This window comes from Xanthobacter sp. DMC12 (assembly GCF_056314105.1).
Map to the genome: position 1 here is coordinate 1 of NZ_JBQUYZ010000002.1, position 55,616 is coordinate 55,616.

Annotated in this window: 54 protein-coding genes (1 of these 54 running past the window's edge); 28 read left to right on the plus strand and 26 right to left on the minus strand. The window is 69.2% G+C overall.

The window, feature by feature from the left end; genetic code table 11:
* Positions 1-940 precede the first annotated feature (940 nt).
* The 3 genes from ACT535_RS08210 to ACT535_RS08220 all read left to right on the plus strand — a co-directional run bounded on the left by ACT535_RS08210 (position 941) and on the right by ACT535_RS08220 (position 5,133).
* Positions 941-3,007: a peptidoglycan DD-metalloendopeptidase family protein gene (locus tag ACT535_RS08210; protein ID WP_476364013.1), complete on the plus strand. Its 2,067-nt coding sequence runs from the start codon at positions 941-943 to the stop codon at positions 3,005-3,007.
* Between the two features lie 184 nt (positions 3,008-3,191).
* Positions 3,192-4,118 carry a hypothetical protein gene (locus ACT535_RS08215; protein ID WP_476364014.1) on the plus strand — a complete coding sequence of 309 codons (927 nt, stop codon included), beginning with the start codon at positions 3,192-3,194 and terminating at the stop codon, positions 4,116-4,118.
* Between the two features lie 85 nt (positions 4,119-4,203).
* Positions 4,204-5,133: a hypothetical protein gene (locus tag ACT535_RS08220; RefSeq protein WP_476364015.1), complete on the plus strand. Its 930-nt coding sequence runs from the start codon at positions 4,204-4,206 to the stop codon at positions 5,131-5,133.
* 3 nt (positions 5,134-5,136) lie between these two features.
* On the opposite strand, the gene ACT535_RS08225 is transcribed toward ACT535_RS08220, so the two are convergent.
* The 3 genes from ACT535_RS08225 to clpB all read right to left on the minus strand — a co-directional run bounded on the left by ACT535_RS08225 (position 5,137) and on the right by clpB (position 9,199).
* On the minus strand, positions 5,137-5,556 hold the full coding sequence (locus ACT535_RS08225; protein WP_476364016.1) for a DUF2267 domain-containing protein: 420 nt from the start codon (positions 5,554-5,556) through the stop codon (positions 5,137-5,139).
* A 37-nt stretch (positions 5,557-5,593) separates the two neighbouring features.
* Positions 5,594-6,232, minus strand: a complete 639-nt coding sequence (locus ACT535_RS08230; protein WP_476364017.1) for a hypothetical protein — start codon at positions 6,230-6,232, stop codon at positions 5,594-5,596.
* Between the two features lie 327 nt (positions 6,233-6,559).
* On the minus strand, positions 6,560-9,199 hold the full coding sequence (gene clpB / locus ACT535_RS08235) for an ATP-dependent chaperone ClpB (RefSeq protein WP_476364018.1): 2,640 nt from the start codon (positions 9,197-9,199) through the stop codon (positions 6,560-6,562).
* Positions 9,200-9,526: 327 nt separating this feature from the next.
* Here clpB and ACT535_RS08240 point away from each other — a divergent pair, with 327 nt between their 5' ends.
* Genes ACT535_RS08240 through ACT535_RS08255 form a run of 4 tightly spaced genes read left to right on the plus strand, consistent with a single transcriptional unit; the run spans position 9,527 to position 12,325 of the window.
* Positions 9,527-10,348: an MOSC domain-containing protein gene (locus ACT535_RS08240; protein WP_476364019.1), complete on the plus strand. Its 822-nt coding sequence runs from the start codon at positions 9,527-9,529 to the stop codon at positions 10,346-10,348.
* A 19-nt stretch (positions 10,349-10,367) separates the two neighbouring features.
* The gene (locus tag ACT535_RS08245) at positions 10,368-10,715 is read left to right on the plus strand and encodes a lysozyme inhibitor LprI family protein (RefSeq protein WP_476364020.1); all 348 of its coding nucleotides are present in this window, start codon (positions 10,368-10,370) and stop codon (positions 10,713-10,715) included.
* A gap of 14 nt (positions 10,716-10,729) precedes the next feature.
* Positions 10,730-11,473, plus strand: coding sequence for a pyrimidine 5'-nucleotidase (locus ACT535_RS08250; protein WP_476364021.1), 744 nt, complete (start codon positions 10,730-10,732; stop codon positions 11,471-11,473).
* A gap of 9 nt (positions 11,474-11,482) precedes the next feature.
* The gene (locus ACT535_RS08255) at positions 11,483-12,325 is read left to right on the plus strand and encodes a GNAT family N-acetyltransferase (protein WP_476364022.1); all 843 of its coding nucleotides are present in this window, start codon (positions 11,483-11,485) and stop codon (positions 12,323-12,325) included.
* 15 nt (positions 12,326-12,340) lie between these two features.
* Here the strand turns inward: ACT535_RS08255 and ACT535_RS08260 are convergent, their stop codons facing one another.
* A complete protein-coding gene (locus ACT535_RS08260) occupies positions 12,341-13,693 on the minus strand; it encodes a sigma-54-dependent transcriptional regulator (RefSeq protein WP_476364023.1) in 1,353 nt (450 codons plus the stop codon).
* Complete coding sequence (locus ACT535_RS08265) at positions 13,690-15,546, minus strand: sensor histidine kinase (protein WP_476364024.1); 1,857 nt, start codon at positions 15,544-15,546, stop codon at positions 13,690-13,692. The genes ACT535_RS08260 and ACT535_RS08265 overlap by 4 nt, the downstream gene beginning before the upstream one ends.
* Positions 15,547-15,826: 280 nt before the next feature.
* Here ACT535_RS08265 and ACT535_RS08270 point away from each other — a divergent pair, with 280 nt between their 5' ends.
* From ACT535_RS08270 to ACT535_RS08280, 3 genes are all read left to right on the plus strand, one after another.
* A complete protein-coding gene (locus ACT535_RS08270) occupies positions 15,827-17,188 on the plus strand; it encodes a dicarboxylate/amino acid:cation symporter (protein WP_476326290.1) in 1,362 nt (453 codons plus the stop codon).
* A gap of 139 nt (positions 17,189-17,327) precedes the next feature.
* The gene (gene chrA, locus ACT535_RS08275; protein WP_476364025.1) at positions 17,328-18,572 is read left to right on the plus strand and encodes a chromate efflux transporter; all 1,245 of its coding nucleotides are present in this window, start codon (positions 17,328-17,330) and stop codon (positions 18,570-18,572) included.
* 130 nt (positions 18,573-18,702) lie between these two features.
* On the plus strand, positions 18,703-19,947 hold the full coding sequence (locus tag ACT535_RS08280) for a methyl-accepting chemotaxis protein (protein WP_476364026.1): 1,245 nt from the start codon (positions 18,703-18,705) through the stop codon (positions 19,945-19,947).
* A gap of 14 nt (positions 19,948-19,961) precedes the next feature.
* On the opposite strand, the gene ACT535_RS08285 is transcribed toward ACT535_RS08280, so the two are convergent.
* Together ACT535_RS08285 and ACT535_RS08290 are read right to left on the minus strand one after the other, a co-directional pair.
* A complete protein-coding gene (locus ACT535_RS08285) occupies positions 19,962-20,438 on the minus strand; it encodes a cyclic nucleotide-binding domain-containing protein (RefSeq protein ID WP_168458726.1) in 477 nt (158 codons plus the stop codon).
* Positions 20,439-20,485: 47 nt separating this feature from the next.
* Positions 20,486-21,172: a response regulator transcription factor gene (locus ACT535_RS08290; protein ID WP_024281375.1), complete on the minus strand. Its 687-nt coding sequence runs from the start codon at positions 21,170-21,172 to the stop codon at positions 20,486-20,488.
* A gap of 110 nt (positions 21,173-21,282) precedes the next feature.
* Here ACT535_RS08290 and ACT535_RS08295 point away from each other — a divergent pair, with 110 nt between their 5' ends.
* From ACT535_RS08295 to ACT535_RS08315, 5 genes are all read left to right on the plus strand, one after another.
* Positions 21,283-21,834, plus strand: a complete 552-nt coding sequence (locus ACT535_RS08295; RefSeq protein WP_476364027.1) for a L,D-transpeptidase family protein — start codon at positions 21,283-21,285, stop codon at positions 21,832-21,834.
* Positions 21,835-21,949: 115 nt separating this feature from the next.
* Positions 21,950-22,750, plus strand: coding sequence for a (Fe-S)-binding protein (locus tag ACT535_RS08300; RefSeq protein ID WP_476364028.1), 801 nt, complete (start codon positions 21,950-21,952; stop codon positions 22,748-22,750).
* Positions 22,747-24,204, plus strand: coding sequence for a LutB/LldF family L-lactate oxidation iron-sulfur protein (locus tag ACT535_RS08305; RefSeq protein ID WP_476364029.1), 1,458 nt, complete (start codon positions 22,747-22,749; stop codon positions 24,202-24,204). The genes ACT535_RS08300 and ACT535_RS08305 overlap by 4 nt, the downstream gene beginning before the upstream one ends.
* Positions 24,201-24,899, plus strand: coding sequence for a LutC/YkgG family protein (locus ACT535_RS08310; protein ID WP_476364030.1), 699 nt, complete (start codon positions 24,201-24,203; stop codon positions 24,897-24,899). Before ACT535_RS08305 ends, ACT535_RS08310 begins: the two co-directional genes overlap by 4 nt.
* Before the next feature lie 146 nt (positions 24,900-25,045).
* Positions 25,046-25,744 carry an alpha/beta hydrolase family protein gene (locus ACT535_RS08315; RefSeq protein WP_168463771.1) on the plus strand — a complete coding sequence of 233 codons (699 nt, stop codon included), beginning with the start codon at positions 25,046-25,048 and terminating at the stop codon, positions 25,742-25,744.
* 208 nt (positions 25,745-25,952) lie between these two features.
* Here ACT535_RS08315 and ACT535_RS08320 read toward each other — a convergent pair whose 3' ends face one another.
* From ACT535_RS08320 to ACT535_RS08330, 3 genes are all read right to left on the minus strand, one after another.
* A complete protein-coding gene (locus ACT535_RS08320; protein ID WP_029556370.1) occupies positions 25,953-26,270 on the minus strand; it encodes an AzlD family protein in 318 nt (105 codons plus the stop codon).
* Positions 26,260-26,970, minus strand: coding sequence for an AzlC family ABC transporter permease (locus ACT535_RS08325; protein ID WP_476364031.1), 711 nt, complete (start codon positions 26,968-26,970; stop codon positions 26,260-26,262). The genes ACT535_RS08320 and ACT535_RS08325 overlap by 11 nt, the downstream gene beginning before the upstream one ends.
* Positions 26,971-27,072: 102 nt before the next feature.
* Entirely contained in the window at positions 27,073-28,020 is a 948-nt protein-coding gene (locus ACT535_RS08330; RefSeq protein WP_476364032.1) for a LysR family transcriptional regulator, read from the minus strand.
* A 153-nt stretch (positions 28,021-28,173) separates the two neighbouring features.
* Here ACT535_RS08330 and ACT535_RS08335 point away from each other — a divergent pair, with 153 nt between their 5' ends.
* The 10 genes from ACT535_RS08335 to ACT535_RS08380 all read left to right on the plus strand — a co-directional run bounded on the left by ACT535_RS08335 (position 28,174) and on the right by ACT535_RS08380 (position 40,257).
* A complete protein-coding gene (locus ACT535_RS08335; protein ID WP_476326269.1) occupies positions 28,174-29,682 on the plus strand; it encodes an FAD-linked oxidase C-terminal domain-containing protein in 1,509 nt (502 codons plus the stop codon).
* 32 nt (positions 29,683-29,714) lie between these two features.
* Complete coding sequence (gene glcE, locus ACT535_RS08340) at positions 29,715-30,926, plus strand: glycolate oxidase subunit GlcE (RefSeq protein ID WP_476364033.1); 1,212 nt, start codon at positions 29,715-29,717, stop codon at positions 30,924-30,926.
* 49 nt (positions 30,927-30,975) lie between these two features.
* Positions 30,976-32,295: a glycolate oxidase subunit GlcF gene (gene glcF, locus ACT535_RS08345; protein WP_476364034.1), complete on the plus strand. Its 1,320-nt coding sequence runs from the start codon at positions 30,976-30,978 to the stop codon at positions 32,293-32,295.
* Positions 32,296-32,441: 146 nt separating this feature from the next.
* Positions 32,442-33,077, plus strand: coding sequence for a thiamine phosphate synthase (thiE, locus tag ACT535_RS08350; protein WP_476364035.1), 636 nt, complete (start codon positions 32,442-32,444; stop codon positions 33,075-33,077).
* 98 nt (positions 33,078-33,175) lie between these two features.
* Positions 33,176-34,786: a malate synthase A gene (gene aceB / locus ACT535_RS08355; protein ID WP_476364036.1), complete on the plus strand. Its 1,611-nt coding sequence runs from the start codon at positions 33,176-33,178 to the stop codon at positions 34,784-34,786.
* A 585-nt stretch (positions 34,787-35,371) separates the two neighbouring features.
* On the plus strand, positions 35,372-36,274 hold the full coding sequence (locus ACT535_RS08360) for an NAD(P)-dependent methylenetetrahydromethanopterin dehydrogenase (protein WP_476364037.1): 903 nt from the start codon (positions 35,372-35,374) through the stop codon (positions 36,272-36,274).
* An 89-nt stretch (positions 36,275-36,363) separates the two neighbouring features.
* On the plus strand, positions 36,364-37,374 hold the full coding sequence (gene mch / locus ACT535_RS08365) for a methenyltetrahydromethanopterin cyclohydrolase (RefSeq protein ID WP_476364038.1): 1,011 nt from the start codon (positions 36,364-36,366) through the stop codon (positions 37,372-37,374).
* Position 37,375: 1 nt separating this feature from the next.
* Positions 37,376-38,272, plus strand: coding sequence for a RimK family alpha-L-glutamate ligase (locus ACT535_RS08370; RefSeq protein WP_476364039.1), 897 nt, complete (start codon positions 37,376-37,378; stop codon positions 38,270-38,272).
* An 18-nt stretch (positions 38,273-38,290) separates the two neighbouring features.
* Entirely contained in the window at positions 38,291-39,241 is a 951-nt protein-coding gene (locus ACT535_RS08375; RefSeq protein WP_476364040.1) for an ATP-grasp domain-containing protein, read from the plus strand.
* Positions 39,238-40,257, plus strand: coding sequence for a hydantoinase/oxoprolinase family protein (locus tag ACT535_RS08380; protein WP_476364041.1), 1,020 nt, complete (start codon positions 39,238-39,240; stop codon positions 40,255-40,257). Before ACT535_RS08375 ends, ACT535_RS08380 begins: the two co-directional genes overlap by 4 nt.
* A gap of 12 nt (positions 40,258-40,269) precedes the next feature.
* Here the strand turns inward: ACT535_RS08380 and ACT535_RS08385 are convergent, their stop codons facing one another.
* From ACT535_RS08385 to secB, 15 genes are all read right to left on the minus strand, one after another.
* The gene (locus ACT535_RS08385; protein ID WP_476364042.1) at positions 40,270-40,662 is read right to left on the minus strand and encodes a c-type cytochrome; all 393 of its coding nucleotides are present in this window, start codon (positions 40,660-40,662) and stop codon (positions 40,270-40,272) included.
* A gap of 41 nt (positions 40,663-40,703) precedes the next feature.
* A complete protein-coding gene (locus tag ACT535_RS08390) occupies positions 40,704-41,510 on the minus strand; it encodes a formylmethanofuran dehydrogenase subunit C (RefSeq protein WP_476364043.1) in 807 nt (268 codons plus the stop codon).
* Positions 41,507-42,457, minus strand: coding sequence for a formylmethanofuran--tetrahydromethanopterin N-formyltransferase (fhcD, locus tag ACT535_RS08395; RefSeq protein ID WP_476364044.1), 951 nt, complete (start codon positions 42,455-42,457; stop codon positions 41,507-41,509). The genes ACT535_RS08390 and fhcD overlap by 4 nt, the downstream gene beginning before the upstream one ends.
* Positions 42,454-44,103: a formylmethanofuran dehydrogenase subunit A gene (locus ACT535_RS08400; protein WP_476364045.1), complete on the minus strand. Its 1,650-nt coding sequence runs from the start codon at positions 44,101-44,103 to the stop codon at positions 42,454-42,456. The genes fhcD and ACT535_RS08400 overlap by 4 nt, the downstream gene beginning before the upstream one ends.
* Positions 44,100-45,413 carry a molybdopterin-binding domain-containing protein gene (locus ACT535_RS08405; protein ID WP_476364046.1) on the minus strand — a complete coding sequence of 438 codons (1,314 nt, stop codon included), beginning with the start codon at positions 45,411-45,413 and terminating at the stop codon, positions 44,100-44,102. Before ACT535_RS08405 ends, ACT535_RS08400 begins: the two co-directional genes overlap by 4 nt.
* A 321-nt stretch (positions 45,414-45,734) precedes the next feature.
* The gene (locus tag ACT535_RS08410; RefSeq protein ID WP_168458703.1) at positions 45,735-46,088 is read right to left on the minus strand and encodes a hypothetical protein; all 354 of its coding nucleotides are present in this window, start codon (positions 46,086-46,088) and stop codon (positions 45,735-45,737) included.
* On the minus strand, positions 46,069-46,788 hold the full coding sequence (locus tag ACT535_RS08415; RefSeq protein WP_476364047.1) for a hypothetical protein: 720 nt from the start codon (positions 46,786-46,788) through the stop codon (positions 46,069-46,071). The genes ACT535_RS08410 and ACT535_RS08415 overlap by 20 nt, the downstream gene beginning before the upstream one ends.
* A complete protein-coding gene (gene pqqE / locus ACT535_RS08420; protein ID WP_476364048.1) occupies positions 46,785-47,966 on the minus strand; it encodes a pyrroloquinoline quinone biosynthesis protein PqqE in 1,182 nt (393 codons plus the stop codon). The genes ACT535_RS08415 and pqqE overlap by 4 nt, the downstream gene beginning before the upstream one ends.
* On the minus strand, positions 47,963-48,238 hold the full coding sequence (gene pqqD, locus ACT535_RS08425) for a pyrroloquinoline quinone biosynthesis peptide chaperone PqqD (RefSeq protein ID WP_168458700.1): 276 nt from the start codon (positions 48,236-48,238) through the stop codon (positions 47,963-47,965). The genes pqqE and pqqD overlap by 4 nt, the downstream gene beginning before the upstream one ends.
* Position 48,239: 1 nt before the next feature.
* Positions 48,240-49,061, minus strand: a complete 822-nt coding sequence (gene pqqC / locus ACT535_RS08430) for a pyrroloquinoline-quinone synthase PqqC (protein ID WP_476364049.1) — start codon at positions 49,059-49,061, stop codon at positions 48,240-48,242.
* Positions 49,058-49,957 (minus strand): pyrroloquinoline quinone biosynthesis protein PqqB, encoded by a 900-nt coding sequence (pqqB, locus tag ACT535_RS08435; protein ID WP_476364050.1) that lies wholly within the window; start codon positions 49,955-49,957, stop codon positions 49,058-49,060. Before pqqB ends, pqqC begins: the two co-directional genes overlap by 4 nt.
* A 51-nt stretch (positions 49,958-50,008) precedes the next feature.
* Positions 50,009-50,086 carry a pyrroloquinoline quinone precursor peptide PqqA gene (pqqA, locus tag ACT535_RS08440; RefSeq protein WP_081437156.1) on the minus strand — a complete coding sequence of 26 codons (78 nt, stop codon included), beginning with the start codon at positions 50,084-50,086 and terminating at the stop codon, positions 50,009-50,011.
* A 155-nt stretch (positions 50,087-50,241) separates the two neighbouring features.
* Entirely contained in the window at positions 50,242-50,937 is a 696-nt protein-coding gene (locus ACT535_RS08445; protein ID WP_168458698.1) for a response regulator transcription factor, read from the minus strand.
* 90 nt (positions 50,938-51,027) lie between these two features.
* Positions 51,028-52,626, minus strand: a complete 1,599-nt coding sequence (locus ACT535_RS08450; RefSeq protein ID WP_476364051.1) for a sensor histidine kinase — start codon at positions 52,624-52,626, stop codon at positions 51,028-51,030.
* Positions 52,627-52,806: 180 nt separating this feature from the next.
* Positions 52,807-53,286 (minus strand): protein-export chaperone SecB, encoded by a 480-nt coding sequence (gene secB, locus ACT535_RS08455; RefSeq protein ID WP_168458696.1) that lies wholly within the window; start codon positions 53,284-53,286, stop codon positions 52,807-52,809.
* A gap of 163 nt (positions 53,287-53,449) precedes the next feature.
* Here secB and ACT535_RS08460 point away from each other — a divergent pair, with 163 nt between their 5' ends.
* A complete protein-coding gene (locus ACT535_RS08460; RefSeq protein WP_168458695.1) occupies positions 53,450-53,644 on the plus strand; it encodes a DUF1674 domain-containing protein in 195 nt (64 codons plus the stop codon).
* A 7-nt stretch (positions 53,645-53,651) separates the two neighbouring features.
* Here ACT535_RS08460 and ACT535_RS08465 read toward each other — a convergent pair whose 3' ends face one another.
* Positions 53,652-54,458, minus strand: a complete 807-nt coding sequence (locus ACT535_RS08465) for an undecaprenyl-diphosphate phosphatase (protein WP_476364052.1) — start codon at positions 54,456-54,458, stop codon at positions 53,652-53,654.
* Between the two features lie 352 nt (positions 54,459-54,810).
* Here ACT535_RS08465 and ACT535_RS08470 point away from each other — a divergent pair, with 352 nt between their 5' ends.
* Entirely contained in the window at positions 54,811-55,500 is a 690-nt protein-coding gene (locus tag ACT535_RS08470; RefSeq protein ID WP_168458693.1) for a glutathione S-transferase family protein, read from the plus strand.
* A protein-coding gene (gene queG, locus ACT535_RS08475) for a tRNA epoxyqueuosine(34) reductase QueG (protein ID WP_476364698.1) crosses the window boundary here: on the plus strand, positions 55,497-55,616 show its beginning. Its footprint extends 1,029 nt past the window's final position; 120 of the gene's 1,149 nt are visible here — the first part of the coding sequence; the start codon lies at positions 55,497-55,499; its stop codon lies off the right edge, out of view. Before ACT535_RS08470 ends, queG begins: the two co-directional genes overlap by 4 nt.

The following is a 55,616-nucleotide window of genomic DNA, read 5'->3' on the forward strand; positions in this document are numbered from 1 at the left end:
AAGTTGTATGAGATTGATCCGGCGTCGCTACGAAACTTACACTCATCTAGACGAGGTCGAACACTCCAATATCACTCACGTGATAACCAAAGCGTCCGGAGTTCCGTAGACCGCCAAAGTCTCACAGGTCTTTCCCAGCATCGCTGCCAGAAGAGACCCCGCAAGGACTCCGCCGTCCACGTTTCTCTTTCTTCTGTCATACATGTCAAACAGCGGTGGAAGCAGAAGCCTCCCTGCCCTAGAAGGGCCGACAGACGCGCCATCGTCCGGCTCTTTAACCGGCGGCTTCACATCAGTGAAGTCGTGAGGAGCGTCGGAGACGCGCTGTCGATCCGTCCAGTTGGCGGCGGCAGCGCGTCGTCGATGGGCGGTTTATAGGGGCAACCCCCTTCCGGTGTCAACACCCCCGTTTTCAGCCATCGTGAAGCGCGTATGACGCTGTGGGCAAATCCCCGCCTACCGGGCCACCGCCCGTTGCAATGCAACGATCTTCGGCCTGTGGACATATTGCGCTGCAAGAGCGGCTCGAATCGCAGTCGGCGAAGCTTCAGCCGAAAAATTCCGGATCTTTTTCCCCAGTGCCCCGCCGAAAAGCCCCGGCCCTCGCTCGGCGCCCCCCTCCGGGGCGTACGGATCGCGCTCGCGCGCGTGCGCGCGCATATGGATGTGTCGATTTGAATGCGCGGCCCCCTGCCGGGACCCCAGCGCGGCGCGACGGCAACGCCGACGCCATGCTTTTGCCGCCTCCGGACCCTCACATGCGCCGCCACGGACGGGGCCGACGGGGCGTGATTTGCGCCGCGTCATTGACGGGTGGTGAGGCGGGAGGCATGTTCGCCAAACGTCTTGTTCGCCGAACGTGTTGGCAACCGTTTTTGCAGAAACCCTGGCGGGTAACGGCCTGTGCGCCGCACACGCGCACGCAGCTGAGGGACGCAGATTGTATCATCGACGATCAGCCGGGGACTGGCGCGACGCCACGAGCGCTGCCGGTCTCGGCGACGACCCCCCGCTCGGGGTGGACGGAGATGAAGAGGATATCGACCGGCGCCGCGTCTCCGCGCGCTGGTTCGCCGCCACGCTGCTCACGGCCTTGTGTGGTTCTTTCCTGATGGGCGGCGCCGTTTATGCGGCGCTGGACGGCGAGCACCGCTTCGCGCTCATGCCGGAAAAGGTGCGCAACGCCATCCGCGGCGCGCTGGCCGTGGGTGAGCGCCCGGTCAACTCGGCCCGCAAGGGCGATCGCATGTCGCTCCTCGGCGACGTCGCCACCGCCCGCCAGACCTTCCGCGTCTCCACCGCCACCAAGATGGGTGACCGCGAGATCATCAAGGTGCGTCCCTTCACCCGGGTGGCGGCGAACCTCGCCATGTCCACCACCTCGGTGTCCTCCAACATCCCGCGCTTCAATCCGGCCCAGCTCGTGGCCGATTCCAGCAAGGACGAGGTCGCGCCCCAGGCCGAGCCCACCGGCGAGGTGACGCTGGTGATGCGCGATATCTCCAGCCTGCCGCCGAGCACCCGCCTTGGCGCCGCGACCTCCATGGAAAACGTGCTGGTGAAGGTGCGCGAGGTGGCCGAGCTGACCCGCGTGCAGCCCGGCCAGGGCGGATTGCCCGCCGCCATCGTCGCCGGCCAGCCGGGCTTCCCGCCCCAGATGGCGGCCCAGGCCGCGACGTCGCCCTACCTCTCCTATGCCAGCGTCGGCAACGCGCTCGGCTCGCCGGGCCTGCCGGCCTCCGCCGTTCCCGCCGCCCACGCGCCGCCCGGCGCCGCCAATGCGCCGGTGCCGGTGGCACCGAACAACATCAGCTTCGTGCCCAAGACCTCCGACGAGACCTCCGGCGGCAACGACTGGTCGGACGCCACCGTGGTGGTGAAGAAGGGCGACACCATCGTCTCCATCCTCATGGACAACGGCGTCTCCAAGGAAGACGCCCGCGCCGCCGCCGCCGCCTTCCAGCGCGGACGGGACGGCACGGTGAAGGATGGCCTGCGCATGCACCTGCTGCTGCAGGAAGAGAACAAGCGGGTGCGCCCGCTGCGCATCTCCATCTTCAGCGACCTCGGCCACGAGGGCACCGTCGCGCTCTCCGACAAGGACGAGTTCGTCAACGTTCCCGAGCCGTCCGAGACCGAGATGGCCGGCGTCTCCGAGGATACGGACGAGGATGACGGCGGCCCCGGCATCCGGCTCTACGAGAGCATCTACGAGACCGCGCTGCGCAACGACGTGCCGCGCAGCGTCATCGCCGACCTCATCCGCGTCTATTCCTTCGACGTGGACTTCCAGCGCCGGGTGAAGCCGGGCGACAGCTTCGAGGTGCTGTTCTCGGACGACCCGGGCGCCTCCAACGACGTGCTCTACGCCGCCCTCACCGTGAACAAGGAAACGCGACGCTACTTCCGCTTCCAGACCACGGACGACGGCCTCGTCGATTATTATGACGAGGACGGCAAGAGCGCGAAGAAGTTCCTGGTCAGAAAGCCCATGGCGGGCGGCATCATGCGCTCGCCCTTCGGTTATCGCCGCCACCCCATCCTCGGCTATTCCAAGCTGCATACGGGCGTGGACTGGGCCGACGCCATCGGTTCGCCCATCTATGCCGCGGGCAATGGCACCATCATCTACGCCAACTGGAAATCCGGCTACGGTAAGCACACGGAAATCCAGCACGCCAACGGCTACGTCACCACCTATTCGCACCAGTCCGGCTTCGCCCGCGGCATCCGCGAGGGCGTGACGGTGCGCCAGGGCCAGCTCATCGGCTATCTCGGCAACACCGGCCTCTCCACCGGCCCGCATCTGCACTACGAAGTGAAGATCAACGGCAACTTCGTCGATCCCATGCGCATCCGACTGCCCCGCGGCCGGGCGCTGGACGGCAAGTTCCTCGCCGAGTTCAAGAAGGAGCGGGAGCGCATCGAGGCCCTGCTCAGCCACGCCCCGGTGCCGCCCAAGGTGGCGAACGCCTCCGGCTCCAAGACCCGCGCCGCCAGCAACTGACGGCCCGCCCTTCCCCTGTCGTGCGCGGGGGGAGGCGCTCGTCTTCAAAAGACCGCTGGACACGCGGGATGGCGCCGCAGGCGCGGCTGCACTTCGCCACAAACAAAGCTTGACCTTGGGGACGGTTCAGCTACCGCTGCGACCGGTTGAAAGCCAAACCTTTCTCTCCCAGAGGACTGCCCCCATGAGCGGCCCCTTCCGTGGTTCGGTTCGTTCCCTCGCCTGCGCCCTCCTTCTCGCCACCGCGCTTCCCGCCCTCGCCGCCGCCGATCCGTTGGGTGACTATGTGACCGCCCGCGACAAGGCCATCGCGGCATCCCTCGCCGCCGGCAAGGCCGGCAAGAGCGGCGACGAGGCCGTGATCAAGCGCGAGGAAGCCGCGCTCAAGGACCTCGGCAAGCGCATGACCGTCGTCATCGGCCCGGTGAAGTTCAAGGGCCTCGGCGACCCGCAATATACCCTGCGGGTGCTGACCTACGACGAGAACACCCCCGCCAAGGATCTCGACGGCATCTCTTTCGCCGCCAAGGATTTCAACACCCGCCTCGTGGTGGCGCCCGACAGCCTCTTCACCGCCTGGCTCGCCGCCCGCGCCAAGGATCCGGACGCCCCGAAAGCCTTCGCCTCCGGCCTGAAGGAGGCGGCGGGCACGTCCGAGTTCTACACCAACGCCATCGCCTTCGACGGCGGCTACTACCAGCCCTATGTGGAGCTGCCCGTGGCCGCCGCGCCGGGCGAGACCGCCATCGCCTGGCTGGGCCTCCAGACCGAGGAACCCGCCGGCAATACCGCGCCCAACGAGATCGCCATCGTGCGCGTGGGCGGCGGCAAGGCCATGGTGGGCGTGACCATGACGAAGCTGGACGTGAAGCCCATCGCCGCCTGCGACGCCATCTGGCAGCCCTTCAAGACCAAGGCCGACGCGCTGCAGAAGCAGGTGGAGAAGGACAACAAGGACCAGGACCCGCGCTGGGAGCAGATCACCAAGATCCAGGACGAAGGCTCGATCGCCTATCGCGCCTGCTTCTTGAAGGAAGCCCCCGGCCAGCCCTTCTTCGCCGCCGCCGTGAAGAAGGCGGAAGCCTTCCTTGCCACGTCCCGGGGACAGTGAGCGGGCTACCTTCATCACGCATTGATTTTTACCATTGGCGGCGCAGATTGCGCCGCCAATGTCGTTTCAAGCCATGAGAGTCCCCATGATGCGCCCCCGCCCCGCCGGATGCTCCTCTCTCCGCCTGGCCGCGGTGCTGCTCGCGGGACTTCTCGCCGCGCCGGCGGCGGCCCGTGCGGATGCGGCGGACGACTACATCGCCGCCCACACCAGGGCCGAGGCGGAGGTGGCCGCCGCCGTGAAGACGGGCAAGAGCGATGGCGACATCGACAAGCTCAGCGCGCCGCTGCTGAAGGATCTGGAAAAGCGGATGGTCGCCCTCCTCGGGCCGCTCAGCTTCAAGGGCACGCAGAAGAAGCCCATCTTCATGCCCTCCTCGCTCAACCCGGAATTTCTGGAATCCAAGGAGCCGGACGGCCTTCTCTTCTCCGGCGCCAACCTCACCACCCGCTATTTCGTCTCCCCCGAGCCCGTCTTCACCCAGTGGCTTGCCGCCCGCGCCAAGGAGGAGGACGCCGCCCCCGAGCTGCGCCTCGGCCTCAAGGGGGCCATGGGCACGGAGCCCTTCTATTTCGCCGTGCTGGGCACGGATGCCGCCTTCATCAAATACATGGACCTGCCGGTGACGGCCGGCGAGGGCGAGAGCGTCACCGCCGCGCTCGGCCTCTTCACCCAGTCGGGCCAGCAGAACGATCCGCCCAGCAGCATCGTCTTCACCCGCATCGGCGACGGCCGCGTGGTGGTGGGCACGGCGGACCTCAAGGCCAGCATCAAGCCCCTGCCCGCCTGCGAAGCCATCTGGAAGGAAGCCAACGCCAAGGCCACCAAGCTCGAAGACGCCGCCGGCAAGACCCGCAACGACGAGGACCCGCGCTGGAAGCAGGCCGAACAGGTCCGCGAAGCCGGCGGCGACGCCTTCCGCGCCTGCTTCGTCAAGGCCGCGCCGGGACTGCCGTTTTTCCCGGGCGCGGTGAAGCGCGCGGAGGAGCTGGTCCAGGCGGCGCGGGGGAAGTAGGCGTCAGGCTTTCCAGAAGTCGGCGGCGCCTTCGGGCAGGGTGGCGAGGACGCGGTCGAGCTTGTCCGCATCCATGTTCCGCCGCAGCGCCGCCGCTACGTCGGCGATGGCCGAGGCCGGCGCGAAATTGTGGTGACGGCGCAGGTCCTGCACCTCCGCCGTCATCGTCTCCCGATCCGCGAACGGCCGCCGCGGCTCGGCCGTGTCCCAGTCCGCCACGAAGATGGCCCGCAACACGGGCGGCAGCGCCCCCGCAAAGCGGATCGCCTCCTCCACCGACAGCCGCCGCCGGAACACCACCAGCACCCCCTCGACCATGGTGTAGGTCTGATTGCGCGTGGTGAGCCCAGCCGTGTCCCGCGCGTCGGCGAGGAAGCGGTCGAACTGCTCGGTGGCGTGCTGGAGGTCGAGGGGTATGGTCATGGGCTAATGCGGGGGAGCTGAAGCGCTGCTCATGCATTCAAACCCTTTGCGAAGCGGCAGCTGCCTCGATCCATTTCAGGATGTCGGGAAAATCTCGTGCACAATGAAGGGCGATATCATCGAATATCAGCTGGTCCCTCATCGAATGCGGCTTGCAGGCTAAATAGAATTTTCGTCCTTCGTACTCGACGTATATGACCCACTCGCCCGTTAACTTCCCCTCAGCGGCGCGTTTCTCGAATGGCTCTCGTGTCACGCGACGAGCGAGCTCGGCGACAACGTCCTCAGTAATTACATCACCCGCGCGGGAGCCAAGCACCTCGTGAACGAGGTTTTTAAGTCCGTGCTTGCCGAGGCCGAGACTTATGTTGTGCGCGATAAACCGCGCTGCGAAAAAATGTTTGTGCCAAAGGCCCTTTAGTGGGGGAAATTTGAACTGCGCAGGAGGTTTGACCCTCGATCCGGAAACAAGCCCCTCCAGTTCGTCAATAGATTGAATAATTTCAAAGGGATTGATGCCGTAAGTCGCTTCCAAAGCAAACATGTCGATCCATATTAGCGTCGACATACGATTCCGGTAAGGTCTTGTTCCGCCGTAAACAACACGGAACCGCTCAAGCTCTTTCATTGGGATGCTGAGAGCAGGCGGCACCATGGATTCGAAGCCGTCCGACATGTCACATTCCGCTGAACCAAGTTCCTGACTGCAATGTACGGCGTAACGACAGCGCGAACCTTCATGTCGCTGGGCTAACCACCGCTCCCCAAAAGCTACGGCGCGCATCAACCACGTCGACTTTACCGTAGGTTCATTTCAGATCAAACGACTGTCGGCGCGCACCGTCACGCTTGACGTCTTCTACGCGCCCTTCCTCGCAAGTAAATCGACAGCAGAGGCGCCGTCGGCTCTGCACTTCAGGCTACCCCCTCGCCGCGCACCCCCGCAAAAAACCCCCGGCGCTCGTACGCCGGGGGTCCGTTCTCACACCCTAAACCCTAACCCTCAGGCCGCCTGATCCACCTTCGGCGCCTCGCTGGCGAAGGTCAGGTGGCCGTCGGCCAGCCCCACGGTCACCTTGGCGCCGTCGAGGATCTCGCCGCCGAGGATCTTCTCGGCCAGGGGGTCCTGCACCAGCTTCTGGATGGTGCGCTTCAGGGGGCGCGCGCCATAGGCCGGGTCGTAGCCCTTTTCGGCGAGGAAGCTGCGCGCCTCGGGGGAGAGCTCGATGGTGATCTTGCGATCCTCCAGGAGCTTGCGCAGCCGGCCCAGCTGGATGTCCACGATGTGGTCCATCTGGTCCCGCTTCAGGCGGTGGAACATGACGATCTCGTCGATCCGGTTGATGAATTCCGGGCGGAAGTGACGCCGCACGGCCCCCATCACCATGTCGTAGGCCTCCTCGTCGGACACCACCTCGTCGCCCGCATGGCCCGGCACCTTGAAGCCCATGGGCTGGCGCGGATCGGCGAGGAATTCGGCGCCGAGGTTCGAGGTCATGACGATCAGCACGTTGCGGAAGTCCACCGTGCGGCCCTGTCCGTCCGTCAGGCGCCCGTCGTCGAGCACCTGCAGGAGGACGTTGAACACGTCCGGATGCGCCTTCTCCACCTCGTCGAACAGCACCACCTGATATGGCCGGCGCCGCACGGCTTCGGTGAGGGCACCGCCCTCGTCATAGCCCACATAGCCGGGAGGGGCGCCGATCAGCCGGCTCACGGAGTGCTTCTCCATGTATTCCGACATGTCGATGCGCACCATCGCCGTCTCGTCGTCGAACAGGAACTCGGCCAGCGCCTTGGTCAGCTCCGTCTTGCCGACGCCCGTTGGGCCGAGGAAGAGGAACGAGCCGATGGGCCGGTTCGGGTCCTGCAGGCCGGCGCGGGCGCGGCGCACGGCGGTGGAGACGGCGGCCACGGCCTCCGACTGGCCCACCACGCGCTTCGCCAGCTCCAGCTCCATGCGCAGCAGCTTCTCGCGCTCGCCTTCGAGCATCTTGTCCACCGGCACGCCGGTCCAGCGGGAGACGACGCCGGCGATGTGGCTGGGCGTCACCGCCTCTTCCACCATGCCGCCGGCCGCGCCCGCCTTCTCGATGTCGGCGAGCTTCTTCTCCAGCTCCGGGATCACCGAATAGGTCAGCTCGCCGGCCTTCTGGTATTCGCCCTGCCGCTGCGCGGAGGCGAGGTCGGCGCGCGCCTGGTCGAGCTTGGCCTTGACGGTGGTCGCCTCGCCCAGCTTCTCCTTCTCGGACTTCCACTTGGAGGTGAGGACCGAGGCCTTCTCCTCCAGGTCCGCCAGCTCCTTCTCGGACCGCTTCAGACGGTCGCGGGAGGCGCTGTCGGTCTCCTTCTTCAGGGCCTCCTGCTCGATCTTGCGGCGCATGATCTCGCGGTCGAGGCTGTCCAGCTCCTCCGGCTTGGAATCCACCTGCATGCGCAGGCGCGAGGCCGCCTCGTCCACAAGGTCGATGGCCTTGTCGGGCAGGAAGCGGTCGGTGATGTAGCGGTTGGAGAGAACCGCCGCAGACACCAGCGCGGAGTCGGTGATGCGCACGCCGTGGTGCAGCTCGTACTTCTCCTTCAGGCCGCGCAGGATGGAGACGGTATCCTCCACCGTGGGCTCGGAAACGAAGACGGGCTGGAAACGACGGGCCAGCGCCGCGTCCTTCTCCACGTGCTTGCGGTATTCATCGAGCGTGGTCGCGCCGACGCAGTGCAGCTCGCCGCGGGCAAGGGCGGGCTTCAGCAGGTTGGACGCATCCATGGCGCCGTCGGTCTTGCCGGCGCCGACGAGGGTGTGCATCTCGTCGATGAACAGGATGATGCCGCCCTCGGCAGCCTCGACCTCGGAGAGCACGCTCTTCAGGCGCTCCTCGAACTCGCCGCGATACTTCGCGCCGGCGATGAGCGAGCCCATGTCGAGGGAGAGAAGGCTCTTGTCCTTCAGGCTCTCGGGCACGTCGCCGTCCACGATGCGGCGGGCCAGGCCTTCCACGATGGCGGTCTTGCCGACGCCGGGCTCGCCGATGAGCACGGGGTTGTTCTTGGTGCGGCGCGCCAGCACCTGAATGGTGCGGCGGATCTCCTCGTCGCGGCCGATCACCGGGTCGAGCTTGCCGTCCCGCACGGCCTGGGTGAGGTCGCGGGCGTATTTCTTCAACGCGTCATAGGCGTTCTCGGCGGTGGCGGTGTCCGCGGTGCGGCCCTTGCGCAGGGCCTCGATGGCCGCGTTCAGGGTCTGCGGGGTCACGCCCGCCTTCGCCAGCATCTTGCCGGCGTCGGTGTCCTTCTCGATGGCGAGGGCAAGCAGCATCCGCTCGACGGTGACATAGCCGTCACCCGCCTTCTTGGCCGCCTGCTCGGCGGTCTCGAACACCTTGGCGAGCTGCTGGGACACGTAGACCTGTCCCGAGCCGCCCGACACCTTCGGCAGCTTCTTCAGCGCCGCTTCCACCTCGGCACGCACCAGCACGGGATTGCCGCCCGCGCGCTGGATGAGGCCCGAGCACAGGCCTTCGGGATCGTCCATCAGCACCTTCAGGAGGTGCTCCGGCGTGAACTGCTGGTTGCCCTCCCGCACCGCCAGCGACTGGGCGGACTGGACGAAGCCCCGCGCGCGCTCGGTATAGATCTCAAAATTCATCTGTCTCTCCTCCTTCCCGCGCCCGATACCTTCTCAAGAAGCATAGCGGGCGCGGCGGGACACGGTCCCGGCATCCCCGGCTACCGTCGCGCAGGCGGAACAAACCTGCGCCGTGCCTCATGTGGGTGTGGCCCCGCAGCAACGGAAGGGGGTGACGGAACGATTTCGAGCCGGCCGGGCCAGACCGCGCCGCCACCCCCTTCCGAGACCCCGACGTTAGGTCAGGCGGGCGGCCATCGCCTTGATCCAGGCGAAATTTTCACCGGCCTTGACCGAGCCGGCGGGGCATGGGACGCGAGGGCCTCCGGACCCGAAGGAGCGCCCCGCATGCCTGTGTCGTCCGCCGCCTCGACCTCCACCATTCCGGCGGCCGCGCTGCCCCCCGCCACCGTCACCGCCCTCTACCGCCATCCGGTGAAGGGCCTCTCGCCCGAGGCGCTGGACGCCGTGGAGCTGACGGCCGGCGCCTTCTTTCCCAACGATCGCCTCTATGCGGTGGAGAACGGCCCCAGCGGCTTCGATCCCGCCGAACCCTCCTACCGGCAGAAGACCGCCTTCCTGATGCTGATGCGGGACGCCCGCCTCGCCGCCCTCGCCTCCCGCTATGACGCGGCGACGGGCACGCTCACGCTCTCCCTCGACGGCCATGAGGTGGTGGCGGCCAACCTTGCGACACCCGAGGGCCGGGCGGAGGTGGAGGCCTTCCTCACCTTCTATATGGGCGAGGAGGCGCGCGGCCCGCTGAAGCTGCTCACCGCGCCGGAGGGCTTCCGCTTCACCGATTCGCTGCGCTCCGGCTTCCTCTCCTTGCTCAATCTCGAAAGCGTGCGCGATCTCGGCGCGCGCATGGAGGCGGAGCTGGACCCCCGCCGCTTCCGCATGAACCTCCATCTGGAAGGCTGGCCGGCGGGCGCGGAGCTGGAGCTGTCCGGCGCGCGGCTCGATGTGGGAACGGCGCGCATCGCCATCCTCAAGCGCACCGAGCGCTGCGCCGCGGTGAACGTGAACCCTTCGACCGCCGCCCGCGACCTCAATGTGGTGAAGGGCCTCGTTTCCGCCTACGGCCACGCTGACTGCGGTATCTATGCCAAGGTGGTGCGGTCCGGCCGGGTCGCGGTCGGCGACACCATCCGCCCCGCCGCCGACTGATGCCTCCCGGGAGAAATCCATGCGCCTGCCATCCGCCCTTCTCGCCGCCACGCTCGCCATCGCGCTGATCGTCCCCGCCTCCGCCGCCAGCTTTTCCTGCAACGGCGTGACGGCGCCCGACGAGGTGGCCATCTGCAAGAGCTGCGACCTCGCCCAGCTCGACGTGAAGATGGCGACGCTCTACGGCGTCATCACCAAGATGGTCGGCATGGGCCAGCGCGGCATGATCCAGGACGACCAGCGCGCCTGGCTGGTGCAGCGCGCGAGCTGCAAGGGCGACGCCGCCTGCATCTCCGCCTCCTACCAGGCCCGCATCAGCGAGATCGAGGGCATGCTCTCCGACATCTATTCCCGCGGCCCGTTCTGAGGCATGGTCCGGCGATGATCTCCCCCTCCCCCGCGGCGCTTTCATCGTCGGATTTCGATCGCGTCGACACCTGGGTGTTCGACCTCGACAACACCCTCTATCCCGCCCAGCACGACCTCTGGGGCCAGATCGACGCCCGGATGAAGGCGTATATCTCCGACCGCCTCGGCATCGCGCCCGAGGAGGCATTCCGCATCCAGAAGGACTATTACCGGCGCTACGGCACCTCCCTGCGCGGGCTGATGATCGAGCACGGGGTGGAGCCGGCGGCCTTCCTCGCCCATGTCCACGACGTGGACCTCTCCACCCTCGACGCCTCCCCCCGCCTCGCCGCCGCCATCGAGGCGCTGCCGGGGCAGAAGCTCGTCTACACCAACGGCTCCGAGCGCCACGCCCGCAACGTGCTGGAAAAGCTCGGCATGGACGCGCACTTCACGGCCGTCCACGACATCGTGGCCGCCGAATTCCATCCCAAGCCCACGGAGGAAGCCTACGAGCGCTTCCTGCGCGCCCACGGGGTGGAAGCGGCCCGCGCCGCCATGTTCGAGGACCTCGCCCGCAATCTGGAGGTGCCCCACCGCCTCGGCATGGTGACGGTGCTGGTGGTGCCGCCCGGCCAGACGGTGGCGGCGCGCGAGAGCTGGGAGTTCGAGGGCCGTGAGGACGCCTACGTGAACCACGTGACGGAAGACCTCGCCGGCTTCCTCGAAACCGTCGCCCGCGACCTGCCCCCGCCCCTGCCGGCGGACCCGGAGTAGGAGACGGCCATGGCCGGCGCCACCCGGAGCATCCGCACCCTCACTCCCGCCGAGGTGGACACCGCCGTGGACTGGGCTGCCCGCGAGGGCTGGAATCCCGGCCTCGCCGACGCCGCCGCCTTCCTCGCGCAGGATGCGCACGCCTTCCGCGGCCTCTTCCTCGACGGCGCGCTGGCCGCGGTCATCTCCGCGACGCGCTATGCGGGCGGCTTCGCCTTCGTCGGCTTCTACATCTGCCGCCCGGACCTGCGCGGCGAAGGCCATGGCCTCGCGCTGTGGCAGGACACCTTCCGCACCCTCGACGGCCCTGTCGGGCTCGATGCGGTGGTGGAGCAGCAGGCCACCTACGCGCGCGACGGTTTTAAGCGCGCCTACGCCAATTTCCGTTTCGGCGGGATGGCACCGGAGGCTGCGCCCGACCCTCGGGTGGTGGACATCACCCCCGCGCATCTTCCCGCCATCGAAGCGCTGGACCGCACCTGCTTCGGCTTTCCCCGGCCGGATTTCCTGAAGGCCTGGCTCGCGCCGCCGCAGGGACGGGCCTGCGTCTTCGTTCAGGACGGCGCGGTGAAGGGATACGGCGTCATCCGCCGCTGCCGGACGGGATGGAAGATCGGCCCGCTCTTCGCCGACGACGCGGCGGTGGCCGGCGCGCTCTTCTCCACCCTCGCGCGCACGGCCGCAGGCGATCAGGTGTTCCTCGACATCCCCGATCCCAATCCCGCCGCCCGCGCCCTCGCGGAGGGGGCCGGCCTCGCCCCGGTGTTCGAGACCGGCCGCATGTATCGCGGCGCAGGGCCGGAGCTGCCGCTCCATCGGATCTTCGGAATCACGACTTTCGAGCTGGGGTGAGGACGTCGGAAGCCCTCACCGCCCGCGATACGCCGCCTGATCGATGCCGTGGCGGCGGAGCTTGTCGTAGAAGGTCTTGCGGGGGATGCCGAGGGCGGCCACCGTGGCCTGCACATCCCCCTTGTTGGCTTCCAGCGCGGCGCGGATTTCCTGCGCCTCGAAGGCATCCACCCGCTCCGGCAGGGTGCCCTTGCCGCCGCCGGCCTCGGCCGGAACGGAGGCCGCCTCCGGCTCCACCAGCCCCAGCGCCACCCGCTCGGCATAATGCACCAGCTCGCGCACGTTGCCCGGCCAGTCATGCTCGGCGAGATGGCGCAAGACGCCGGCATCAAGCTCCGGCGGGGCACGGTTGAAGCGCTCGGCGGCGCGGGCGAGGAAGTGGCCGAACAGCAGCGGCACGTCGCCCCGCCGGTCGCGCAGCGCGGGGATGCGCACGGACGCGACGTGCAGGCGGTAATAGAGATCCTCGCGGAAGCTGCCCTGCCGCACCAGCGCCGGCAGGTCCACCTTGGAGGCGGCCACCACGCGGATGTCCACGCGGCGCGTCTCGTTGGTGCCCAGCGGGGCGATCTCGCGCGCCTCCAGCACGCGCAGCAGCTTCACCTGAAGGGCCGGCGACATGGCCTCGATCTCGTCGAGGAAGAGGGTGCCGCCATGGGCGTGCTCGATGCGCCCCACCCGCTTCTTGACCGCGCCCGTGAAGGCGCCGGCCTCGTAGCCGAACAGTTCGCTCTCGATCACCGTCTCCGGCAGCGCGCCGCAATTGACCGCCACCAGCGGACGGGTGGCGCGGCGGCTCCAGCGGTGGAGGGCGGTGGCCACCACCTCCTTGCCGGAGCCGGTCTCCCCCTCCACCAGCACGTCCACGTCGGCATCGGCGATCTGGCGCAGCATCTGCCGCAGGCGCGCCATCACCGCGCTGGTGCCGAGCAGGGGCAGGTCGTCCTGCGTGGTGGCGACGGCGCGCTTCAGCTCGCGGTTTTCCAGCACCAGCCGGCGGCGGTCGAGCGCATGGCGGATGCTGGCGACGAGCCGCTCGGAGGCATAGGGCTTGGCGAGGAAGTCGTAGGCGCCCTCGCGCATGGCATCCACCGCCATGGCGATGTCGCCGTGGCCGGTGACGAGGATCACCGGCAGATCGGGATCGCGGGCCTTCAGCCGGCGGAACAGCTCCAGCCCGTCGATGCGCGGCATGCGCACGTCAGTGACGACGACGCCGGGAAAGTCCGCGTCGATCACCTCCAGCGCCTCCAGCGCCGAGCCGTAGCCGGCGACGGTGAGGCCGGCGAGCATGAGCGCCTGCACATTGGCTGCGCGCAGCACCGCGTCGTCGTCGATGAAGGCCACGTCCACGGGAAGTCCTGTCATGCGGTGCCGGCTCCTGTCGCGCGGGGCAAGGTGATGGTGAAGACGGCGCCGCCGCTGTTCTCCACCTTCAGGGTGCCGCCGCACTCGGCGATGATGTCCTTGGAGATGACGAGGCCCAGCCCCAGCCCCTGCGGCTTGGTGGTGGTGAAGGGCAGGAAGAGCGCGCCCAGCATCTCCTCCGGCAGGCCCGGGCCGTTGTCGGCGACGGTGACCACCACCGTGTCCGGCCGGGTCTCGACGCGGATGCGGATTTCCCCGTCGCGCCGTGTGCCGATGGCCTCGGCCGCGTTCTGGATGAGATTCACCAGCACCTGCTCGAGGCGCATGCGGTCGCCGGTCACCGCCACGTCCGGCTGGTCGATGTCGAGGGCGAGGGCGATGTCGGTCTGCAGCAGGCGGTAGCGCATGAGCAGCAGCGCGCCGTCGATGACCGGGGCCAGCGCCACCGGCTCGATGCGCGCGGTGGATTTGCGGGCGAAGGCGCGCAATTCCCCGGTGATGGCGCCGATGCGCTCCGTCAGCGCCGCGATGGTGTCGAGATTGGCCGCGGCGGCGGCCGGCTCGCCGCGATCGAGGAAGGCGCGGGAATTCTCCGCGAAGGTGCGGATAGCCGCCACCGGCTGGTTCACCTCATGGGCGACGCCGGCGGCGATCTGGCCGAGCACGGCGAGCTTGGAGGCCTGCACCAGCTCATCCTGCAGGGCATCGAAGGCGAGGCGGGCGCGGCGGCGCTCCTCCATCTCGGTCACCAGTTGCGCATTGGCCGCGGAAAGCTCCGCCGTGCGCTCGACCACGCGGGCCTCCAGCGCCCGCCGGGCCTCGGCCTCCAGCGCCAGCGCCCGGGCGCGGCGACGCCGGCGGGTCCACCACACGCCCGCGGAGCCGAGGCCGATGACGCCGGCGAGCGCCGCCGAGGCGCGGGCCGCCGTGGTGGCGAGGCGCGTGGTGGCGGCGGTGGGCGCGAGCACGGTGAGTGTCCAGGTGGTGGAGGGCACCGGCATGTCCACGGCCACGAAATCCTGCGCCGTGCTGCGGCCGGGCAGGCGCAGGCGCAGCACCCCGCCCGCCTCGGGCGAGGGGCCGAGATCAAGCCGGTTCAGGGGGGAATCGCCGAATTGCAGGCTCTCGCGGATGGCGTCGCGCTCCACGGGATCGAGCGGCACGGTGGTGCGGAAGCGGAAGTCGGGCTCCGAGGCAATGAGCACGATGTGCCGTTCGTCGGTGACGAAAGTGGGCTCGGCAAAGCGCCGCCATTCGGCCTCCAGCCCATCGAACTCGGCCTTCAGCACGAGAACGCCCAGCACCCGGCCCTGCGCCTCCACCCGCTGCGCCAGATAGAGGCCGGGCTTCCGGCTCACGGTCCCGAAGGCGAAATGCTCGGCCCGCCCCTCGGCCAGCGCGTTGCGGAAATAGGGTCGGAAGCCGTAGTCGGAGCCGAGGAAGCTCTCCGGGGTGCGGTAGTTGCTGGCCGCGACCGTGTGGCCCTCGGCATCGATGAGATAGATGACGCCGGTGCGCGCGTCCTCCGCCAGGGCATCGAGCCGCCGGTCCAGGGCATCGAAGCGGGCCGTGTCCGGCGCCTCCAGCGCGCCGCGCACCTCCGGGTCCTGCGCCAGCACCACCGGCAGGGACCGCTGCTTGTCCACCTCGCTGCGCAGCACCGCGACCCGGAGCGCCGCCGCCGTCTCGGCGGAGGCCGCCACCTGCGCCACCGCCCAGCGGCGGGCGGCATAGTCCGCCACCCGGTCGAGCGCGACCATCAGCGCCAGCGCGGCCAGCGCCGCGCCGCCCACCGTCAGCAGGCGGCGGCGGGAGGGGCGCTCGGGACCCGATTCATCGCCCGGCTCGGCCAAGGCAGGCTCTCCTCGTGTGCGGATTTCCGCACAGGCTTTGCCGGCAATGTGCGCCTCACCGCACGCGGTGTCGAGGGGCGCAGCGGGGCGTCCCGGAAAATGGATTGCGAATCAGTCTGTTGCCCGCGTCCCGCGCCACGCTCGGAACTGGCATGCGCCTTGCGCAGGGGGAGACGTCGAGCGGCGCGCTGCGCCGGCCCTTAACGAAGCATCCGGTCCCGAAGTGTCCAGGCCATCCGGCTGAAAGAGGCACCAAGAGCCCGGCGGAGGAAGGTCTGAGATGGCCCACGCGATTCCGGCGCATCCCGCGCCCCATCATTACCCGCGCAAGTTCTACCACCACCTCTATTTCCAGGTGATCGTCGCGATCATCGCCGGCTCGCTGCTCGGCCATTTCTATCCGGACTTCGGCGCCAGCCTGAAGCCGCTGGGCGACGCCTTCATCAAGCTGGTGAAGATGGTGATCGCGCCGGTCATCTTCCTCACCGTCGTCACCGGCATCGCCGGCATGCGCGACATGGGCAAGGTCGGCCGCGTGGCCGGCAAGGCCATGATCTACTTCCTCACCTTCTCCACGCTGGCCCTCATCATCGGCCTCATCGTGGCGAACGTGGTGCAGCCCGGCGCCGGGCTCAACATCGATCCCAAGACGCTGGATCCCAAGGCCGTCGCCACCTATGCGGCGAAGGCGCACGACGCCTCCATCATCGGCTTCCTGATGGACATCATCCCGGCGACGCCGGTGTCGGCCATGGCCAATGGCGACATCCTGCAGGTGCTGTTCTTCGCCGTGCTGTTCGGCATCGCGCTGGGCGGCGTGGGCGATCTCGGCACGCCGGTGCTCAAGGTGCTCACCTCCGCCTCGCACGCCATGTTCCGGCTGGTCGCCATCGTCATGAAGGCGGCGCCCATCGGCGCGTTCGGCGCCATGGCCTTCACCATCGGCAAGTACGGCATCGGCTCGGTGAAGAACCTCGCCTTCCTGATCGCCACCTTCTACCTCACCGCCTTCCTGTTCGTGTTCATCGTGCTGGGCCTCGTGGCGCGCTACAACGGCTTCTCCCTGTGGAAGCTGCTGCGCTACATCCGCGAGGAACTGCTCCTCGTGCTCGGCACCTCCTCCTCGGAAGCGGCCCTGCCGGGCCTGATGCTGAAGATGGAGCGCGCCGGCTGCGCCAAGTCGGTGGTCGGCCTCGTGATCCCCACGGGCTATTCGTTCAACCTCGACGGCACCAACATCTACATGACGCTGGCGGCGCTGTTCATCGCGCAGGCCACCGGCATCCACCTGTCGCTCGAAGAGCAGATCCTGCTGCTGCTGGTCGCCATGTTGTCGTCCAAGGGCGCGGCGGGCATCACCGGCGCCGGCTTCATCACGCTCGCCGCCACGCTCTCGGTGGTGCCGTCGGTTCCGGTGGCGGGCCTCGCCCTCATCCTCGGCATCGACCGCTTCATGTCCGAGTGCCGGGCGCTCACCAACTTCGTCGGCAACGCGGTGGCCACCATCGTCGTCGCCCGCTGGGAAGGCGAGCTGGACAAGGCCAAGCTCCTGCGCGTGCTCGACGGCGAGCCCATCTCGCTGGAAGACGAGTTCGACGAGGGCCTCATCTCCACCGCCCCCGGCGTCAAGGCGGTGGCCTGAGCCTCCGTCCGCCGCGCGCGGCACCTGTCCTCCCCAGCTGCCCGCCTCTTCGGAGGCGGGCTTTTTCTTGGCCGTTGCGGCACGCTTGACCGGCCACGGCGGCGGTGACATCCAGACCGCCACGCATCGGGGGCTGAACATGGCAGATGAAGCGGTCGAGACGCCGGAAGATCGTTCGGCGGGCTCCCCCGGCGAGGTGTTCCGCGCCTTCCTCAAGCTCGGGCTGATCTCCTTCGGCGGACCTATCGCCCATCTCGGCTATTTCCGCGCCGAACTGGTGGAGCGCCGCCGCTGGATCGATGACGAGGGCTATGCCGACCTCGTGGCGCTCTGCCAGTTCCTGCCCGGCCCGGCCTCCAGCCAGCTCGGCTTCGCCCTGGGGCTGATCCGGGGCGGCGGCTTTCTCGGTGGGCTCGCCGCCTGGGCCGGCTTCACCCTGCCCTCGGCGCTCCTGCTCGCCGCCCTCGCGCTCCTGTCCTCCTACATGGGCGTCACCGCCCTCACCGGCGGCGTCATCGGGGGCATCCTCCATGGGCTGAAGCTCGTCGCCGTTGCCGTGGTGGCGCAGGCGGTGTGGGGCATGGCGCGGACACTGACCCCGGACCAGCCCCGCGCCGGCATCGCGCTCAGCGCCATCGTCATGGTCACGCTGGCGGCGGGTAGCTTCGGACAGGTGGCGGCCATCATCGTGGGCGCGATGGCCGGGCTGTTCCTCTGCCGGGACGAAGGTCTGACCGCGACGCCCGCCCCGAGCCATCTGCCGGTGCCGCTCAAGCGGCGGACGGGCGCGATCCTGCTCGCGGTATTCGCCCTGTTGCTGGTGCTGCCGCCCCTCTTCAAGGCCGCGTCGCCCTATATCGGCGTGTTCGATTCCTTCTACCGCTCGGGCGCGCTCGTGTTCGGCGGCGGCCATGTGGTCCTGCCGCTGCTGCAGGCGGAAGTGGTGACGACAGGCTGGGTGATGCCCAGCCAGTTCCTCGCCGGCTACGGCCTCGCCCAGGCGGTGCCCGGCCCGCTCTTCACCTTCGCTGCCTGGCTCGGCGCGGTGATGGCGCCGCCCGCCGGCGGAGTGACGGGCGCCGCGGTGGCGCTGGTGGCGGTGTTCCTGCCCGGCCTGCTGCTGGTGACGGGCACGCTGCCCTTCTGGAGCACGTTGCGCGGCATGCCGCTGGCGCAAGCCGCCATGCGCGGGGCCAACGCGGCGGTGGTGGGAATCCTCGGCGCCGCGCTCTACACCCCGGTCTTCACCGGCGCCGTGCTGCGGCCGATGGATTTCGCCGCCGCCGTCACCGGCTTCCTGCTGCTCACGGTGTGGAAGGTGCCGCCGCTGGCGGTGGTGGTGGTGCTGGCGGTGCTCGGGCCGTTCCTGGCGGGACTCTATTAGGGCACGCCCCGCCCTCAGGCTCGCGCAAGCCTCGGCGGCCATCCTGGAAAAAAGTCCCCGTTCGACCGACACGAGCGGTGGAGTGCCTGCGCGCCTCCACAGGGGGACACCCGGAGGAAGCAAGGCACCCATGGCGACATCCAGCACGGCCCGGACGCCTCCCCCATCATCCGTACCCTCGCCGGGCGATCTTGAGGGCGACGTGGCCGCCCTCGGCCCCGCCGTGGACATCTCGGCCAGCCTCAACGAGATCCTGTGCCTGATGGCCTGGTCCAACGGCAATGCGCGCAAGCTCGCCGGCGAGACCACCTCTGCCTCCTCCGCGGTGGCGCAGATCGCCGCCACCATCGAGACCATCGCCCAGCTCGGCACCGATGCGGGAACGACGGCCGGGGACGCCCTGCGGCTCGTCACCTCCGGCACCGCCAAGACGCGCACCGCCGGGCAGGCGATGACCGGCATCGCGGAAGCCTTCGGCGAGCTGGAGGCGCGGCTCGCCCATCTGAACGCCGCGACGCGCTCCATCGGCGGCTTCGCCACCTCCATCGGCTCCATCTCGCGACAGACCAAGCTGCTCGCGCTGAACGCCACCATCGAGGCGGCGCGGGCGGGCGAGGCCGGGCGCGGGTTCGCGGTGGTCGCGGCCGAGGTCAAGGCCCTGTCCGAGGAGGCCTCGCGCACCACCGACCTCATCCGCGACCAGCTCCAGGCCTTGTCCGGCGTGGTCAAGGACATGATGGACGCCATGGGCGCCGGCGCCACGCGGGTGGAGGAGGGGCGTGCCATCGTCGAGTCCGTGATGACCGACATGGACGGCATCGAAACCCGCGTCAGCGCCTCCACGGACGGGGTGGCCCGCATCGCCGTGATGCTCGGCGAGCGGCGCGCGGCACTGCGCGACCTCGCCGAACGGCTGGGGGAGATCGCCCGTCTCGCCAACCAGAACGAGACCGATTCCGCCACCGCCGCCGGCCTTCTCGGCCGCGCTGATGCCGTCGCCGGCGAACTCATCGCCCGCGCCGCGGCCAGGGCCGGGGCCGCCGCCGCCATCTGCCGCCTCAAGTCCGATCACATGGCGTGGAAGCGCGGCCTCGCCGAGTGCCTCGCCGGCGTGACCCGGGCCGATCCGCGCGCGTTCCAGGCCCGCAACGCGCCCTTCGGCAACGGCTTTGCCGGCATCGACCCTGCGACTGTGACCGATCCGGCGATCCTGTCCCAGCTGGCGGGGCTCGGGCGGCAGCTCGCGGCGTGCGGCGAGCACATCGTCGCGGGCACCGCGCAGGGCGACATGGGCGGCGCCATCGACGCCTACATGACCATGGATGCCCTTTCCGCCGATGCCCTCGCGCTGATGGCCCGCCTGCGCGGGCGATAGGGCTGCGGGGTCGCTCAGCGCCGGCGGCGCTGGCGGTGCTCTTCCAGCTTCACCCGCACGCCGTCGAGGGCGCGGAGCGTCCCTTCCAGCCGGCGGGCGATGGCGCGGCGGAACTTGGCCGTGGCCTCCGGATAGCGCTCCAGCACCCGCGTGAACACCTCCTGCGGCAGGCGGATCACCACCGTCTCCTCGGCGGCGACGGCGGTGGCCGGGCGCGGCGTGGCGATGATGAGCGCCGTCTCGCCCACAAGGGCCCCGGCCGTCACGCCCTTCAAAAGGCGCGGCGCGGGGGTGCGCGCGTCGAGCAGATTGAGCCGGCCGGAGACCACCACGAAGGCGCCGTCGGAGATCTCGTTGGCGCGGAACAGCACGTCGCCCTCGGCGAGCCGCACCTCCTCGGCGCCCGAGGCGAGCATGCGCACGGCGCCGTCGCTGAGCAGATCGAAGGTGGCGACCCCCCGGAGCAGCGCGATGTCCCTGTCGATGCTCACGGACGACGTTTCCTCAAGTGGCTGTGCATGATGGTGAGGCCCGGCCGTCAGGGCACGAGCTTGTAGCCCCCGGCCTGGGTCGCAAGAAGGGTGGGATTGGAAGGATCGGGCTCGATCTTCTGGCGCAGGCGGTAGATGTGGGTTTCCAGAGTATGCGTGGTGACGCCGGAATTATAGCCCCACACTTCCTGCAGCAGCGTCTCGCGCGGCACCGGATTCTTACCTGCCCGGTAGAGATAGCGCAGGATGGCCGTCTCCTTCTCGGTGAGGCGGATCTTGGAGCCGCGCTCGGTGAGGAGGAGCTTCGCCCCCGGCCGGAACGAATAGGGGCCGATGGCGAACACCGCGTCCTCGCTCGCCTCGTGCGAGCGCATCTGGGCGCGCAGGCGGGCGAGCAGCACCGCGAAGCGGAACGGCTTCACGATATAATCGTTGGCGCCAGCCTCCAGCCCCATGATGGTGTCGCTGTCGGTGTCGTGGCCGGTCAGCATCAGGATGGGGGCCTTGAAGCCGTTGCGGCGCATCTGGCGCACGGCGTCGCGCCCGTCCATGTCGGGCAGGCCCACGTCCATGATGACGAGGTCGATGGCCCCGTTCTTCGCCTGCTCGACGGCGCCGCCGGCGGTGTCCGCGCCCACGGGCTCGAATTCGTCCTGGAGCGCGAGCTGCTCGATCAGCGCATCGCGCAGCTCCGGGTCGTCCTCGACCACCAGGATTTTCCACGCATTGGGCATCAATTCCTCCTGCGCCCTTGCGGGCGCGCGAATCGCGCCAGTAGAGCATGGACATGGCTTGGCGCAAATTTCCATCCCGGGATGGCTGTGGAGAGGTATCAAACTAAGTCATGACACCGCTACATCCTGTGGGAATCTCCCGCGTCCGCGTCAGCCGCCGTCCCGGCACCCGCCACCAGGGGATTTTGCGCGTCGGCGGGCTGTCGCTCCCCGTGGCGCTGGGGCGCTCCGGCGTCGGTGCCGACAAGCGCGAGGGCGACGGGCGCACCCCCGCCGGCCGCTGGCGCATCCTCGCTCTCCTCTACCGGCCCGACCACGGCCCGCGCCCGGTCTCGCGCCTTCCCGCCCGCCCCATCCGCCCCTCCGACGGCTGGTGCGACGACCGGGCGGACCGGCGCTACAACCGCCCCGTCACGCTGCCCCTCGGCGGGGCACGGAAGGTGTCCCACGAGAAGATGTGGCGGGACGATGCGCTCTACGATCTGGTTCTGGTGATCGACCACAACCAGCGCCCGCGCGTCGCCGGGCGCGGCTCGGCGGTGTTCGTGCATCTCGCCCGGCCGGGCTTCACGGCGACGGAGGGCTGCGTCGCGCTCCGCCGGGCGGACATGAAGCGCCTGCTGGCGCGGCTCAGGCCGGGGGCGGTCATCGACATCGTGTAGGGGGATGGCGCGGGCCTTCGGTCCGCCCGTCATTTCGTCGCCCCGGACGCGGTGCTATAGAGCCGTTCCAATCAGCGGCGGGCGCTCCCGCGCCCGATCCAACGCACGGGGCATCATGACCGCGCACACTTCGCCCGATGCGGCGCGCCACCCGCGGGTGGGCCTGTTCTGCACCTGCCTCGTGGACACCATCCGCCCCTCGGTGGGCTTCGCCGCCGCCAAGCTGCTGGAGGATGCCGGCTGCGAGGTGGACGTGCCACCGCAAACCTGCTGCGGCCAGCCTGCCTTCAATTCCGGCGACCGCGCCACCACCCGCGCGCTGGCGGAACAGATGATCGCGGCGTTCGAGACCTTCGATTACGTCGTCGCCCCCTCCGGCTCCTGCGCCGGGATGATCAAGACCCACTATCCCGAGCTGTTCACCGGCGAGCCGGACTGGGCCGGGCGGGTGGAGCGCTTCTGCGCCAAGGTGTTCGAGCTGACATCCTTCCTCGTGGACGTGCGCGGCGTCACCTCCGTCGAAGCCGCCTATGACGGCACCGCCACCTATCACGACAGCTGCTCGGGCCTGCGCGAACTCGGCGTGAAGACGCAGCCGCGCCTCCTGCTCTCCTCGGTGGAGGGGCTGGCGCTGACGGAGATGAAGGACGCCGACACCTGCTGCGGCTTCGGCGGCACCTTTTGCGTGAAATATCCCGACGTCTCCAACGCCATCGTGGAGAAGAAGTCCGCCAACATCGCCGCCACCGGCGCGGATACGCTGCTCGCGGGCGATCTCGGCTGCCTCATGAACATGGCCGGCAAGCTCCAGCGCGAGGGCCGCCCGGTGCGGGCGCTCCATGTGGCCGAAGTGCTCGCCGGCATGGGCGATGAACCGGCCATCGGCGAACCTGCTGAGAAGGGGGCGAAGCGATGAGCGTCGAGATCACCACCCCCCGCTTCAAGGACAATGCGAAGAAGGCGCTGGCGGACCTGCCGCTGCAGGGCGCGCTCTCCAAGGTCGGTCCCGGCTTCATCGGCAAGCGGGCGGCGGCGGCGGAGAAGCTGCCGGAGTTCGACGCGCTGCGCGACTCGGCTCGCGACATCAAGAACCACACGCTGGCCCACCTCGACCTTTATCTCGAGCGCTTCGAGGCCAAGGCGAAGGAAGCCGGTGGCCATGTGCATTTCGCCGTGGATGCGGCGGACGCGCGGGCCATCGTCACGGATATCTGCAAGCGCCTCGGCGCCAAGACCGTGACCAAGGGCAAGAGCATGATCTCGGAAGAGATCGGCCTCAACGACCATTTGGCCGCCGCCGGCATCCAGCCGGTGGAGACGGATCTCGGCGAATATCTCATCCAGATCCGCGGCGAGGCGCCGTCCCACATCATCGCCCCGGCCATCCACCTCAACAAGGATCAGGTGGAGGAAGACTTCCGCCGCGTCCACGCCCATCTGCCGCCGGAGCGCGACCTCTCCGAGCCCACCTCGCTGCTGGCCGAGGCGCGGGGCGAACTGCGCCAGAAGTTCCTGGCGGCGGACGTGGGCATCACCGGCGCGAACTTTCTGGTGGCGGAGACGGGCACCTCCATCATCGTCACCAACGAGGGCAACGGCGACCTCACCCAGACCCTGCCGAAGGCGCACATCGTGCTCGCCTCGCTGGAAAAGCTGGTGCCGACGCTGGAGGACGTGAGCCAGATCCTGCGCGTGCTGGCCCGCTCGGCCACCGGGCAGGACATGAGCGTCTACACCACCTTCTCCACCGGCCCCCGCCGCCCCGGCGATCCGGACGGGCCGGGCGAGTATCACGTGGTGATCCTCGACAACGGCCGCTCTGCCATGCTGGGCGGGCAATTGCGCGAGGTGCTGCGCTGCATCCGCTGCGGCGCCTGCATGAACCATTGCCCGGTCTATCACGCGGTGGGCGGGCATGCGTACGGCTGGGTCTATCCCGGCCCCATCGGCTCGGTGCTCACCCCGGCGCTGATCGGCGTGGAGAAGGGGCGCAACCTGCCCAATGCCTCCACCTTCTGCGGCCGCTGCGAGGAGGTGTGCCCCATGCGCATCCCCCTGCCCAAGCTGATGCGGCACTGGCGGGAGAAGGAATTCGAGCGCCACCTGACCCCGGCGACCCAGCGCTTCGGTCTCGGCGTGTGGGGCTTCTTCGCCCGGCGCGGCTGGCTTTACCGGCCGGCGACGCGGCTTGCCATGGGCGCGCTCTCGCTGTTCGGGCGGACCAAGGGACGCTTCGCCTCCCTGCCGCTGGCCGGCGGGTGGACCCAGCACCGCGATTTCCCGGCGCCGCAGGGCGACACCTTCCAGGCGCAATGGCGCGCCCGGCAAGCCGAGCGGCGCGCGGCGCAGACGCAGGGAGCCGGCCGATGACATCTTCCCGCGACACCGTTTTCGCCTCCATCCGGGCGTCCCTCGGCGTCACCTCGCAGGAGGCGCCGCGCCGACAGGCGGTGGCGGACCGCCTCGCCTCGCATCCAAGAGGTGTCATTCCCGCGCGAGGGCAATTGCCCCCTGCGGAGCGCCTCGCCCTGTTCCGCGACATGGTGATCGCCGCCGCCGCGACCATCGATCACCTGCCCTCCACGGCCGAGGTGCCGGAGGCCATCGCCGCCTATCTGAGGTCCCGCAACCTGCCCATGACCATCCTGCGCGGCGCCGACGCGCGCCTCGCGGCCCTGCCGTGGGAGCGCACGCCGGCCCTCGACGTGTGGATCGGCCCGTCGGACGGGCGCCAGCTCGCCGGCCTCTCCCACGCCTTCGCCGGCGTCGCCGAATCAGGCTCGCTGGCGATGCTCTCCGGCCCGGAGAACCCTTCCACCCTCAACCTGCTCCCCGACCACCATCTGGTGGTGGTGAACGCAACGGATGTGGCGGGGGACTACGAGAGCGTGTGGGACCGCATCCGCGCCCGCTATGGTGAAGGCGTGCTGCCGCGCACGGTGAACTGGATCACCGGCCCGTCGCGCTCCGCCGACATCGAGCAGACCTTGCTGCTGGGCGCTCACGGGCCCCGAAGCCTGCACGTGCTGCTGGTGGGCGGCACCCAGCCTGACGCAGGGGCATGACCCTTCCGTCCCCTGATGCAGGCGCGACACGGGATCGGAAAAAACGTCGCGCCCGGTTCCGCTTATGCGCCGGATAAGCAATCCGGTATTGCCCGTCCGGCGTTTTGACGGCAGTAGATCGGTCACTTTTCAGAAACGGTGAGACAATGAAAGTTGGCTTGCGCTTCGTCCGGGCCCTGTTCGCAGCGCTCGTCGTCCTCTGCGTCGCCCAGCCGGCGCTTGCCCAGCAGAACCGCGGCCACGTCTACCTTCTGAGGGGACTCGCGAACGTCTTCTCGCTGGGCATGGACGACCTGGCCGCCAAGCTGAACGCCCGCGGCATTCCGGCGACGGTGCATGAGTACGGCCAGTGGGCCTCCCTCGCGGACGCCGCATCCGCCGACAGCCGCGCCCACGGCAATTCCCCCATCATCATCGTCGGCCATTCGCTGGGTGCCGATGCGGCGGTGGAGATGGCCGAGCGCCTGACCGCGCTGGGCACCCCGGCCAAGCTGATCGTGACCTTCGATCCGGTGGGCGTGACCCAGGTTGGCGCCGCCTCGGGCTATTTCGTCAACTACTACCAGTCCAACAACGGCTACGGGAAGCGGCTGACGGCCGGCCCGGGCTTCCGCGGCAACATCGTCAACCGCAACCTGAACGCCATCGGCGGCATCGACCACTTCAACATCGAGAAGTCGCCGCGCCTCCATGACGAGGTCATCACCCAGGTGCGGTCCATCACCACGCCGCGGCCGAAGCCCAAGCCCAAGCCGGTGGACCCGGCGGCGCCCTCCGTGACGCCGGCCGCGCCGAGCACCTCCCCCGGCACCCAGGCCGCGGCCAAGCCCGGCGCGCCGGGCTGAGGGACGGCTTTTCGGACGAGAAATCAGCGGCGGGCTTCGGCCCGCCGTTTTCGTTTGGGGCGCCCCTCCCCTTCAGCGCCGTCATCGCCCGCCTCGTGCGGGCGATCCACGGAGGGTCTGAAGCGGTGCCTCACGTCTCAGATGGGACCGGCGGGCCGGGGGAGGACGGCTCCAAGAGCTGGGAGGGTGGACCAGATCCGCCGCCGACCTATCCCCAAAACGCCCTGATCCCCGCCGCCACTGCCATGGCGACGACCACGGCAAGGAGGTCGCTGCGGGTCAGGCGGGTGACCACGAGGGCGGCGGCGAGGCCGCCCAGCATGCCCATGTCGCCCTTTACCGCGCCCTGAACGGCGCCGGGCACCAGCAGCGCCACCAGCACCGCGCCGGGCAGGCAGTCGAGCACCCGCCGCACGCGCGGCGTAACGGGCACCAGCCGCATGAGCCAGAAGCCACCGGCGCGGTTGAAGGCGGTGGCGGCCGCCATCACCAGGATGGCGGTGAGGGTGCCGGCATCAACGGTCATCGTCGGTGAATCCGCCTGCGAGCGCGCCCGCGACGGCGCCGATCACGATGAACCACCAGCCCGGCAGCACGAACGACACGGCGGTGGAAACCGCCGCCGCCACGCCCCAGCCCACCGCCTCGCGCCTGCCCTTCCAGTTGGGGAGCAGCATGGCGATGAAGAAGGCGGGCACCACGAGGTCGATGCCCACCGCCTTCGGATCGGGAATGCCGCCGCCCACCAGATGGCCGGCGGCGGTGGCCAGCACCCACACCACCCAGGTGATGAGGCCCGAGCCGACGAAATAGCCCACGTCGCTGCCGCCCTCGGCGCGATAGCGCAGCGCGGCGGCCCAGTTGTTGTCGGCCATCATCATCAGCGCCGGATAGGACTTCCACGCCGGCAGGGTGCCGAGCCAGGGCCGCAACGAGGCGCCCATCAGCACGTGGCGCATGTTCACCGTGAGGGTGAGAAAACCCAGCGCCAGCAGGGAGCCGGCGGTCCAGTGCTGGGTCCAGCCTTCCAGCGCCACCATCTGGGCAAGGCCCGCGAACACCAGCGCCGAGGAGAGCGTCGCCTCCAGCAGGGTGAAGCTCTTCTGGATGGAGGCGGCGCCGAAGGCCATGCCGAAGGCGGCGATGCCCGGCATCAGCGGCAGCATGGCGCGCGCGCCCTCCGCCATGCCGGCGAGGGTCAGGGGGACGGGAGGGGGCTTCGTCATCTGGAGCGGGGCAATCAACAGTCACGTCGCGGGAATACCGTCCTTATGGACGCCCCCGCCGGAAAGGCCAACCCGATTTCCCCTTTTTGGTCCGCCGTCCCCTCAGCCTGTCGGCTCCGGCTCGAACAGGCGGGAGAGGCCTTCGTCCCAGGGCGGGATGCCGCCGTGGCCCTGGCCGTAGAGGGCGGCGAGGTGATCGATGAAGACGCGCACCTTCTGCGGCAGGAAGCGGCGGGAGGGATAGACCGCGAACAGGCCCACCCGGTGGGAGGCGCGCCAGCGCGGCAGCACCACCTTCAACGTGCCGGAGCGCAGTTCCGGCCCCACGTCCCAGGTGGAGCGCAGCGCGATGCCCACCGAGGCGAGCACTGCCTCGCGCACCACCTCGTTGGAATTGGTGCGCAGCTGGGAATGCACGCGCAGCGTCACCGGGCCGTCCGGCCCCTCCAGCTTCCACGGGTCCTGCCCGTGGGTGGCGAGGAGGATGTGCGAGGCGAGTTCGGAAATGTGCTTGGGCTCGCCGGCGCGGGCGAGATACTCCGGCGTCGCGCACAGCACCCGGTGGACCGGGGCGAGGCGGCGGGCGACGAGGCTGGAATCGTCGAGGTCGGCGATGCGCACCGCCACGTCGAAGCCCTCGCCCACGATGTCCACGAACGAATCCGACAGTTCGAGGTCGATGGTGAGGTCCGGGTTCGCCTCCATCAGCGGCAGGAGGTTCGGCGCGATGTGCAGCCGGCCGAAGGAGGTGGGCGCCGACACCCGCAGCAGCCCGCGGGCCTCGGTGGACTTGCGGGCGAGCTGGCTTTCCGCCTCCTCGATGGAGGCGAGGATGGTGACGACGCGTTCGTAGAAGCCCTGCCCCGCCTCGGTGAGGGCCACCTTGCGGGTGGTGCGCTGGAACAGCCGGGCACCGAGCCGCTCCTCCAGCCGCTGCACGCGCTTCGACACGACCGGCGGGGACAGCCCCATCTCCCGCCCGGCGGCGGAGAGGCTGCCGGCGGTGACGATGCGCGCGAAGATTTCAAGGTCGCCCAGATTGCCGATCATCGATCGACGCTCCTCCTGGCCGGGGAATCGCACCGGCCGATTGTTTTCTCTTCAGCCGCCGACTTTATCCGTCAGGGAAAGAATGGGCGACGTTTTTTCCCTAATGAACCGATTATAGTTCCTCCAACAAGAACGGCTCAAAGGGACGCCGACATGACGGGAACCACTCCGGGCCTCAGGCTGCCGGAAGCGGATGCTCGGGTGCTCGCCCGACGGGAGGAGATCATCGCCGCGCTCCGGGCCATCGTGCCCGGCGAGGGCGTCATTTCCCATGAACGGGAGATGCGGCCTTACGAATCCGACGCGGTCACCGCCTATCGCCAATTGCCCCTCGTGGTGGTGCTGCCGTCGACCACCGAGCAAGTCGCTGCGGTCCTTAAATACTGTTACGAGAACGAGATCCGCGTGGTGCCGCGCGGCTCGGGCACCTCGCTCTCGGGCGGCTCGCTGCCGCTTCAGGATGCCGTGCTGCTCGGCATGGGCAAGTTCAACCGCATCCTGGACATCGACACGGCCAACCGCGCCGCCGTCGTGCAGCCGGGGGTCACCAACCTCGGCATCTCCAAGGCGGTGGACCACCTCGGCTTCTATTACGCCCCCGACCCGTCCTCGCAGATCGCCTGCTCCATCGGCGGCAATGTGGGCGAGAATTCCGGCGGCGTGCACTGCCTGAAATACGGCCTCACCACCAACAACGTGCTGGGCGTCGAGATGGTGCTCATCACCGGCGAGATCGTGCGCCTCGGCGGCAAGCACCTCGATGCCGGCGGGCTCGATCTTCTCTCCGTCATCATCGGCTCGGAAGGGCTGCTGGGGGTGGTGACGGAAGTCACCGTGCGTCTCCTCAAGAAGCCCGACACCGCCCGCGCGGTCCTCGTGGGCTTTCCCACCTCCGAGGATGCGGGCGAGTGCGTGGCGCGGATCATCGGAGGCGGCATCATCCCGGCCGCCATCGAGATGATGGACCGCGACGCCATCGCCGCCGCCGAGGCCTTCGTGAACGTGGGCTATCCGCTGGATGTGGAAGCCCTGCTCATCGTCGAGCTGGACGGGCCGGAGGCCGAGTGCGCCCACCTTCTGGAAGAGGTGACGCGCATCGCCGAGGCCTGCAATTCGGTCACCCTGCGCGTCTCCACCAGCGAGGCCGAGCGCCTCGGCTTCTGGGCCGGACGCAAGGCCGCCTTCCCGGCGGTGGGGCGCCTCTCGCCCGATTATCTGTGCATGGACGGCACCATTCCCCGCCGCCAGCTGCCCTATGTGCTCTCGCGCATGCGCGAACTCTCCGCGCAATACGATCTGCGCGTCGCCAACGTGTTCCATGCGGGCGACGGCAATCTCCACCCTCTCATCCTCTATGACGCGAACGCGCCGGGTCAGCTCCACGCGGCGGAAAGCTTCGGCGCCGACATCCTGCGGCTGTGCGTGGAGGTGGGCGGCGTGCTCACCGGCGAGCATGGCGTGGGCGTCGAGAAGCGCGACCTCATGCCCACCATGTTCAACGAGGTCGATCTCGCCCAGCAGCTGCGGCTGAAGTGCGCCTTCGACGACAAGAGCCTGCTCAACCCCGGCAAGGTGTTCCCGACCCTGCACCGCTGCGCCGAAATGGGCCGCATGCATGTGTCGGGCGGCGCGCTGCCCTTCCCGGACCTGCCGCGCTTCTGAGCGCGCGCCTCCCCCTATCCGAGGCCCAGAACATGAGCGACATCATCGCAGCGCGCGACGAGCAGGAGGTCGCGGAGGCGGTCCGCACCGCCCTCGGCGCCGGCAAGACGCTGGAGGTGCGCGGCCACGGCTCGCAGCAGGCCCTTGGCCGGCCGAGCCAGACCGACCTCACCCTCGACCTTTCCGCTTTGTCCGGCGTCACCCTCTACGAGCCGGAGGAGCTGGTGCTCTCCGCCCGCGCCGGCACGCCCCGCGCGGACATCGAGGAGATGGTGGCGGCGCGGGGGCAGATGCTCGCCTTCGAGCCCATGGACACCGGCCCCCTGCTCGGCGGCACGGCGGGGCGGGGGACCATCGGCGGCATGTTCGCGGTGAATTTCGCCGGCCCCCGCCGCATCAGCCACGGCGCGGTGCGCGACCACGCCCTCGGCCTCAAGGGCGTGTCGGGACGCGGCGAGCCGTTCAAGTCCGGTGGGCGGGTGGTGAAGAACGTCACCGGCTACGATCTGCCCCGCCTGATGGCCGGCGCCTTCGGCACGCTTTGCGTGGCCACCGAGATCACCCTGAAGGTGCTGCCGCGCCCGCCCATGGAGGAGACGGTGATCGCCCGCGTCGCGTCTCCCGGCGAGGCGGCGGCGGCGCTGTCGGCGGCCATGGGCTCCTCCTGCGAGGTGTCCGGGGCCGCCTTCCTGCCCGAAGGCGTGGCGGGACGTCTGCCGGGCCTCAATGGCTCGCCGGCGCTGGTCGCCCTGCGCATGGAGGGCGTCGCGCCCTCCGTCTCAGCGCGACGCGCCATGCTCTTGAAGGTGCTCGCCGGCATCGGCCGGGCCGAGGTGCTGGAAACCGAGACCTCCCGCCCCCTGTGGCAGGCGGTGCGCGACGTGATCCCCTTCGCGGGCTCGGGCGAGCGGGCGGTGTGGCGCCTCTCCACCCAGCCCAAGGCGGGGCCGGAGCTGGCGGCGAAACTGGCCGCCGACCTCGGCGGCGAGGCCTATTGCGACTGGGCCGGCGGCCTCATCTGGCTCTGCCTGCCGGGCGAAGCCTCCCACGCCGATCAGGTGCGCGCGGCCCTTGCCCCGCACGGCGGCCACGCCACCCTCATCCGCGCCAGCGCGGCCGAGCGCGCCCGCACGGCGGTGTTCCAGCCCCTCGACGGGGCGCTGGCGGCACTGACCAAAAGGGTGAAGGAGAGCTTCGACCCCGGCCTGGTGCTCAACCCCGGCCGCATGCACGCGGGGATGTGAGATGGCCCGCACCCCCGCCCCCTCGTTTCTCCGTCACGGCTGAGCGCCCATGCAGACCCATTTCTCCCTCGCCCAGCTCGCCGATCCGCATGTGGAGGCGGCCAATTCCATCCTGCGCAAGTGCGTGCATTGCGGCTTCTGCACCGCCACCTGCCCGACCTACGTCCTGCTGGGAGACGAGCTGGATAGCCCGCGCGGGCGCATCTACCTCATCAAGGACATGCTGGAGAACGACCGGCCGGCGACGCAGGAGGAGGTGAAGCACATCGACCGCTGCCTCTCCTGCCTCTCCTGCATGTCCACCTGCCCCTCGGGCGTGAACTACATGCACCTCGTGGACACCGCCCGCGTCCATATCGAGAAAACCTATTCCCGCCCCGCCCCCGACCGGATGATCCGCGAAGTGCTGGCGAAGGTGCTGCCCTATCCCGACCGCTTCCGCCTCGCCCTCATGGGGGCGCTTGCCGGCAAGCCGTTCGCCGGGCTGTTCGCCAAGGTGCCGGCGCTGAAGCCGCTCGCCGCCATGCTGCGCCTCGCCCCCGGCCTGCCCCATGGCCGCGCGGCGGACGACAAGGGCGGCGTCCATCCCGCCCAAGGCACCCGCCGGGCGCGGGTGGCGCTGCTCAAGGGCTGCGCCCAGCCGGTGCTGAACCCCGGCATCGACGAAGCCGCCATCCGCCTCCTCACCCGGCAGGGCGTGGACGTGGTGCGGGTGAAGGGGGAGGGCTGCTGCGGCGCGCTGGTCCATCACATGGGCCGGGAGGAGGAGGCGCTCGCCTTCGCCCGCAACAATGTGGACGTGTGGATCCGGGAGATGGAGACCGAGGGGCTCGACGCCATCCTCGTCACCACCTCCGGCTGCGGCACGCCCATCAAGGACTATGGCTACATGCTGCGCCTTGACCCCGCCTATGCGGAGAAGGCGGCGCGGGTTTCGGCCATCACCCGCGACATCAGCGAGTTCCTGCCCACCCTGGACCTGCCCAAGGCGGAGACGCCGCGCGGGATGCGCGTCGCCTATCATTCCGCCTGCTCGCTCCAGCACGGACAGAAGGTGAAGACGCCACCCATGGACCTCCTGCGCCGCGTCGGCTTCGAGGTGGTGGAGCCGTTCGACCCGCACCTGTGCTGCGGTTCGGCCGGCACCTACAACATGCTCCAGAGCGACATTGCCGGGCAGCTCAGGGACCGCAAGGTGGCGACGCTGGAGGCGCTGGCGCCAGACGTGATCGCCGCCGGCAATATCGGCTGCATGACGCAGATCGGCTCCGGCACCGGCATTCCCATCGTTCACACGGTGGAGCTGCTGGACTGGGCGACCGGCGGTCCCGCCCCCGCCGCTTTGGCGGGACGGGCGAAAGCGGCCTGAGGATTGTTGCCAAAACGGCAAAGACCCATGTGCGATGCGGTCAATAGACCTTCGTCGCATGCGACGTTTCGCACCGAAACGCATTGAGCTAAGGGAACGGGGCGGCTTACGCTGCGCCGCAGCACGCCCGCACCCATGAGCCCCTGATGCCCCGTCCTTTCGACCTCACCCTCTATCTCGTCACCGACCCGCGCCTCGTTGCCGAGCGCGGTCTGCTGGCGACCGTCGAGGCAGCGGTGAAGGGCGGCGCCACCATCGTGCAACTCCGCGATCCTGACGCCCATGGCCGCGCCCTCGTGGAGCAGGCCCGCGCGCTGAAGGCGCTGCTGGCTCCGCTCGGCATCCCGCTCATCATCAACGACCGGGTGGATGTGGCGGTGGCGGCGGATGCGGACGGCGTGCATCTGGGCCAGGACGACATGACCCCCGCCGACGCCCGCGCCCTTCTGGGGCCGGACCGCATCCTCGGCCTCTCCGTGGGCAATCCGGCGGAGTTCGCCGCGTCCGACATCGGCGTCGTGGATTATCTCGGCGTCGGCCCGGTGAAGGCCACCGGCACCAAGAAAGATGCCGGCGCCGCCATCGGCGCCTCCGGCGTCACGGCGGTGCGGGCGCTGACGCGCCTGCCCATCGTCGGCATCGGCGGCATCGACGGCACGCTCGCCGCCGAGGTCATCCGCGCCGGGGCGGACGGGGTGGCGGTGGTCTCCGCCATCTGCGCCGCCCCCGATCCCGAACTTGCTGCGCGCGCGCTTCTTTCGGCCGTCACGGCCGCGCGCTGACGCATTCCATCCCGCTTCGGGGCTGCCACGGCCCCGGGACGGTTCCCGCCTGCGGCGACGCCACGCGCTTCAGGCTTCACACGAGGAGACCCGACATCATGTCGTCCCCTGCCCTGAAGACTGCCCCGGCCGCGGGTATCGAGATCACCGGCGCGCTCGGCCCCCGCTTCGACGAAATCCTGACCCCCGAGGCGCTGGCCTTCGTCGCCGACCTGCACCGCGCCTTCAACCCCACCCGCAAGGCCCTGCTGGCCCGCCGCGCCGAGCGGCAGGTGAAGTTCGACGCCGGCGAGCTGCCCGACTTCCTGCCCGAAACCAAGGCTGTCCGTGACGGCGACTGGACCATCGCGGACCTGCCCGCCGACCTCCTCGACCGCCGCGTCGAGATCACCGGGCCGGTGGACCGCAAGATGATCGTCAACGCGCTGAACTCCGGCGCCAAGGTGTTCATGGCGGACTTCGAGGATGCCTCCTCCCCGGTGTGGGAGAACATGATCGAGGGCCAGATCAACCTGAAGGACCGCTGGGCCGGCGCCATCGACTTCGTCGACGCCAACAACGGCAAGTCCTACAAGCTCGGCGCCAATCCCGCCGTGCTCATCATCCGCCCGCGCGGCTGGCATCTGCCGGAAGCCCATGTGCTGGTGGACGGCGAGGAAGTCTCCGGATCGCTGTTCGACTTCGGCCTCTACGTCTTCCACAACGCCAAGGCGGCGCTGGCGCAGGGCTCCGGCCCCTATTTCTACCTGCCGAAGACCGAGAGCCATCTCGAGGCCCGGCTGTGGAACGAGGTGTTCGTCGCCGCCCAGAAGGCGCTCGGCCTGCCGGTGGGCACCATCAAGGCCACCGTCCTCATCGAGACGCTGCCCGCGGTGTTCGAGATGGACGAGATCCTGTTCGAGATGAAGGACCACATCGCCGGCCTCAACCTCGGCCGCTGGGACTACATCTTCTCCTTCATCAAGCGCCTCGGGAAGAACGACCGCTTCCTCACCCCGGACCGCAGCCGCATGGTGATGAGCGAGGCCTTCCTGAAGGCCTACGGCATCCTCCTCGTGCGCACCTGCCACCGCCGCAACGCGTTCGCCATGGGCGGCATGGCCGCGCAGATCCCCGTGAAGGGCGATGCGGACGCCAATGCCGCGGCCTTCGCCAAGGTGAAGGCGGACAAGGAGCGCGAGGCCAATTCCGGCTGCGACGGCACCTGGGTGGCCCATCCGGACCTCGTGCCGGTGGCCATGGAGGTGTTCAACCGCCTGATGCCCGCCGCCAACCAGCGCGACGCCAAGCCGAGCGACGTGCCGGTGAGCCGCGACGACCTGCTCGAAGTGCATCAGGGCACCCGCTCGGAAGCCGGCCTGCGCGAGAACATCCGCGTCGGCGTGCAGTACATCGAGGCGTGGCTGCGCGGCCGCGGCGCGGTGCCGCTCTACAACCTCATGGAAGATGCGGCCACCGCCGAGATCAGCCGTGCGCAGGTGTGGCAGTGGATCCACCTCGGCGCGACGCTGGACGACGGCCGCACGGTGACGCCGGAACTGTTCCGCGCCCTGCTGGACGACGAGATGGCCAACCTGCGTTCGGTGCTCGGCCCGGAGGTCTATGATTCCGGCCGCTTCCCCGAGGCCATCAAGCTGTTCTCCGACATGACGCTGGCCGACAGCTTCGAGGAATTCCTCACGCTGCCCGCCTACCGCCTGATCGCGTGATCGGCTGAGGGTTAGCCGGGCACCCAGGACGCTCCGGCAACCCTCAACCACCGTCGTGCCCGGCCTTGTGCCGGAAGTCGGCTGTTGCCGACTTCCGCTCCCGAGAACGGAACCCGCGAACACGCGGGTTCCGGGCATCCACGTCGGGCCGACAAGAGGATGTCCGAAGACCTATACCCGTCCATTCCACGTGGATGGCCGGGACGAGCCCGGCCATGACGGCGGCTATTCGGCCGCGGAATAACGTACAGCCGGACGAGCGGCGGGGGGTGGATCCCCCGGACGAGCCGGGGGATGACAGCAAATACAATTGGTCCTCCCCTCCGCGCGCCGGTGTCGCAGGCCATCGCAGCGCAACGACGCGCAAGCCGCCGCACCGTGCCTTCCCGCGCAAAACCCGTCCCGCATCGCAGCAACGATTCCTGCCACGCGGGAAACGGCAGGGCTTGCGCCGGAAGTCCACATGATTAAACAATCCCCCCATTGACTTGCGTGCGGGGAAACAACCGCGGCGTTCCCTAAGCTTCCTCTGAAGCTTAGGGGCGAAGCCACCCGCTTATGTTTCCCTTGGCACGGAGCTGACCCATGGCGGAATCCGCCTCTATTCCCCCCATTCTCCACATCGTCACGCCGCTCGCGCATGTGAGCCCGTTCGACGTGAACATGGCGGCCGACGCCGGCTATCTCACCATCGCGCAATATTCGCGGGTGAAGCTGGAGGAAGTCCGCGACCTGACGCAGGACATGATGTTCTCGCGTGCCCCGCAGGCGGCGCCGCGCACCGGCCTGTTCATCGGTGGCAAGGATGCGGCGCTGGCCTTTGACATGGCGAATGAGGCGAAGGCCTCCATCTTCCCGCCCTTCGAGATTTCCATCTTCCCCGATCCGGCCGGCTCCTTCACCACCGCCGCCGCCATGATCGCCAAGGTGGAGCAGGCGCTGGTGAAGGTCCGTCCCGATGGCCTCAAGGGCGCGAAGGTGCAGATCTACGGCGCCACCGGCGTGGTCGGCTCGGTGGCGGCGGTGATCGCCGCCAATGCCGGGGCCGATGTGACCCTCGTCAGCCATCGCGAGGTCGCGGCGGTGGAAGAGAAGGCGCGGGACATCAAGACCCGCTTCGGCCTCGACGTCTCCTGCACCGCCGCCGTCACCGATGCGGACAAGGCGGCGCTGGTGCCTTCCGCCGAGGTCATCCTCGCCACCGGCAAGGCGGGCGTGCAGATCCTCAACGAGGCCCACCTTCAGGCCGCGAAGAACCTCATCGTGGCGGCGGACGTGAACGCCGTGCCCCCCGCCGGCATCGCCGGCATCGGCGCCCACGATGCGGCGGCCCAGCTGCCCCACGGCATCGGCATCGGCGCGCTCGCCATCGGCAATCTCAAGTATGCGGTCCAGCACACCCTGCTCAAGCGCATGTGCGAGACCACGACCCCGCTCTTCATCGACCTTCCGGTGGTGTTCGAGCTGGCGAGAACCCTGGACGCCTGAGCCATGCGCACGATCCTTTCTTCTCCCCGCCGGCTCCGCGCCTGCTGCGCGGGGACCGCCGCCGTTTGCCCCGCGCGAGAGGTGCGGCCATGACTTCGTCCCAGAGCACCACATCGCAAGCCCTCACCGCTGACCCCGCCCCCCTTCCCGGCGGCATCAGCCTCGCCCATCAGGTCGCGCCCCTCGTGGAGGCGCTGGTGGCCGACGCCACGCAGCTGCGGCTCGCCGTCTCCACCGGTCCGCTCGGCTGCCGCATCGTCGATGCCGGCATTTCCGTGCCCGGCTCGCTGGAGGCCGGACGGCGCATCGCCGAGATCTGCCTCGGCGGCCTCGGCAAGGTGGCCCTCGTGCCCGGCGGGCGCTTCTCGCCCTTCGACACGCTGGTGAGCGTCACCACCACCGATCCTGTCACCGCGTGCCTTGCCAGCCAGTATGCCGGCTGGAGCCTCTCCCACGGGGACTTCTTCGCCCTCGGCTCCGGCCCCGGCCGGGCCATGGCGGCGGTGGAGCCGCTGTTCGCGGAACTCGGCTGCCGCGACCATGGCGATCACGTCGCCCTGGTGCTGGAGACCGGCGTAACTCCGCCCGCCGAGGTGGTGCAGGAAGTGGCGAGCCGCTGCGGCGTGGCGCCCACGGCCGTCACCTTCATCCTCACCCCCACCTCGTCGCTCGCCGGCACGGTGCAGATCGTTGCCCGCGTGCTGGAGGTGGCGCTCCACAAGGCGCACGCGCTCCACTTCCCGCTGGAGCACATCGTCGACGGCATCGGCTCCGCCCCCGTGGCGCCGCCCTCGCCGGATTTCCTCACCGCCATGGGGCGCACCAACGATGCGGTGCTCTATGGCGGCGACGTGCAGCTCTTCGTGCGCGGATCGTCCGAGGCCGCGCAGGACCTCGCCAAGCGCCTGCCGTCGCTGGCCTCCCGCGATTATGGCCGGCCCTTCGCCGAGATCTTCGCGGGCTATGACTGCGACTTCTACAAGGTGGACCCGCTGCTGTTCTCGCCGGCCCGCGTCACCGTGACGGCCATGGAGCAGGGCACGAGCTTCACCGCCGGCGGCTTCGACGCCAACCTCATCGCCCGCTCCTTCGGGGTGTGAGGTGGCCGGCTTCGTGATCTTTGCCGAGCGGGTGGACTGGCACACCCGCTCGCTGGTGGCTGCCCTGAAGGCGCGGGGGGTGAAGCCCCGCATCGTCTCCCTGCGCGCCTGCGGCTTCGCCGTGGGCGAGACGGCACACGGCCTGCTGCTGCCCGGCTTCGGCGACGATCTGCCGGACGCCTGCTTCGTGCGCTCGGTGCCCGCCGGCACGCTGGAGCAGGTCACCCATCGGCTCGGCGTCCTGCACGCGCTGACCACGCTGGGGGTCCGGGTGATGAACGATGCCCGCGCCATCGAGCGCTGCGTGGACAAGAGCGCCACCACCTTCCTCCTCGCCCATGCCGGCCTGCCGACCCCGCGCACCCTTGTCCTGGAAGACGCCGCCACCGCCCGCATGCTGGTCGATTCCGCACCCGGCGACAGCGTGCTGAAGCCCCTCTTCGGCGCGCAGGGTCGCGGGCTGGAGCGCATTCGGCCCAAGGGCGCGCTGCCGGAGGCGGAGGCGGTGGGCGGGGTCTATTATCTGCAGGATTTCGTGGCCGCCCCGGCGCAGGGCGGACCGGACGCGATTCACGAGGATTTCCGCGTGTTCGTGGTGGGCGGCCGGGCAGAGGCGGCCATGGCACGCCGCGCCAAGGGCTGGATCACCAACATCCACCAGGGCGCCACCGGCGCCGAGGTGGCGGCCGAGGGGCTTCTGGCGGATTATGCGGTGCGCGCCGCGGCCGCCGTGGGCGCGACCTATGCCGGGGTCGATCTCATCCGCGACGCCGAGGGGCGGCTGAAGGTGCTGGAGGTGAATTCCATGCCGGCCTGGCACGGCCTGTTCGACGCCACCGGCCGCAACATGGCCGAGCCGCTGGCCGCCTGCCTCGTGGGCGAGCGGGTGAGCGCCTGAGCGGCGCCGGAGATCCTCATGCGCGTTCTGGTGCTGGAATATGTGACCGCGGGCGGGATGCGGCGCGAGACGCTGCCGCCGAGCCTCGCCGCCGAGGCCGCGCTGATCCGCGACGCCATGCTGGCCGACCTCGCCGCGCTGCCCGCCCCGCCGGAGATCCTCACCACCTGCGACGAGCGCCTGCCCCTCGCGGGTGCGATCCCCGTCGGGCTCGACACCAGCGCCTGGGTGCTGTGGCGCCAGCTGGCGGACGAGGCGGATTTGATCTGGCCGGTGGCGCCGGAGACCGGCCGCATCCTCGCCGATCTGGTGCGCATGCTGGCGGCCAGCGGCAAGCCGGTGCTCGCCTCCACCCCCGAGGCCATCCTCATCGCCACCAGCAAGCGGGAAACCGCCCGCCGCCTGGCATTGGCTGGCGTGCCGCACATCCCGACCTATCCTCTGGCCGACGCGCCCGAGATTCCCGGCCCGCGCATCACCAAGCCCGACGACGGCGCCGGCTGCGACGCCACCTTCCTCTGGCCCGCCGACGTACCCGCTGCGCCGGACGAGACGGCGGGCGTCATGATCCAGCCTTATGTGGCGGGGGAGGCGGCGAGCCTCACCCTTCTCGTGGTGGCGGGCGAGGCGCGCCTCCTCACCGTGAACCGCCAGCATATCGTGGTCCAGAATGGCCGCCTCGCCCTCTCCGGCCTCACCGTAGGCGCGCACGCAGACGACGGCCGGCTGGCCGAACTGGCCCGGCAGGTGGTCGCCGCCTGCCCCGGTCTCGACGGCTTCATCGGCATCGACCTTCTCCTGACCGAGGCGGGGCCGGTGGTGGTGGAGATCAACCCCCGCCTGACCACCGCCTATGCCGGCCTCGGGCGCGCGCTGGGCTGCAACCCCGCCACCCTACTCCCCGCCTTCGCCGCGACGGGGGGAGCAGAGGCGGTGCCTCCGACGGCCGTGGAGCTCGCCCTCGCATGAGCGACCTCCTCATCGGCTGGGACGTGGGCGGCGCCCACCTCAAGCGGGCGGTTCTGGAACCGGATGGCACGCTGGTATCCATCCACCTCGCGCCCTGCGCCCTGTGGCAGGGGCTCGACCGGCTGCGGACGGCGATGGCGGCCATGCCCCCCGTCTCCGGTCACTCCGTCGTGACCATGACGGGCGAACTCGTCGACCTGTGGCCTGACAGGGCAACCGGCGTCATCGATATCGCTACCGAATTGGGGGTGCTACTGGGGCCTGACACCCGCATTTATGCGGGCCGGGGCGGGTTTGTCAGTCTGTCCGAAGCCCATCTGAATACCGCTGACATCGCGTCCGCCAACTGGCACGCCACGGCCGCCGCGCTGGCGGCCATCGCGGGCGACGGCATCCTCGCCGACATCGGATCGACCACCACGGACCTCATTCCTTTTGCCGGCTCGCAACTTTGCTTTCGCGGCTATTCGGATGCTGCACGGCTGGAATCGGGGGAGTTGGTCTATAGCGGTGCGGCCCGCACGCCGGTCATGGCGCTGGCGCCGGCCCTGCCGTTTCGCGGGCGTCTGGTGCCGCTCATGGCGGAGTATTTCGCCACCACGGCCGACGTGCATCGGCTGACTGGCGAGCTGCCGGATGGAGCCGATCTCCACCCCGCGGCCGATGGCGGCGAAAAGACCTGCGAAGCCAGTGCGCGCAGGCTTTTGCGCATGGTGGGACGGGATCTGGGACCCGCGACGATGGAGGAGGCGAAGGCCCTGGCGGCGGCCGCCGCGGAGGTGCAGATGCACCGTCTCCACATGGCCTTTGCGCAAATCGTATCCGCCGGCGGCGTCGCCCCGGACGCGCCGTTGATCGGTGCAGGGGTGGGCCGATTTCTGGTGGGGCGGCTGGCCCAGAGGGTCGGGCGCCCCTACCGCCATTCCGGCCTGCTGCTGGCAGGCGACACACGCCTGGCGGGGCTTGCCGCCGACTGCGCCCCGGCCCTGGCCGTGGCGCGCCTCGCATTCAATTAGCCGGCTATCTCGTCACTTGCTGCCGTCAGGCTTGAACTGGGCGAGGAAGGCGATGAGATCGGCGCGCTCCTGCTCGTTCTTGACCCCCGCGAACGCCATTTTCCCCTTCGGCGCCAGATGCTTGGGATTCTCGATATAGTCGTTCAGGGTGGCGTCGTCCCACACCTTTCCGGCGGCGGCGCCGTCCTTGATGTCCTGGGAATAGGCATAGCCCTCGAAATGCGCCCACTTGGCGCCGACGATGCCGTTCAGCGGGGGCCCCACCTTCACCTTGGCATCCGGGCCAATGGCATGGCAGGCCATGCATTTCTTGAAAACTGTCTCGCCCTTGGCCACGTCCGGATCGGCGTAGGCCGAGCCCGTGGCGGCGGCGAGCAGGACGGCGGAAACGAACAGCGCGCGCATCAGGCGTTCCTCTTTGGTTGTTGAATTGATTATTTGCCGGCTTAGCTCAGGACGAGAATCTCACCCTCACCGCCAGCCAGCCGATTCCCCACCAGACGCACCGCGCGCCCGGAGAGACGCCCCCCGAACAGTGCCGCGAGTTCAGGCACCCGTCGGGCCAGCAGCTTCAGGGCGATGAAATCCTGCGGCCCCGCCTCGGCAAACCCCGGTGCCAAAGCCTCCGGCGCTGAGGACACAAGGATGGAGCCGCGTTTCATGCCACGTCCGGCACCGGGCCCCAGCCGCCCCGCCACAGCAAGTGTGCCGGCTAATAGACCATCCGCCGCACCCGCGCCGGCATCGCCGCCTACCAGGATCAGCCCGCCGCGCAACCGCGCCCCGAGACCTTCCCCGACCGTCCCGGCAATGGAAACCACGCCGCCACGCATGCCCTGCCGCTCGCCCGGCCTCGGTCCGCCCACTTGGTTGCCGGCATTGCCGAAAACCTCGATCCGGCCGCCGGTTAGGCCAGCCGCCAGTGCGTCGCCCGCATCGCCGGTTATGACGAGCCGCCCACCGCTCATGCCCGCCCCAGCGGCGACGCCGACGCTGCCCTCCACGCGCACCTCGCCCGTGGCAAGGCCGGCGCCGACGAAATCGAGCCGCGGGTCGCCGGTGATGACCACGGCTTCGTCCGTTCCGGCAGCGACCTCAAACAGATCGCCGATCCGGGCGATGCCCGCGCCGAAGGGAACGGTGCGAGCGGCCACATCCGCTGCGCTCGCGCCTTCAAACGCCCCGGGAAGAAGGCTCGATGCGTCCACCCGAGCGGTGAGGGGAGCCTTCAATGTCAGGCGGAAGCCACTCATCGTCCCGCCTCCTGCGCCGTGCCGGCAACCGGCGCCATCAGGTGATGCAGCTTGAAATGGAAGGGCCCGAGGTTGCCGCCGTAATTGCCGGCATCCACCGCCACCACCCCCCCGGCGGCGCCGAGACCGCAGACCGCCGTGATGCCCGCGCGCATGCTGTCCGCGACCTCACCCTCGCTGAGGCCGTCGATGACGATCTCGAGCACGCTCTCGACATCAGCCGGCAAAGCAGTCTTGGCGATGCCCCGCAGCGTCGGGCAGTAGGCGTCATTCGAGGAGGCGATCAGGCCGGCATATTTGGAGCCGACCTTGGAGCCAGAGCGCACCACACCGCCCGGGAAGGGCATGATGGCGCCGCGCACTTGGCCCATGGCCGCCACCGCGGCCTCCGCCGCGGCCAGCGCCGCCGGGCGCGAGCGGGCGAGAATGAGGAAGTTGCCGCCGCCCACCGCAGCGGTGGTGGAGCCGACGATCTCGTCGCAGACGAACTCGCCTTCCATCACCGGGATGCGCCAAATCCTGCTGCCGCCAAGGTTTTTCGACATCTGATGCCCGTCGCCGAAATAGCGCAGCGCCTTTCCGAGCGCGACCGCCGAGCCGCCCTCCAGACCGGAGTAGAGCGCGGAGGTGGGCGAGGTGAGCACGCATTGCCCGGCCCGGAGCGGCACGATCTTCTTCAGGTCCTTGAGGGACATGGCAAAGATGAGCACGGCATAGCCCGGGCGCCCGTCCGGTGTCTCGGCGGCGGGAATCTCCCGCTCGATAGCCGCCTCACAACCGCAACCGATCACCGAAGTCGCAAACCCGGTGAGGCTCGCCGCCGCGGTATGTGCCCAGCGCGGCGTATCGGCGGTGATGATGAGCCGGGTTCCCGCCATGGGAAACGCCTCGGCGAAGCTGTCGCGGATCTCGACGCCGTTGATGATGAGGGGGGCTGGTGCGCTCACGGCTTCAGCTCCACGATCTCGGGGCCCTGGCCGCCGCGGATTTCGCTGTCGGCGATCTGGTAATGGCTGGATTTGAGGCCCACCGCCTCGTCGAACCAGCGCTCCAGCCTCTTGTCCATCAAGGGGTCGGACGGGGGATGCACCGCATAGGTGCGCCCTTCGGTCAGCGCGACGATGTCGCCATTCACCACCACCACTTCGCCGTCCTTCATGACGAGGCGCGGGTGGGCGAACATGGCCTCGCGGTCAGCTTGGTCCTCGTAAAGCACCACATCCGCCCGGGCGCCGGGGCCAAGATGGCCACGGTCCTTGAGGCCCAGGGTCCGCGCGGGCGCGGCGCGGGTAACGACGGCGATCTCCTCAAGGGTGTACTCGCGGGAGATGCTTTCGAGCCGGGTATGGGCCCGCGCAGCCTTGTGGATCTGCCGCAGGTGGTGGTCGCGGAACGGCTTGTCCATCAACAGGCGGATGAGGTGCGGGTAGGAGGTGAAGGGACCGCCATTGGGGTGGTCCGTAGTGAGGTAGACCCGCCACGGATCCTCAATGAGCAGGAACAGCTCCAGCCCGATGGCCCATTGCAGCGCGTTCACGAAGGACGTGTCGCGATAGTTGAACGGCACCACGCCGCAGGCCGCGTCCATCTCGATGTCCATGCCAATCCACTTCTTCGGATCGGCGATCTTGTGATTTCGGTATTGCGACATGAGGTCGGCCGAGGCGGTCACCGTCTGGCCGAACATGATCTGGCCCACGTCCACCGAGATGTGCGGCATGGCGTTCACCGCCTCCGCGACCTCGGCGGCGCCGGAGGAGAAGTGGCGATCACCCTCGGTACCGTAGGAGTGGAACTGGATGTGGGTGAGGTGGAGCGGGAAGCCCTCCGTCGCACCCATGGTGGCGAGGGTCGTCTTCAAATTGCCGGGGATGCCGAGGTTGCAGCCATGCAGGTGGATCGGGTGGGGCACGCCCAGCTCCGTCACCGCCCGCTGCAGCGTGTTGAGAATGCGCCGCGGCGTGAGGCCGTAGAAGGGCCCGGCCTCGTCCAGATCGAGATTGCGGCCGTTGAACTTGAAGGCGTTGATGCCGCCGGGATTGACGATCTTGATGGCGCAGCTCTGGGTCGCCTTGAGCATCCAGGCGACGTAATCGTTCACCGCCTGCTGGCCTTCCCCCTGGGCGATCAGCCGCAGCAGGAAGTCGTCGTTGCCGAGCACCAGAAAGCCGCCGGTGTCGATGTTCGGGATGTCCGCCATCTCGAGATGCGCGTGGCGGGCATTGGCGCCCACCACGGCCGGCTCGAACACGGCCGTGTAGCCCATCTGCGAATAGCGGCAGCCGGTGGCGTGGGTGGTCGGCGCCGCGCGCCCGCCGCCGCAGCCGCAGAAATCGCCGAACGGCTCGGGGAAGAGGGCGCGGTCCTCGTTCATGAGGAGGCGGCCGAGGTTCACCTTGCCGCCCGCGATGTGGCTGTGCAGGTCGATGCCACCGGCGAGCACGATGCAGCCGGAGGCGTTCACCGTCTCCTCGCTGCCGCCCGGTCCCGGATCGGCGACGATGCGGCCGTCCTCGACCACCACGTCACGCACCTGGTCGATGATGCCGTTGGCGGGATCGAACACCCGCCCCCCGGTGACGCGCTTTCTCATGCGCCCCTCCCGAGATGGGCGAGGATGGCGGATGCCGCCTCGGCGACGCTGGGAAGCTCGGCGGGGCGCAGCCCCTGGAGCGGCAGGCAGACGACGGAATCCATGCGGAAGACATGCCCCGGATGATCGACGCCGGGGGTGCCGACGGGGATGAACACGTCCGGCTCGCGGGCAAACGACGTGTCGGGATGGGCGAGGACGATGATCGGGCCGGCGCTGAAGTCCGGCGGCGGATCGGGCCTGAAAGCGCTCGTGTGGAGCAGAAGGTCTGCGTCTTTCAAGGCGGTAGCCGTGGCGTAGAGGTCGGGCGCATGGCGGGACGTGCCGGCGCCGATCACGGTGCGCAGGGGATAGCCGAAGCGCCACAAAGCGAGCTGGTGGGCGCCGGTCACGTTGTCGCGTCCGCCCAGGGGCAACACCGCGGCGCGGGTGGTCGGCGACAGCAGGTCCACGGCTTCGGCGGCAGCGCCGGCGACAGCGGCCGCATCCGAAGCCGGCAGGGTCGCAGCATTCCAGGTGAAGACGCTGTAGCGGGCGGCGCGCAGCAGGTCCGCGAGTTCGGCCAGCGAGGCGCCGGCCGTGCCCGGAAGCACCTGCAGGGCGCCGATATCGCGGCCCGCCAAAGCCGACGCCAGCATCGCGGCTGCGGTGGCGACCTGTTCGGGCGGCAGGACGATTTCGCTCAGCTCATGGCCCGCGAGAACCTTGCGGGAGGCCTCCGAGAACGGCGCACCGATCATCACCACGCGCCGGCCGGATGGCGCGAACAGGGGCGCGGCGTCGCCACCCTCGCTCTTGCGCACGGGCATGATGCGCTCGAACAGGCGGCCGAAGCTCTGGGCGGGATCGTCGCCGAACACCACCAGCAGATCGCAGCGGTTCCTGACCTCGGCGAGCGTCGCCGCGATCCAGCCCCGACGGGCGAGGCGATCGAGATTGGCAAACAGGCCGCCCGACGCGGAATGATCGATGCTCGCGCCCGTCGCCATGGCGATGTCGTAGAGCCGCCGGTGCCCTTCGAGATCGGCCCCGAGGCCGGAGAAGACGGAAGAGCGCGCGACCTTCAGGTGGCCGGCGGCCGCTGCCGCCGCCTCGGCAAGGCTTGCGGGCGCGCCATTGATGCGGGGAGGAGGCGGAGGCGCATCGCCACGGGCCAGCAGACGGGAGGCATCGGCGCAGGCCTTGCGCGGCGTCACCACACGGCCGGCGACGGCCACCTCGATGTCGTCGCAGCCCAGGCCGCAAAAGCCGCACACCACGTCGCGCACGATGCGGGAGGCACCGGCTTCGGTCGTTTCACCCGATGACATGAGACTCACCCCTGCGCGGAAGAGAGGCCGCGCGGCAAGGCCGGCAGACAAAGGGCGCGCGGCGGCGCGGAGCCGGCTCCGGAACGTGGGACAATTGGGGAGAGAATAGAACTCAAGCGGTAACTGGCCATGGCTTTGCCTTGGGATTGACGGACCCAATCAAGACGCCGCGGCGGTTGCCCGCTTGTCGTTGCAGTGCGCTTCGGAAAATCCGTGCGCCATGCGTCTGTTCTTGGCGGGGAAGCTAACACAGCGAAGCGGGGCCGAAAACCCGTCACATGTGCGGCGCCTGCGAGAATGATTTGTGCGACGCGAAATGCTCTACTTGAAACAGGTGATTTCAGCTTCCGCCTGCGCCCGGCGAAGCTCCGCAATCGTGTCGTCGTATTGAGGTGTATTGCGGAAGATGTTCGCCGCCTGCCCCACGCCTTGCCGCATGGAGAGGATCGTCTCCGCCGCGACATAGTGATCATAGGGAAGGATCGAGGCGAGGGTATCCACGGAGCAGGAGCACCGCGCCATGGTCTCCCGGGTCTGGCCGTTGGCCGCCATGCAGCCGAACACGTAGTCCACGCGGGCGGAGGTGGGATAATCGTTGTCGCTGGCCGTCGCCGCAGTCGCCGCCCCGCCGAGGGCGAGCAGCAGGGCGCCGGCCTCAATGGCCCGTCGGATCATAGGCGATGCTCTCCTCCCACAGGGTGCCGCCCGGCGCGTCGGCCTTGATGGCCATGCGCACGATCTGGCCCGGCACGTCCGGCGACACCTCGAACGTATAGGCGAGGGTATCGAGCCCCCGCATCCGCACGGCATTGGGATCGCCCTTGAACGGCGCCACCGTGACGCGCCACCCCTTCACGGCCTGCCCACCCACGGTGAGGTCGGCGGCGGCGACCGTGGCCGCGTCGCGCAAAGCTGTGCGGATGGCGGTCTTGAAATAGCGCGGATTGCCCTTGAGCCGGCCGGACAGGTCCCCGAGGTGATTCTCAAGGAACAACAGCAGCATGGGGTTTGTGGTCACGCCCTCGAACGGGCCGGCGGCGTGGTGGCGCTCGGGCGTGAAGAAATCGACCTTCACGTCACGGGCATCGCCCCCGCTCGCGCTCGCCTCGATCATCAGCACCACGCGATCCTCGAAGCTGGCGCCCAGTTCAGGATCGGCCACCTTACGGGCATATCGATAGGTCAGCGTCTGGCCCGGCTTGGTACTGGCCAGCTGCGGATCCTCGAACAGCAGCGTCGCCGCATCGGGAGCGGCCTGCTGGGAGGCGGCATGCGCCTCGGCCCCGCTCGCCGCCTGGGGCATGACGAGGGCGCCGCCGGAAAACAGGGCCGCCATGAGGACGAGCCAGAGGCCCAACGCGCGACGCAGGCTCACGATGCGGCTCCTTCGGACGCCTTTTCCGGCGCTCCGCCGATGGTGCGATAGAGATAGTCCGGCGCGACCGCCGCAGCCTCCTCCGTCGCCAGCGCCTCGACGCGGGCGTGGAAGGGCGAGAGCGAGCAGGCGGGGTCGGTCGCCGCCGCATCGCCCACCAGAGCCATGGCCTGGCAGCGGCAGCCGCCGAAATCCATGTCGCGCCGGTCGCAGCTGCGGCACGGCTCGCGCATCCAGTCGGTGCCGCGGAAGGCGTTGAAGGCCGGCGAAGACCTCCAGATGTCACCCAGCGCGCGATCACGAACGGACCAGAATTCGAGATTCGGGATGCTCTCCGCCGCATGGCAGGGCAGCACCCGGCCCGTGGGGGTGACATTCAGCGTGCGCCGGCCCCAGCCCCCGGAACAGGGCTTGGGATAGCGGGCGTAATAATCCGGGATCACCATGTCGATGACGAGGATGCCCTCAAGGCGCCGCCGCGCCTCCTCCACCAGCGCCACCGAGCGATCCACGTCCGGCCGCGCCGGCATCAGCGCCGCCCGGTTCACATAGGCCCAGCCATAATACTGGGTGTGCGCCACCTCCAGCCGGCGGGCCTTCAGCGCCACGGCGAGGGCGATGATGTCCTCCACCTCGTGGATGTTGCCGCGATGGATGACGGCATTGAGCGTCAGCGGCAGACCGAGGTCCGTGACCTTCCGGGCGAATTCCAGCTTCGCCGCATGGCCGCCCTTGTAGCCGCCGATGCGGTCGCCGGTCTCGGCGCTCGCGCCCTGCACGGAAAGCTGCACGTGGTCGAGCCCGGCCTCCGACAGCGCGTCGATCATGCCCGAGGCACGGCCGATGCCGGAGGTGATGAGATTGGTGTAGAGCCCCTCTGCCGCGCAGTGGGCGGTCAGTTCCACGAGGTCCGGGCGCGCGGTCGGTTCGCCGCCGGAAAGATGGACGTGGAGGATGCCCAGCGCCGCCGCCTCGCTCAGCACCCGCTTCCACGTGGCGGTGTCGAGTTCCGCCTCGCGGCGCTCCAGCTCCAGTGGGTTCGAGCAATAGGGGCAGCGCAGCGGGCAGCGGTGGGTCAGCTCGGCGAGGATGCCGATGGGATGGCCGACCGGAGGCGCCGCCGCCGGGCGGGGCGCCTCGCGCACAGCGGCCTGGATATCGCTCGCGATCTCGCTCATGTCTCGATCACCCGGCGCGCGATGAGGCCGCCGATCATGTCCTTGACGTCATCGGCAATGACTTCGCGCTGCTCATCGTAGCGGGCGGCCAGGGCGTCCACGATCTCCGCGCAGGTGCGCTTCCCGTCCACCAGCTCAAGAACGGCGGCGGCGGTCTCGTCGATGTCGAACGCCCGCTCCGGCGCCAAAAGCACATGGCGGGACCGCACCTGATCGTATTTGAGCTTCACGCCGCGGGGCAGGCGCGGAACGTCGGTTTCCTCGGCGCGCATCTCATTCCCCAACGATGGCAACGCCCGGCCGCCACGCGCCCGGCGCGGGCCAGCCCGGCGCCACATAGGCGAGATAGAGCGCGTCGAGCTGCGCCCACAGCACCTCGGTCTTGAAGGTGAGGGCGCGGATCACGGCGCGTTGCTCGGCGGCCGTGCGGGCGTGCTCCTTCACGTATTCGAGGGCGAAGTCCGCATCCTTCGGCGCCTGGTCGAGGCGGCGGCGGAAATAGGCGACGACTTTCTCGTTGATGAAGTCGTAGTGCTCCAGCATCCCCGAGATGCGCTCGGCATGGATGCCCGGCGCGAACAGCTCGGTGAGCGAGGAGGCGACCGCCTCCAGCAGCGTGTTCTCGGCGACGAAACGCACATAGGCCTCCACCGCGAACTTGGTGGCCGGCAGCGCGCCTTCCTTCGAGACCACGTAGTCGCGGTCGAGGCCGAGGCCGTCGGTCAGCACCAGCCAGCGCTCGATGCCGCCTGAATCCTCGCCGAAACCGTCATGGTCGGTGATGCGGTGCAGCCATTCCCGGCGCAGTTCGCGGTCGTCGCAGCGCGCCATCAGGGCCGCATCCTTGCGGGGAATGGCGGACTGGTAGCAGTAGCGGTTGAGCGCCCAGGCGCGCACCTGATCCCGGTTCAGCCGGCCGGAATGCAGCAGTTTATGGAAGGGATGGAGGTTGTGGTAGCGCGTCGCGCCCACCGCGCGCAGTGCGGCCTCCAGACCCTCGGGCGACAGGGGCTCCTGCGGCGACGGCAGAGGCGGGAAATCGGCGGGAAGGTCGGCAGCTTCGGCCAGCACCCGGACGGCGGCTTGCGCGCTCATAGGGAGAACTCCATTCCGTCCCGGGCGACCGTCCAGCCAGCCGCTTCCATGGCGCGGTGCTCCTCGGAGCCATCAATCAGCGCGGGATTGGTGTTGTTGATATGGATGAACACCCGGCGCGCCACAGGCAGGTCGGCGAGGAGCGCCACCGTGCCGTCCGCGCCGGACATGGACAGGTGCCCCATGCGGGCCCCCGTCTTGGTGCCGATCCCGGCCGCGATCATCTCGTCGTCGCGGTAGAGCGTGCCGTCGAAGAACAGCAGGTCGGCGCCTGAGATGCGCTTGCGCAGGGCGTCGGTGACCGCGGCGCAGCCGGGGACGTAGACGAGGCGGCTGTCGGCCGAGGTGATTGTTACGCCCACCGTCGAGCCCGTCTCCTCGCCGATGACGAGGGAGGCGTCCTCGCGCCAGAGCGGCACCTTGCCGGGCACGGTGAAGAATTCCATGGTCAGCCCCGGAACCGGCGAGAAGGGGACTTCGAACGAAACCGGCTCCCGGCGCACCAGCGCCTTGGACACCACGTCGAAGACCTGATTCTGCTCAATGAGCGCGAGCGTGTCGGCCGTGCCGTACACCTCGAACGCCTGCTGCTCCCGCAGCGTCAGCAAACCGGCTATGTGGTCCACGTCACCATTGGTGAGGACGACGGCGCGAATGGGGCTGTCGCGGCCATCCACCCGAGGCTGAAGCGCCCGGGTCGCGGCGATCTGGGCCCGAAGATCGGGCGAAGCGTTCAGGAGCACCCACGAGGCGCCGTCCTCCGAGACGGCGATGCTCGACTGGGTTCGGGGCGTGACCCGTGGATCACCCTTCCATGCCAGTTGGCACACCGGACAGCGGCAGTTCCACTGGGGAACGCCGCCGCCGGCCGCTGAACCGAGAACGATCACCTGCATGACGCGACGGACGCTCCTGCCTAATCGTTCGCGGCTCCCGACCTCCGTCGATCAGAAATCGGCCGGCAGGTAAGCGGTGACTTCCATGCCGACGCAGACTTCGCAAACCTGGGGCTTGTTCCAGCGCATGATGCTTTCCTCCAGTGTTCTCTCACGACCCTCATAAGAAGATCATAAGAAATTGAAGTAGCGAGGTTTTTCGCTACAACGGAGTCAAATATTGGCAGCCGAATCCGTTCCCGCAAGTGAAATCTTTTGCTGCATTGCAATACTTCTAGAGCTCATCAATGCGCTGACGGTGCGGAGAGGTCGAGCATGAAGCCGCGCCCCCGCACGGTCGCCACCTGGGGGCCGCCGGCGCGGCCCACGGGCGCAAGCTTGGTGCGCAGGTAGCCCACATAGACGTCCACCACATTGAGCGAGGCGCCGCCCTGGCTGGCCCAGAGCCGGTCGAAGATCTCGCCGCGGGCGATGGGGCGGTTGGGGCTGGCCATGAGCAGGGCCAGGAGATCGGCCTCGCGCTCGGTGAGCCGCACATGCACCTCGCCGAACTTCGCGGTGCGGGTGGAGGGATCGAGCACCAGCCGCCCCGCCATGACGCGGTCGGCGTGGCTCTCGCCGAGGCGATGCAGGAGATGGGTGCGCAGCCGCGCCACCAGCTCGCCGAACACGAACGGCTTGACGATGTAGTCGTCCGCCCCGGCGCCCAGGCCCTCGGCGCGGTCATGCACCTCGTCCTTGGCGCTCAGGAACAGGATGGGGCCGGAATGGCCGGCGCTGCGCAGCGCCCGGCACACGTCGATGCCGGAGCCGTCCGGCAGCATCATGTCGAGCACCACGGCGCAGGGATTGTACTGACGTGCCGTCTCGAGGGCCTCATCGGCGCGGCCCACGACGGTCACGTCGAACCCCTCGGCGGAGAGGCCGCGGCTCAGCATGGCGCCGATGTCGCTGTCGTCTTCCACCACCAGGATGTTCATGGTTCCTCCTGTGCCCATCGGGGCTGTCCCGGACCATCGCATGGTCCGCGGGGCAGGGCTGTCGCGCAATGCCGGCAATCCAGCCGCTGGTCAAACCGCGGAGTCGGGCTCGTTCGCCGCCGATGCCGCGGCCTGCGGCAGGGCGATCGCCACCCGGGTGCCGCCCTGCGCCCCGTCCTCCAGTGTGATACGTCCGCCGTGCCGCGTCACCACCCAATCGGCCAGGGCCAGCCCCAGGCCGAATCCCTCGGCACCGCCGAGCCGCGCGCCGCGTGCGAAACGCTCGAACAGGCGCGCCCGCGCCTCAGGCGGGATGCCGCACCCGTCATCGGTGACGCTGACGATCTCGACGCCATGCCCGTCCGAATCCACGCCCCGTTCCACTGCCACGGAGATGCGGGTGAGGGGCCGGCCATGGCGCAAGGCGTTGTCGATGAGCCCTTCCAGCACCTGCCGCAGCCATTCCCGATCGGCATGCACGAGAAGGCCAGGCTCCGGGGCGTGCAGCACCAGCGCCACCCCCTGCCGCCGCGCCACCGGCTCCAGCCCCGCCACCGCATCGGCCAGCAGGGGCGCCAGCGGCGTATCCTGGAACACCAGCTCGATCTCGCCGCTTTCGGAGCGAGCCACCCGCAGCAGATCCTCCACCCGGCGGTGAAGCATGCCGGCGCGCTTGCGGATGGTGGTGAGCACCGTGCGGCTCAGTGCCTCCGGTATGGCTGGCGCCCGCTGGGTCACGTCGCACTCGCCGATGATGACGGTGAGCGGCGTGCGCAGTTCGTGGCTCACATCGGTGAAGAAGCGGCGGCGGGAGGCGTCGATGGCGGCGAGGCGGGCGTTCGCCTCGGTGAGGTCCACCGTACGTTCCGCCACCGTCTTCTCAAGCTCCGCCCGGTCCTGCGCCACCTTGCGCTCGCGCCGGGCCAGCAGGGCGGCCATGCGGTTGAAACGGGCCATCAGCACGCCCAGCTCGTCCCGCTGGCCGATGGCGAGACGGGCGGACAGGTCGCCGCGGCCGATGGCCGCGGCTGCCCTGTCGATCTCCCTCAGCCGGCCGAGCAGCGGCTGTGCCAGCGCGCGATACAGCACCAGCGCGGCGGCGAACACCGCCAGCGCAATGGCGACGGCGCCGATGCGCAGCCGGTCTGCCAATGCCAGCGCCTCCTCCCGGGCGGCCGTGACGCCCCGGCGCTCGCTTTCCACCAGCAGGGAAAGCGTCGGCCCCGCCGAGGCGGCGAACGCATTGAGGGAGCCGCGCACCCGGTCACCCCGACGCATGGTGTCCGGGTCACGGGTCGCGGCGGTGATCTGCCGGTCGAGGGAAATGAAATCCGCCCTGAGGCGGGCGAGCAGCCGTTCCTGCGGCCTGAGGCCGCTCGACAGCTCGGGCGCCGCCTGCACCGCCTTCACGGTCGAGGCCTCCAGCAGGGCGGAGACGCGGGAGCGGGCATCCTCGAGCCGCCCGGCGCCCGCGGTCGGGCTCTCGGTGGCGGCGATGGCGGCAAGGCCGTAGTCGGAGAGGCGCGCCGAAATCTCGGTCAGCACGTCGAGCCGTTGCTGGGCCGAGACCGCCGCCTCCAGCGCCCCGTCCACGGCACGCAGGGCGATGAGCACGCTGAGACCCGCGAGCACCGCAAGAATCGCCGTGGCGCCCGCCAGCGCGGCCAGTTTGAAACGGATGGATCGCATTCGCCCCGCCCGGCCTGTCTCCCGCCGGTGTCGCGCCACCACTGGCCCGCTCCGGCGCGGCGGAGCCTGCCACAATGCGGCGCACGGGCAAAAGGAAAAGGGACGCACGAAAAAGCCCGCCGCCGCAGGCGTCTGGCGCTGCGGCGGCGGGCTCCGTCGAAGATCAGTGGAGCGGCAGGTTCAGGCCTGGCCGGCCTGGAGACGCTCGGCTTCCGCCTGCAGGCGCTGCTGATAGAGCGCAGCGAAGTCCACCGGATCGATCATCAGGGGCGGGAAGCCGCCGTTGCGCACCGCGTCGGCGATGATCTGGCGGGCGAACGGGAAGAGCAGGCGCGGGCACTCGATGAGCACCACCGGCTGCAGGCTCTGCTCGGGGATGTTGAGGATGCGGAACACGCCGGCATAGACCAGCTCGAAGGCAAACAGGGTGTTGCCCTCGACGCTCGCGCCACCGTCGATCTTCAGCTCGACCTCGAACTCGCCGTTTCCGCCGGGCTTGGCGTTGACGTGGATCTGGATGCTGACGTCGGGCTGGGCCGGGGGAGCGGCAAGCGAACGCGGCGCGTTCGGATTCTCGAAGGAGAAATCCTTGATATACTGCGCGAGCACGTTCAGCGACGGCGCCGCATTCGGGTTGGGGCCGCCATTCTGCGAGGCCATGCGCATCTCCATCCGTGGGGTGTTGGGTCGGCCCCGCGGGCACGACCTGAAAGCGCGGCGCTGCTAGCACGCTTTCCGCCGCGGGTGCAAGGATGCGCACGGGTGAGGTCGGCCGCTCCTCAACCGGAGGCATGCCTCACGCGGCGAGTTGGGAGACGGGACCATGGACGAGGACAAGACCGGGCCGCGCAAGCCCCTGAGCGAGGCGGCGAAGCGCGCGCTGGCCGAGGCCGAGGCCAGGCGTGCGGCCATTGACGCCGCGCAGAAGGATCGGCCGAAAGAGATCAACGGCCGCAACGGCCCGGAGCCCGTGCGTTACGGCGACTGGGAAGTCGGCGGCATCGCCACCGACTTCTGAAGGCCCCTCAGCCGACCAGCGCGAGGCCGATGAGGCCGGCGATGCCCACCGCGATGCGCCACCAGCCGAACGGCGCATAGCCGTGCTTCGACACGAAATCGAGCAGCGACTTCACCACCACAACCGCCGCGCAAAATGCCGCCACGAAGCCGATGACGATGAGCAGGCCATCGTCCATCGAGAGGTTGCTGCGGTTCTTGTAGAGGTCGTAGGCGAACGCGCCGAACATGGTGGGCAGGGCGAGGAAGAACGAGAATTCCGCCGCCGCCCGCTTGTCCACGCCCATCAGCATGGCGCCGACGATAGTCGAGCCCGAGCGCGACATGCCGGGAATCATCGCGAGGCACTGGAAGAAGCCGATGATGAGCGCGATGTGCCAGGGCAGGCCCATGGCGTTGTTGTAGCGCGGTTCCGGAACCACCTTGTCGATGAACAACAGGATGATGCCGCCGAAGATGAGCGTGCCGCAGATGAGGGCGGGCGTCTCGAACAGCACGCTCTTGATGAAGCCGTGCGCCGCTGCGCCGATTACCGCCGCCGGCAGGAAGGCGATGAGGATACCGATGACGAAGCGCCGCGCGCCCGGATTGGTGGGCAATTGCTGGGCGACGCGGAGGAAGCGCTGAAAATAGACCGTGAGGATGGCGAGCACCGCGCCGAGCTGGATCAGCACCTCGAAGGTGTGGCCGTTGCTCTCGAAGCCGAGAAAGTGCCCGGCGAGCAGAATATGCGCCGTGGAGGAGACGGGGATGAATTCCGTCAGCCCTTCCAGCAGGCCGAGAACAAGCGCTTCGAGCATGTCGCCGAGAGTCATGGGAGAGAAAATCCGGGAGGCGGGAACAAGGCGGCCGCCATCCTCTCCGCTTGCCTTCGCGGGTGCAACGTGGCGCGCCGCTGCGGAAGGACGGGGCTGGGGCCATTGACGCGTTTCCGGCCACGCTGTGGCCGCATCGCAACAGAGCGGCAAATAGCCGAAGGGCAGGCCGTTGGCGGGCGCGCGGCATCGTTCATGATTCGCTCACCACGATTGGAATGCGAAATGCGAGAGCAGCCGGCCGCCAGCCCGCGCTGCAGCAGGGAGGAACCAATCGGAAAGGTTCGGCTTCTAATCATAGGCAACGCCGGGTGCCTCGCCCCCTCCCTTCGACCCCCGGCGAAATCGGCCCATGTATCTGCATCATCATCCCTTTTGCCCGCATTCCCGATTCGTCCGCCTGCTGCTCGCCGAATACGGCCTGGAGCCGGAGCTGGTGGAGGAGCGCGTGTGGGAGCGACGGCCGGGCTTCCTCGCGCTCAATCCGTCGGGGGAGACGCCGGTGATCGTCGAGGAGATGGCGGCCTCGGTGCCGGGCGCCTTCATCATCGCCGAATATCTCGATGAGACCCGGGGCCTCGCCCTCGGCGCCCACCGCCTCCTGCCGGAAGATCCGGCCGGCCGCGTGGAGGTGCGCCGGCTGACCCAGTGGTTCAACGAGAAGATGTACGTCGAATCCACCGAGCCGCTGGTGCGGGAGCGCATCCACAAGCGCTACATGACGCGCGAGCAGGGCGGCGGATCGCCGGATGCCACCTCGCTCCGGGTGGCGCGCGCCAATATACGCTATCATCTGAAATACATTGGCTGGCTGGCCAAGGCGCGCAAATGGCTCGCCGGCGAGAAGCTGAGCCAGGCCGACCTTGCCGCCGCCGCGCATCTCTCGGTGGCCGACTATCTGGGCGACGTACCGTGGGACGAGGACGAGCACGCGAGGGACTGGTACGCGCGGATCAAGTCGCGCCCGACCTTCCGCGCCCTGCTCACCGAGAGCATCCCAGGCATGCCCCCCTCCAAGACCTACGCGGACCTCGATTTCTGACGGACGCGGGCGGGCTGGAGGAGATCGTCCGCCGCCTCGCCCGTGACGAGGGGTTCGATGCCGTCGGCATCGCCCGGCCCGAGGCGGGTCTTCCCGCCGGGGAACGGCTCCGCGCC

What these genes read in the sequence shown, in the direction of transcription:
- ACT535_RS08215 (WP_476364014.1), top strand. Translation starts at nt 3,192, where the DNA reads ATGAGCGGCCCCTTCCGTGGTTCGGTTCGTTCCCTCGCCTGCGCCCTC.
- ACT535_RS08220 (WP_476364015.1), top strand. Translation starts at nt 4,204, where the DNA reads ATGATGCGCCCCCGCCCCGCCGGATGCTCCTCTCTCCGCCTGGCCGCG.
- ACT535_RS08225 (WP_476364016.1), bottom strand. Translation starts at nt 5,556, where the DNA reads ATGACCATACCCCTCGACCTCCAGCACGCCACCGAGCAGTTCGACCGC.
- ACT535_RS08230 (WP_476364017.1), bottom strand. Translation starts at nt 6,232, where the DNA reads ATGTCGGACGGCTTCGAATCCATGGTGCCGCCTGCTCTCAGCATCCCA.
- clpB (WP_476364018.1), bottom strand. Translation starts at nt 9,199, where the DNA reads ATGAATTTTGAGATCTATACCGAGCGCGCGCGGGGCTTCGTCCAGTCC.
- ACT535_RS08240 (WP_476364019.1), top strand. Translation starts at nt 9,527, where the DNA reads ATGCCTGTGTCGTCCGCCGCCTCGACCTCCACCATTCCGGCGGCCGCG.
- ACT535_RS08245 (WP_476364020.1), top strand. Translation starts at nt 10,368, where the DNA reads ATGCGCCTGCCATCCGCCCTTCTCGCCGCCACGCTCGCCATCGCGCTG.
- ACT535_RS08250 (WP_476364021.1), top strand. Translation starts at nt 10,730, where the DNA reads ATGATCTCCCCCTCCCCCGCGGCGCTTTCATCGTCGGATTTCGATCGC.
- ACT535_RS08255 (WP_476364022.1), top strand. Translation starts at nt 11,483, where the DNA reads ATGGCCGGCGCCACCCGGAGCATCCGCACCCTCACTCCCGCCGAGGTG.
- ACT535_RS08260 (WP_476364023.1), bottom strand. Translation starts at nt 13,693, where the DNA reads ATGACAGGACTTCCCGTGGACGTGGCCTTCATCGACGACGACGCGGTG.
- ACT535_RS08270 (WP_476326290.1), top strand. Translation starts at nt 15,827, where the DNA reads ATGGCCCACGCGATTCCGGCGCATCCCGCGCCCCATCATTACCCGCGC.
- chrA (WP_476364025.1), top strand. Translation starts at nt 17,328, where the DNA reads ATGGCAGATGAAGCGGTCGAGACGCCGGAAGATCGTTCGGCGGGCTCC.
- ACT535_RS08280 (WP_476364026.1), top strand. Translation starts at nt 18,703, where the DNA reads ATGGCGACATCCAGCACGGCCCGGACGCCTCCCCCATCATCCGTACCC.
- ACT535_RS08290 (WP_024281375.1), bottom strand. Translation starts at nt 21,172, where the DNA reads ATGCCCAATGCGTGGAAAATCCTGGTGGTCGAGGACGACCCGGAGCTG.
- ACT535_RS08295 (WP_476364027.1), top strand. Translation starts at nt 21,283, where the DNA reads ATGACACCGCTACATCCTGTGGGAATCTCCCGCGTCCGCGTCAGCCGC.
- ACT535_RS08300 (WP_476364028.1), top strand. Translation starts at nt 21,950, where the DNA reads ATGACCGCGCACACTTCGCCCGATGCGGCGCGCCACCCGCGGGTGGGC.
- ACT535_RS08305 (WP_476364029.1), top strand. Translation starts at nt 22,747, where the DNA reads ATGAGCGTCGAGATCACCACCCCCCGCTTCAAGGACAATGCGAAGAAG.
- ACT535_RS08310 (WP_476364030.1), top strand. Translation starts at nt 24,201, where the DNA reads ATGACATCTTCCCGCGACACCGTTTTCGCCTCCATCCGGGCGTCCCTC.
- ACT535_RS08315 (WP_168463771.1), top strand. Translation starts at nt 25,046, where the DNA reads ATGAAAGTTGGCTTGCGCTTCGTCCGGGCCCTGTTCGCAGCGCTCGTC.
- ACT535_RS08320 (WP_029556370.1), bottom strand. Translation starts at nt 26,270, where the DNA reads ATGACCGTTGATGCCGGCACCCTCACCGCCATCCTGGTGATGGCGGCC.
- ACT535_RS08325 (WP_476364031.1), bottom strand. Translation starts at nt 26,970, where the DNA reads ATGACGAAGCCCCCTCCCGTCCCCCTGACCCTCGCCGGCATGGCGGAG.
- ACT535_RS08330 (WP_476364032.1), bottom strand. Translation starts at nt 28,020, where the DNA reads ATGATCGGCAATCTGGGCGACCTTGAAATCTTCGCGCGCATCGTCACC.
- ACT535_RS08335 (WP_476326269.1), top strand. Translation starts at nt 28,174, where the DNA reads ATGACGGGAACCACTCCGGGCCTCAGGCTGCCGGAAGCGGATGCTCGG.
- glcE (WP_476364033.1), top strand. Translation starts at nt 29,715, where the DNA reads ATGAGCGACATCATCGCAGCGCGCGACGAGCAGGAGGTCGCGGAGGCG.
- glcF (WP_476364034.1), top strand. Translation starts at nt 30,976, where the DNA reads ATGCAGACCCATTTCTCCCTCGCCCAGCTCGCCGATCCGCATGTGGAG.
- thiE (WP_476364035.1), top strand. Translation starts at nt 32,442, where the DNA reads ATGCCCCGTCCTTTCGACCTCACCCTCTATCTCGTCACCGACCCGCGC.
- aceB (WP_476364036.1), top strand. Translation starts at nt 33,176, where the DNA reads ATGTCGTCCCCTGCCCTGAAGACTGCCCCGGCCGCGGGTATCGAGATC.
- ACT535_RS08360 (WP_476364037.1), top strand. Translation starts at nt 35,372, where the DNA reads ATGGCGGAATCCGCCTCTATTCCCCCCATTCTCCACATCGTCACGCCG.
- mch (WP_476364038.1), top strand. Translation starts at nt 36,364, where the DNA reads ATGACTTCGTCCCAGAGCACCACATCGCAAGCCCTCACCGCTGACCCC.
- ACT535_RS08375 (WP_476364040.1), top strand. Translation starts at nt 38,291, where the DNA reads ATGCGCGTTCTGGTGCTGGAATATGTGACCGCGGGCGGGATGCGGCGC.
- ACT535_RS08380 (WP_476364041.1), top strand. Translation starts at nt 39,238, where the DNA reads ATGAGCGACCTCCTCATCGGCTGGGACGTGGGCGGCGCCCACCTCAAG.
- ACT535_RS08385 (WP_476364042.1), bottom strand. Translation starts at nt 40,662, where the DNA reads ATGCGCGCGCTGTTCGTTTCCGCCGTCCTGCTCGCCGCCGCCACGGGC.
- ACT535_RS08390 (WP_476364043.1), bottom strand. Translation starts at nt 41,510, where the DNA reads ATGAGTGGCTTCCGCCTGACATTGAAGGCTCCCCTCACCGCTCGGGTG.
- ACT535_RS08400 (WP_476364045.1), bottom strand. Translation starts at nt 44,103, where the DNA reads ATGAGAAAGCGCGTCACCGGGGGGCGGGTGTTCGATCCCGCCAACGGC.
- ACT535_RS08405 (WP_476364046.1), bottom strand. Translation starts at nt 45,413, where the DNA reads ATGTCATCGGGTGAAACGACCGAAGCCGGTGCCTCCCGCATCGTGCGC.
- ACT535_RS08410 (WP_168458703.1), bottom strand. Translation starts at nt 46,088, where the DNA reads ATGATCCGACGGGCCATTGAGGCCGGCGCCCTGCTGCTCGCCCTCGGC.
- pqqE (WP_476364048.1), bottom strand. Translation starts at nt 47,966, where the DNA reads ATGAGCGAGATCGCGAGCGATATCCAGGCCGCTGTGCGCGAGGCGCCC.
- pqqD (WP_168458700.1), bottom strand. Translation starts at nt 48,238, where the DNA reads ATGCGCGCCGAGGAAACCGACGTTCCGCGCCTGCCCCGCGGCGTGAAG.
- pqqC (WP_476364049.1), bottom strand. Translation starts at nt 49,061, where the DNA reads ATGAGCGCGCAAGCCGCCGTCCGGGTGCTGGCCGAAGCTGCCGACCTT.
- pqqB (WP_476364050.1), bottom strand. Translation starts at nt 49,957, where the DNA reads ATGCAGGTGATCGTTCTCGGTTCAGCGGCCGGCGGCGGCGTTCCCCAG.
- pqqA (WP_081437156.1), bottom strand. Translation starts at nt 50,086, where the DNA reads ATGCGCTGGAACAAGCCCCAGGTTTGCGAAGTCTGCGTCGGCATGGAA.
- ACT535_RS08445 (WP_168458698.1), bottom strand. Translation starts at nt 50,937, where the DNA reads ATGAACATCCTGGTGGTGGAAGACGACAGCGACATCGGCGCCATGCTG.
- ACT535_RS08450 (WP_476364051.1), bottom strand. Translation starts at nt 52,626, where the DNA reads ATGCGATCCATCCGTTTCAAACTGGCCGCGCTGGCGGGCGCCACGGCG.
- secB (WP_168458696.1), bottom strand. Translation starts at nt 53,286, where the DNA reads ATGGCCTCGCAGAATGGCGGCCCCAACCCGAATGCGGCGCCGTCGCTG.
- ACT535_RS08460 (WP_168458695.1), top strand. Translation starts at nt 53,450, where the DNA reads ATGGACGAGGACAAGACCGGGCCGCGCAAGCCCCTGAGCGAGGCGGCG.
- ACT535_RS08465 (WP_476364052.1), bottom strand. Translation starts at nt 54,458, where the DNA reads ATGACTCTCGGCGACATGCTCGAAGCGCTTGTTCTCGGCCTGCTGGAA.
- ACT535_RS08470 (WP_168458693.1), top strand. Translation starts at nt 54,811, where the DNA reads ATGTATCTGCATCATCATCCCTTTTGCCCGCATTCCCGATTCGTCCGC.